The organism is Kitasatospora sp. NBC_01266 (genome assembly GCF_036242395.1).
Taxonomy (GTDB): domain Bacteria; phylum Actinomycetota; class Actinomycetes; order Streptomycetales; family Streptomycetaceae; genus Kitasatospora.
On sequence record NZ_CP108458.1, the window covers coordinates 1 to 57,671 of the forward strand.

The window sequence follows — 57,671 nt, forward strand, 5'->3', positions numbered from 1 at the left end:
GTCCCTACGGGCCTTCGGCCCTCCGTGCGCACCGCGCTTCGCGCGGTGGCGGACCCGCTCCGCGGGTCCAGGCTGGCCGTCGGCCCGCCTCTCGCCCCTTCGGGGCTCGGTGGCCTGACCTTCGGTCAGGCCGGCCCCGGCTGCGCCGGGCCTGGTCGGTCCGCTTCGCTCCCCTCCCTGGGGCCGCTCCGCTTCGCTCCGGCGGCCCCAGGTGGCTGAGCCTGAATCAAGAGGCTGAGCTGTGCTGTTGTGGAGCTTCAAGCGGCTGACTGGGAAGGGGTGGTCCGGCCGCGGGGGGACTGAGCCACCGTCCGGGCCGGGGCCCACTGGTACCCCACTCCCCTGACTGACCATCACCCAGTCACCCCACCCTGGGGCCGACTAGCCCGGCCCCTCCTCCGAGGGTGTATCAGAACTCCATCGTCAGATGATCCTGCCGAAAAGCCCGTCCGGGCCCACTTGAAAACACCCCGTCCGCTCCCCATGTTCCGGCACGGAAAACCCGTCCGCACGAGGACTGGAAATCACCACCGCCCGGCCGTATCAGAAACCGACCGTCAGGAGACCCCGCCAAATCCCCGGTCCTCGTCGTCGCCGAGCGGGAAGCGGCCCGAGTCGACGTCTTCCGCTTCATCGAAGTCGAATACAACCGCACCAGGCTCCGCAGGCACCCCGAGTTCGGGTACCTCACCCCACTCGAAACCCGAGCCAGGCTGCAGCACGACTTCACCCCCGCAGCGTAAGCACCCGCTGTCCAAGATCAGGGGGAACTTCACGACACCGCTCACAACAGCGGCACGGCCATCGCGCCGGCAGCCACTCTCGCGCCCGCATTCGATCACTCCTTGGCTCTCGCTGAAGCCCGACACGATCGCAGCAGCGATTGCCTTGCCCAAGTTCGACTACACACCTTTGATCACGGACGCGTTCAAGGCAGCAGTGCTCTCCCAAGCCGACCTCTCCGGCCTGGCCGACGCCCTCAGGACCGCCACCGCCATCTCAGCGGTCCCCATCCACCCTGGCCCAATGCACCCGGCGGTCGTGCCTCCAGAGGCCCGGAAGCCGGCGCACAACGACAGCGTCGAAGTCGAGACGCTCGACGAGCCCGAGCAGAACGCAGGTCCCGATCAGCCGGAAGCACGTAGCGGGAACGATGGCCGACCCACGCCAGCCCGCCACCCAGGCAGGTTTGGAGCCGACCCCGGCAGATGAAGGAAGCGGGTCGAGGGCCCGGCAACGTCGACGGGCATAGCGCTGCCGGGCACCTGCATGAGTGAGCCGAAGCACCGTAGTTGTCACCAGAGGAGAGGGATGACCTGGCGATTCGGACCGGTCGAAGCAGTCTGGTTTTCACCAACAAGGCATTCGACTTGTCACATGTGCTCATGTGAACGGAGTGCGCAAGGACGGATCTAGGACGGATCTAGGACAGCAGCTCTTAGCCTCGATCTTGCACGACGACCCCATAACGAGCCGTCAGCACTAAAGCACGTCACGGGAGCTCGCACGCCTCTCGGCGGCACTGCTCGCCTGGGAGACAACTCACCAAGCACGCATCCTCAGGGAGAACTACATGAATCTCGCCCGAAAGCTGGCAACAGGAGCCATCGCGGTGGGCCTCACCACCGCCGGCGTCCTCGCTGCGACCCCGGCCAGCGCCACGGTCGTGAACTCCACGTGCAACCTGTCGTCCGTCGTCAACGTCTCTTACGGCTCGGGCGGCGGCCACTACTGCTACGTCTGGGACGGCGGGCCCGCCAACCAAGGCTGGATGAACATCACGAATTCCCATCAGGTGTGCTCGAACAGCTACACGGGATACGTGCGGGATGCTTCGGGGCGCAATTGGGACTTCTACCGAGGCGCGTGCACAAACACTTACGGGGCGAATCTGACCTTGATCGTCTTCACCGGCAACTGAGTTGAACGGTCTCGGTGCCCGTGGCCACAGTACCGAGAACCTGATGCCACATTGACAGGGCGTCACATAGGCGCGCATTTGACGGATCGCGGTCCGCCGGGTGCGCGCCTTTCGCTTGCACTCTGGGTTTGTATGCGAGGCGAGCCTGCCGCCGCCGGAACAAATCCCGGTGACAACATGCCCGCCCCGCTATCGCGCTTCGGCTCAATGAGCCAAATCCTGCGAGGCGGCTCGGCAGTTGTGGAGCAGGACCGCGCGCACCCGCACGCGGGCCGGCCCGCTTCCCGTGCCGCTGCTCGTCATGGCCGGTACGCGGTCGCCGAGGTGGCCGCTTCCTCGGCGCCGGGCGGCAGCGTCGGCAGCGGCCAGGACGGATCCGGTGCCCAGGTCGGCCAGCCGCCGGCGAACGGCCCGGTGCGGTCGTCCAGCATGCCGATCGCCCGTTCTCGGGCCCGCTCGACCTGGCGGCCCACGTAGTCGTCGACCACACCGAGGCGGCGTAGCTGGGCGTACTCTTCCTGGTCTTTCCAGTGGTGCCCCGACAGGTCGGGGGTGATGACCAGGTCGAGGGCGAGGTCCATGGTGTCGATGCCGAGGCCGGGGCGGCGCCGGTAGGGGTGCTCGAAGTTCACGTACCAGCGCAGTGGTTCCTTCGTGGTGGCGTCCTGGAAGCGGTGCACGGAGAACCACTCGCTGTTCAGGAAGTGGCTCAGCAGCTCGGTGCCGGTCCACTGGTAGTGGTCCAGGGTCCAGGTGCCGGCCGCCAGGTCTGCCAGGCCCTGCTGGCGGGTGGCGTCGTCACCGGTGCGGGTCGAGGTGATCCAGGTCGTCGGGGCCAGGCTCTCGATGCCCGGCCAGTAGGCCAGGGTCAGCATGTGGCCGGTGTCGTCGATCACGCGTTGCGGCATCGCGGTCCATACCCGGTCGGCGTGGACGTCGCGGCGGATCGCGGTGGTGCCGGGCTGGAACAGCTTGGTGTCGGTCATGGCGAGGAGTGTTCCCTGCCCCGGGGCCGGGGAGTCCGCTCGAAGGTGTGACGGCGGGTCAGGGCTTGGGGAGGCCTTAGCGGCCGGCGGCCCACCGGTTCGGCGCCTGCGGGGCGTCCAAGCGCTTGTGCGGCTCCTGGACGGCTCGCGCGAGTTCGTCATCGCGCGCTGCTCGCTGTCGGGGACCGGCCCGTCCCACCAGGCCCGCCCGCCCCGGAAACGGTGAACCGTGGACTCCCGTGCACACGGGTGCCTGATCCAGGGACCGGCCCCGCCGCGGGGCCGGCGCGAGGAGAGGCCACCGTCATGCCCATCACCATCTGGCGCGGCCCCGACGGACAGCACTGGAGCGGAGAGGAGGGCGACGCCGACTTCGACCCGGCCGCCCGCGTGTGGGTCTACCGGCTCGTGCCGGCTGTCCGGGACCCGGCCACCGGCCGGTGGGCCACCGACCCGGCGGGCGAGCCCGTCGACGTCATGGGCTTCCCGGAGCAGGCCGGGTACACCGAGGTGTGTGCCGACCCGCTCGGTGAGCCGCGGATCGCCCGGCTCCACGAACTGCTGGCCGACCTGCTGACCGACTACCAGTTGGACGCCGGCCGGCCGCACCCGCGCACCACCGAGCTGCACACCGCGCTGGAGGACGTCGCTGCCCTCCCTGACCAGCTGCGGCGCCACGGGTACGCCGCCGCGGCGCAGGCCGCCTGATCCGCCTACCAGCGCAGCCGACGCCGGGGTCGCTGACCGGCGGCAGGGCCGGGGTTCACCCCGCCGTAGCGGCGGAGCGCAGGGCCTTCTCGGCTGCGGCGGCGATCTGCGGGTTGGCGAGGATCGCGGCCGCGACCTGCTCCGGGGAGAGCTCACCGGCCGGCCCCGGCACCACGGGCGTGCCGAGCAGCCGCGCCTGCAGTTCCTCCAGGATGCCGGTGGCGGCCGTGAACTGGTTGCTCTCCTCGGCCAGTCCGCGTTCGGCCAGTTCCCCGGCCAGGGCCTCGACCGCCTGGCGCAGGCAGGCGATCGCGGTGCCCGTCGGCCCCGGGCAGCGCGGCACCGCCAGCGCCGGGTACTTCCGCGTCGGTTCGAACGCCTCGGCCAGGTGCCGGGCCGTGTAGACCACCGTGTGGCACGCCTCCAGCAGCATCTGCTCGGGGGAGCCCGCCGCCGGCAAGGGGGTGTAGTCGCGGCCGTCGCCGTCCTGGGCCGTCTGGCCGTCGATGCCCAGGCGCAGCAGGCCGGCGGTGGTGGCCAGCTTGTCGAGGCTGTGGACGATGAGGGCGGCCGTTTCGCGCAGTTGGCCGTGCATGCGGCCCAGCGTGCCCTGGCGCTCCTTCGCGGTGGCCTGCTTGTCCTCCTCGACCAGTGCCTGGTGCTCGGCACCCAGGTGTCGATGGGCATTCAGGAGGGCCTGGGCGGCGTGGCCGAGGCGGCCCAGGTCGTCGGGGTCTGCTGCGGGCATCGGGGGCCTTCCGGGCTTTGGCGGCGCGGCGCACCGGCGCCGCGTCGTACGCGGTGACGCGATACCCCACCGCATCACCGCGTACGACGCCGCCCCGGTGCCGCGGGACACGCCCGGCGGCGACAGCGGTCGGGCCTGCATCGCCTACGCCCGGTTCGCATCACGCGGGTGGTGATCTCGGCGGTGGCGGGAAGGTGTCCGCGGACACCTTCTCCCGACCCGTCCCCCGAGGCTGAGGGCGGCACGGTCCTACGGGTTCCAGGCTAGTGGCCGGGCCCGGCCGTCGAGGAGGCGCCGGGTTGGCTGGGGTCGGTTGAAGGCGTGCGCGGAATCGGGGTGGGTGTGCACGGGTCGGTCGGTGACCATCCGCAGCCGGTCGGTGTGGGTGCCGGCGGGTGCACGATGGTGCAGTTGCAGTTGGGGTTGTCATAGCTGTTGTCGGTCGGCCGGGGGCCGCCGGGGGCCGGGATCATGGCCGCCGCGCTGGGGTCCATCGGGCCGGTGGGCCGTGGGGCGGGCTGGTGCGTCGCACGCGTTGCCGGTGGTGCGGTGGGCCGCTTGGCGGTCGGGGGCGGCGTCGCCCGACCGGGTGGGCTCGGCGCCGGCGGGGTCGGGGAGGGTGAAGGGCTCGCGGGCTGGATGGGAGTCGCCGCAGGCGACAGGCTCGGCGATGGCGAGACCGGTTGTCCGCCGGGGCTCGCCGACGGGCCCGCCACCGCTGGCGATGCTGGAGCCGCGGGCCGGGCGGCACGGTGCGCGCCGCTCGCGCCGCTCAGGGCCCAGGCCCCGGCGGCGCAGGCCACGGCCGCGGTGGCCACCGCAGCCGTAACGATCCGCTTGCGTCTGCTGCCGACCTGCCCTGCCGCCCGCTCTTCCTCGACCACGCCCGCCCCCGTCGGTGTCGCCCACCGCGCTCGACTGTGCCGCGGGCCGGAATGGATCTTAGCGAGTACCTCCGTCGGGAGGGACCACGAGGAGGCACACCCCCGCGGCCGCTGAAAGCAGCTGACGTACCACCAGCGCCCGACGACGGGGACCCGCCCCGTGACGACTGGCCGACCCGGCGGGGGCCGCGGCCCCCGGGCGCCCGTCCGGCTGGGGTGTCGGCCGTCGGCGGTGCCGAGGGTCGTCAGGCCGACAGGCGCCGGTGTGGGAGGTCGGGTGCCGGATCGCCGGACGCGGCCGCGAGTCTGGCGACTTCCGCGGCCATGACCCGCCGACGGCGCACTCGGGCTTCGTGCTGCTCGAGACCGGCCTGCGGTGTGTCGGGGGTGTCGGGCGTGGTGGCGGGTTCGGGGCCGGCGGGTGTGGTGGAGGCGGTGGAGGCGGTGTAGAGGGGCCTGAAGTAGGCGCGGTCACCGGCCAGGACGTCGACCAGGGTGCGCAGGTCGTCCCAGGTGGTGGCGTCGGTGCCGGTCAGGAGGGCGGTGATCCGGGCCTGGGTGAGGCGGTAGTCGGTGGCGGTGGCGAGCTGGCGGACATCGGGGCGCCCGGCACGAAGGTGCAGGGTGCTGAGTGCGGCTTTCAAGGCCATCCGGGCGGCGGCCTTCGGATCGCCATGGGAGGGCGCCGGTGGGCGGTCCGCGACCGGTCGCCGGGGTGGGGTGCGGTGGGCGTACTCGCGCAGCCGTTCGCCTTCCCAGGTCTCGCGCAGGACGGCGGGGTCAGCGCCGCAGGCGCGGGTGAGGGCCTCGGTCAAGTGCCAGGTGGGGACTTGTGCGCCGGCCAGGATGCGGGACAGGTAGGAGGGGGAGATGCCGCAGCGGGCGCTGATGTCGCGCTGGGTGCGGCCGGTCACCCGCACGAGCATCGACAGGACCGGGGCCAGGCGGTTGACGGCCGGGCGGCTGTCCGGGTCGGGCAGCGGCACCTCGGGGCCACCGGGACCGGGGGCGGGCCGGCTCCCGGGATCGGTGGCCGCGGGCAGGGTGGGCGGGGGCGCGAGCGGCCCGGGCCCGGCGGCGAGCGCGGCCTTGACCGGGGCGTGGCGGTGGCGCAGGTGGGCCAGGCGGCGGTCGATGTAGGCGGGGCGGAAGCGGTGGCGGGCGCTGTCCTCGCCGATCGCGAGGCAGTCGCCGATCTGCGCCCAGGTGCTGCGGCGCAGGCGGGCGTGGCCGACCAGGCCCGCGGTCAGGTCCTCGAGGCGTAGGTGGAGTCGGTGGGCGGTGGCCAGGGGGGCGGGTCTGGCGGCGGTGCCGGTGGCGGTGTGGAGTTCGCGGTGGAGTTCGCGCAGGTCGGCGGCGATGTCCTTGAGGAGTTCGTCGAGGAGGTCGTCGAGGTCGGTGGTGGCCTCGGCCAGGCTGGCGGTGCCGGTGGCGGTGCGGGAGCGGTAGGAGGCCTGGCGGCAGGCCGGGCCGCAGAAGGATGCCGGGCGGCCGGGGCGGCGCGGTGGCAGCGGGGCGGCGCAGTGGTGGCACGTCGCACTGGTGGTCATCGACTGGTCCAGGTTCACGAGGCAAGAACGTCACTGGGGTGGTGAGGCGCGGTCGCTGGGGTTGTCACGAATCGGGGCCGGTGGCCGCTGTTTCGTCTCGGATCCGGTGCACAGGTGCCGGATCCTGGCAACGCGGCGCCGTGGCCGGGTGGGACCGCCCGGGGCGGTCCCACCCGGGTGAGGGCGGGTCGGTGCGGCGGCGCCAGGCGGCGTACGCCACGAGCAGCGCGGCGAGGATCGCCTGCGCGGTGTGGTCGACGTGGACGATGTGGCTGTCCGGCGGCACGATGACCAGCAGCGGCCAGGCCGAGGCGGTGTGGCCGGGCCCGGACGGCTGCTTGTCGGCCTGGTTCACGGGACGGGTCTCGTAATCCTGCCCGGTAGCGTTGTCGGCACGGGTCGGCCCTTCGTCATCGGGCCGTCCGGTACGGGAACGCCGGGTTCGCGACATGACTCATCGTTTCCTTTTCGTGTGGTGACAGTGCGGTGGGCAGGAGCGCCGACCCTGGGCGGCCAACCCGTCGGCGCCCCGCCCACCGCGCGCAACCGTAGACGCACCGCGCGCCCCGGAACGCGAACCGCGGAAGTGTGCAAAGCGGACGATTTCATGATCCGCCGAGGCCATCGCACCATCGCCCGCACCCCGCCCCGGGCCCGGTTCCACCGAACCCGCCCGCACCGCCCACCGGATCTGATAGAAGCCCCAACCCCTGCCCTTACAACCATTCTTGACAGATCGTCAGTGAAGGCCTTCAGGCGGTCCTGCCTTGTCCCGGCACAGGTTGCCCGCTGTACCAGCGCGTCTTGTCCGCTTCGTAGCCGGTCCCAGTCGAGGTTGTCGCCCGGGTGACGGGCCGGCGGTGGCGTCCACCGTGTTGTCGGTGAGCGTGGTTCGTCCCGCGCAGGTTGTCGCTGGAGATCGCTACGCTTCCGGATCATGTGGAGACAAGTAGCCCTTGAGGCGTTCTCGGACGCCGATTTCAGGGATCCTGCTGACGAGTCACAGCTGGCCGAGGCGGAGCGGAAGCTCGGAGGTGAGCTGCCGGCTGGACTCAGGCAGCTGCTGCTGGAGGGCAACGGGATCGTCGGACAGAGCAGCGTGGACACTGTCTGGGGCATCGAGCAGATCGTCGAGCAGAACCTCTACTTCCGGTCGGACAGTTCGTTCGCCCAGCTGTATATGCCGTTCGACGCTCTCCTGTTCTTCGGAGACAACGGTGGCGGCGACCAGTTCGCCTTCATCCAGACGCCACGGAGGCCAGACGTCTTCGTCTGGGAGCACGAGACCGACAGTCGCCGCTGGGTGGCCCGTGACCTGCGGGACTACCTCGGGCGCTCACTCGCTGAGGGCGGAGACGACTGGTATCAGTAGTCCTACGGCCGGGGTGTCCGCAGACACAATCCCCAGTTGAGCGACAACCTGGCCCGCAGACTCCTCATCCACCCGAACCCCAGTGACAAGGGCCGCCGTCCGCTTCCACAGTCGAACCCCCGCAGCAGTGATCACACCGAAGGGGACCTAGATCGTGATAGTCCCCCCCTTGGCCGGGATTCGGGTCGCCGCCTCGGATGGCGGTGGTGATGTCGGAGGCCCAGTCCACGGGGTGGCTGTGCCCCAGCAGGTCCGCTAGGCGGTCCAGCCGCACGCGGCGCTCGTCGGGGGCGAGCGTCAGCGCCCGGTGCAGGGTTTCGACGAGGTCGGCGGGTGAGTGAGGCTCCGTGAGGAGCGCCGCGGTGCCCAACTGTGCGGCGGCGCCGGCGTGACGGGAGAGCACCAGCACACCGGAGCGGTCGGCTGCGTGCTGGGCCGCGATGAACTCCTTCGCGGTCAGGTTCATCCCGTCCTGGAGGGAGGTCACCCAGAACACGTCGGCCGCGAGGTAGTGGTCGATCACCTCGGCCAGCGGCAGGCTGCGCGGCAGGTATTCAATGGGTCGCCAATCTCCGGTGCCCCAGTCGCGGTTGACTTCGATGATGCGGCGTTCCAGCCGCTGACGGGTCGCGTCGTGGGAGGTGATGCCGGCCTCGGGCGGCGGGCACACCAGGCGGAACCCCAGCCGTCCGCGCAACCCGGGCCGGCGGGCGAGCAGCGCGGCGATGGCTTCCACCTTCTCGACCGGGGCCTTGGCGTAGTCCAGGCGCTCGACGGAGAGCACCAGCGCCCCCTCGGCCGCGCCGGCCCGGGGCAGGCGGGCACGGGCGCGGGCCAACGCCGCGATGGCGCTGCGGTCGATGCCCAGCGGATGCACGCCGAGCCGGGGCATCCGCGGGGACCGGGCGAGGACCCGCCGGAAGCAGTCGGCGAAGGCCTCGGTGTGGAATCCGGCCCAGTCCAGGCAGCTCAGCGAGGCACGGATCTCCCCGGCGGTGGGAAGCGCGGCGAACACGTCCGCGGGCGGGAAGGGGGTGTGGTGGAACAAGCCGATCCGCAGGTCCGGGCGTGCCGGGCGGAGCAGTCCGGGGACGAGCCACAGGTTGTAGTCGTGCAGCCAGACCGTGGCACCCGGTGCGGCCCGGGCCTGGATGTGGTCGGCGAAGCGGGCGTTCACCTCGCGGTAGTGGGCCCAGGCGTCCCGGTCGAACCGCAGGCGCTCCGACTGGGACATCAGCACCGGCCAGAGCGTCTCCTTGCACGCCTGGTGGAAGTACCCGGACCACTCGGCGGGGCTCAACCGGACGAAGGAGAGCGGAAGCCCGGTGTCGTGGCGGTCCAGCGGTGCCGGGCGCGTGTCGGGGCCATGGACCTCCTCGGTGTCGAGGACCGCGGCGGTGGTCCAGACGGCCTGCGGGTTCCCGGTGAACAGGCTGCGCAGGGTGGGCAGGATGCCGTTGGGGCTTGCGGGTGGCCGCCATCCGTCAGGGGTCCAGGTGACCGGTGGCCGGTGGTAGCCGACCACGAGCGGGTACTCCCGTTCCACCCAGCCCAGTTCCTGAAGGGCCGACAGGATCCCGGCGGCGCCGGGCCGGTCGGGACGGTGGACGCGCTCGTCCTCGGGTACGGCGTCGAGGAGGGTGGGCTCGGCGCCACCGACGATCACTGCGTGCGCGCCGAGCCCGAAGAGCGACAGGTCGTTGAGGGAGTCGCCGGCCACCAGGACCGAGGACATCGGCCAGCCCTGCTCGGCGGCGAGCGCCGCCAGCGCGGCCCCCTTGCTCGCCGCCGGCGGCAGCACGTCGAAGTAGCGGTCCGCGGAATAGAGCCACGTGCAGCCCAACGCCTCCACCGTGTCGGTGAGCTCCCGTGTGAGCTGTTCGGGTCGCAGGTGGAACGAGCAGCGGCCGTCCTGGGCCACGCCGTGCTGGTATGTCAGGCCGGGCAGGCGGCGTAGTGCGGCGCGGACGTGTCGGGCTCCGGGCCAGCCGCTGCGTAACCTTCTCTGCAGGGGTTCGACCGAGGTCAACGAGACGCCGTCGAGGACGCTCGCCCCCACGTCCGCGATGATCCAGCGCGGCCTGGGTACCAGCGGGTCCCGCAGCACCTCGCGTACCGAGGGCAGGCCGCGACCGGTCGCGAAGACCACTGTCAGCTCCGGATGACGGGCCAGCGCGCCCTGTAGTCGCCGGCGGTCGGCCCGGTTGCCGCCCAGCAGCGTGCCGTCCAGGTCGGTGACCAGAGTCCTCATTCGGTGCCCCCTTCGGCGCGCGAGGGGCCGGGCCCACGCGCGTCCGCTCGTGTCAGCTCAGGATCACCGGACGCTAACACGAGGCGATCACCAAGTGAACGGGGCCTGCCACCGTGTGCGACGGCCGGGGTGCCGGCTCGGTGGCGCGGCGGGTGGACAGAGCGTCAGAGTGGGGGGACGCGAGCAAGCCAGTGCAGCAGCCCGGCACGGTCGAGGGCGCGGCTGGAGCCCGGGCCGGTCACGGCGGCGGCGCCGCAAGCGACGGCGGCGGCGAGGCAGTCGGGAAGCTGCTTCCCTGCGAGGAGGGCGTGCACGAAGCCGGCGTTGAAGCAGTCACCCGCTCCGGTGGTGTCCACGACGTCGACCGGGATGGCGCGGACGTCGTACCGTTTCCCCTCCTGCACCGCGCTGGCCCCTTCGCCTCCGCGCTTGACGATCACGGTGCGCACGAGTCCGGCCAGCAGGTCGAGCGCGTCGTCGACCGTGCCCGCACCGGTCAGCCGCAGTGCCTCGTCGGCGTTGGGGGCGAAGACGTCCACGTCGGCGAGGACCTCGCGTACCGTGGGCGTGTCGAGGGTGGCGGGCACGTCCTGGCAGTCCATGAACACCAGAGTGCCGAGCTGACGCGCGACCGACAGGGATGCCTTCAGCTCGGCGCCGAAACGCAGTTGGGGCAACATCAACACCTCGGGGCGGTGCTCGCGCAGCAACTCGGTGAGCGGCGGCGCCCCGTGCGGGTCCTGATAGCTGACCATGGCCCGGTCGCCCGGGTACGACAGCGCCACCGTGACACTGCGCAGCGGAGCGGCGTGGTGACGAAAGCCGCTCTCGTCCAGGCCCTCGGCCTGAGCCGCGCCGAGCACGAGTGAGCTGAACAGGTCGGTGCCGAAGTCGGTGGCCCACACCACGTCGCGGTCCAACCGGTGCGTGGCCATCGCCAGTGTGAAGGCCCCGCCGGGCAGCAGGTCGAGCGCCCCTGCGAAGACCTCGGTGCCCGGCCGGACCGGCCGTTCGAGGTCCTGGAAGATCAGATCAGCGAAGTACTCGCCAACAACCAGCACTTCGCGACCCCGCACCGCACCAGCCGTCACCCGTGGACTTCCTGGCGACGAGTCATCAAAAGCTGCGCCGCTCACTCATCCCACTTTCTCCTCCGGCTCCTACGGTCGGTGCCGCCATGCCTATCCAGAGCTTCCGGGCCACATCCAGGCATCCGAGATGTGGGGTGCCCCGAACGCGGAGTCGAGACACCCTCCGCGATCACGGTGCCCAGCCGTTCCGGCCCCCGGGTCCGCCTACGCCGGTACCCGTGGGGCCCGCCGGGTTGGCGCTGTCGCCGTTCTCCTTGAGCTTCGGCGCCGGCTACGCGCTTGCCTGGATCACGTCGTCGATCTTGTAGTTCGGAACGCTGATGTCCAAGGACACGTCCAGGGACTTGGCGGTCGCTGCCGTGGGGGCGCTGGGGGCTCCGGGGGTGTAGGTGGCGATGGCGTTGCCGTTCGCGTCCACGACCGCGAGTTCTCCGGGGATCGTGTTGCCGCCGCTGACGACCAGCACGGCAACACCGTCGACGTAGCGCAGACTCAACGTGCCCAGGTTCTCCGCGGCGGGCTGGGTCGCCGGGATCACGAAGTCCGAGTCCGCGGTTGCCGTGCTGTGCGGACCGGGCTCGGGGGCGCTGGTGCCCGTGATGTCGCGAGGGGTGATGTCGGGCACGGTTGATCCCAATCCGCCGGGTGCATGGTGGTGCTGAACGGGTGAAGCCTTCCACTCCAGGCCCGGGTCCATGCACCCAACCGAACTGCTTTGCCGCGAAGGGCTGACCGTCAGCGACCTCGCGCTCGGCCGCGTCCACAGTCCGCCGTGAGCGACCCCATGACAGACGTGATGCTTCTCAGGTCGCAGCTCCCGGGCAGGCGAAGTTGGCGAGGCGGCCCGGGGCCCAGGGGGTGGAGGCGAGTTGGGCGAGGGCGCGGGGGCGAGGGTGGTGAGCAGGCCGAGCATCTGCATGGTGCGGACGAAGTGCAGGTGCAGCACCGGGTGGTGGGGCAGGCGGGCGGTGGCGGCGCCGAGAAAAGCGGTGGCGATCCGGCTCGACAAGAGCAGCCGTAATCCTGCCAGGCGCAGTTCGGTCGAGGTGCTCACCGACCACGGGCTACGGACGAGAGCGGCGGCTCCACGTGGGGTTTCACCGGGCCTGACTCGAGCTGGGGCGGGTGACCGGCGCGGCCCGGCCCGCCACGGTGGCCGCCACGCTCAGCGGCCCCTCGGCCTCACACCCGACAACGGCGCGGTGCAGTACGGTCCCCGCATGGGCGAACCCGCGCAGCCGCCCTCCCCCGCCCCGGCGGGCGCAGCCGCCGTACCGGAGCCGGCCGTCGAGGAACTCCTCGACGCCGCGCTCGACTTGACGGTGCGTACCGGCGAGAGCGGTGCGTTGCGGGGGCTGGTCGCCGAGCTGAACCGCCGCGGTGACGATGCCCGCTGGCAGGCCGGGGTGCTGTACCTGGGGCTGTTGTCGTCCCGGCCGGTGTACGGGAGGAACGAACGCGAGGGAGTGGAGCACCTGCGCCGGGTCGCCAAGACCGCCGACCACGCGACAGCGACCGTCCTGACCCTCCTCGCGGCGCACCGCGAAGGCGGTGAACGGGCGGCGCGGTCCGTCTGGAGCCAGAGCACCCCGCAGCTGCTACTACTACCACGAGCACCGGCACGGTGGCATCGGCCTGCACACCCCGGCATCCGTGCACTTCGGCACCGCAGACCTGGTCCGCGAGCAGCGGGCCGCCACCCTCACCGAGGCCTACGCCCGCCACCCAGAGCGCTTCGCCCGACGGCCGAAGCCCCCCGAGATACCCCAGACGGTCTGGATCAACGAGCCGAAGCAGGAGACAGAACCCGCTCAACAGTCCATATAGCAACAAACCGTCTCATTTGACTTGACAGCTTCCGGGCACTGGTTCGGGGTCGGCTGGTACAGGCTGTAGATCCGGACGTAGGAGACCGGGCTGGCGGCGGGGGTGGCATCCGCCGCCCGGGGGCTGGGTGCTTGGCCCTTGTCCCAGTTCACCTGGTGGGAGGTGGCCGAGGCGCTGCCCGGCGTACCGACCACCGACTGGCCGTTGGCGTAGGCCGTGCCTGTGCCTGTCGTCGCCGCGGCCATGAGGCCGGCCGCGGCGGCTGCTGTCCCGAGAGTCTTCTTGATCATGCTGTGCTTCTCCTTGATGGGAGTTGGTCTGATGCGTACGGGTGAGGGCGCTGACGCCTTGGTGTGGCCGGCAGTGTCCCGGCACGTTGCAGCCGCGTGAGCTGCGCTTTGGGACGGCATTGCAGGCACTCGATAACGCACCGATCCGGGGGGATCGTGCTGCGCCGCACTGGACCGCGCTGCCTGACGGGCTCAGCCCCGCACACCAGCAACTCGTGGAGGAACTACGGGCGCTCAAGGACGAGCACCGGCCAGTGGGCCCGGGAAGGCGGGCGAGCCCGTCGACGTTGCGGGCTACCTGGAGCGGGCCGGCTACACCGAAGTGTCCGACGGCCCGCCGGGCGAGCCGCGGATCGCCCGACTCCACGAACTGGTGGCCGGCTACCAGTTGGACACCGATCGGCCGCACCCGCGCACCACTGAGCTGCACACTGCGTTGGAGGACGTCGCCGCCCTCCCCGACCGGCTGCGGCGCCACGGGTACGCGGCCGCGGCACAGGCCGCCCGATCCGCTTCCCACCGCGGCCGGCGCCGGGGCCTCGGAGGGAGGACCCGACTGCGGTCCCGGCGTCCGCGGTGGCGTTCGTGGCCTGATACGGGTGGCGTCTGGCAGACCCGGATCTTGTAACGGTTCGGAACTGCGTGCCCGCGAGAGCGATCGAGACCTTGCCTACGTCAAGCCGGAGGTCAGTTCACCGGGCCCTGCCCTTGGGCATCGTCCCACCTGTCGGTCACCAGGACCCAGAGGTGTACGCCGGGCCGTCGTACACACCGGGTGGTGGTGTTGACCAGGGGGCTGCGTTGCCACCGACGTTCACACCGTAGCCCGAGCCGTTACCCCAGTTGCTGAAGGTGAACTGGCCGAGGTCGCCATACTGACCAGGGCTCCAGTATTCGAACGACCCCCAGTTGTACCCGGGCGAGTTGAAGTCGAGACAGATGCTGTTACTGGGACACGCCTCCGAGCGTCCGGGCCCGGCAGCGTAGGCCGATTCTGTTATCCCGACGAGCGTGGCCGCCAGGGCTGCGGCGACGACGCCGACCGACGCCGTCCGTTTCCCCCCGTTATTCCGATCATGCTCAGGTTCATGGAACTCCATTTCTGGTCGTTGCGTTGGGCGGGAACGGGCCGGCCACCCCACGGCGACGTTATGGACACCCGCCCGTCGGCCGTCCTAGATTCGTCCTTGTACGAGGTCAGCCGGAGGGAGCTGGCGCTGACCGTGAAGTGCCAGGAGGGACATGAGGTTTGGCGTGCTGGGGCCGTTGTATGCCCAGATCACCGGGCGCGAGGTCCGGCTCGACGGGCCGCGGCAGGCCAAGATGCTGGCCGCGCTTCTGGTCGACGCCAACAACCTCGTCGCCACGGAACGGCTGGTCGCCGTGATGTGGGACGGGAAGGCACCCGTCACCGCGGTCCGTCAGGTCCAGGACGCTCTCTCCGGGGTGCGCCGCAACCTTGCCGCGTGCGGAGCACCCGGTTCCCTGATCAGCACGCGGCGCGGCGGCTACCAGATCCACCTGGCCCCGGATCAGCTCGACCTGCTGGAGTTCGACCACGAGCGGCACCTCGCCGAACGGCACACTGCCCCGTTCGAGACGGCTGTCGCACTGCGGCGCGCGCTGACCTGCTGGCGCGGTGACGCCCTGGTCGACATCTCCAGCCGGGTCCTGGAGCTCGATGCGGCACGGCTGAACGAGAAGCGCGCGGCCACGCACAAACTGTGTCTGAGCATCGAACTCGGCCTGGGGCGTCATCGGGAGGTCATCGAGGAACTGACCGCCCTGCTCCGCGAGCACCCCTACGACGAGCACGTCGCCGAACGCTTGATGGTCGCCCTCTACCGGTGCGGGCGGCAAGGCGAGGCGCTGCAGGTGTACGAGCGGCTGCGCCGGACACTCGCACGCGAACTCGGCGTCGACCCCGCACCGCCGCTCCAGGCGCTGCATGGGCGCATCCTGGTCGCCGATCCCACCCTGACGTCCCCTGTCCCGGCGCGTGGTTCCGCGGACACGCGACCGGAGAGTCCTGGCGCGGCGGCCACCGAACTGGACATGGCGATGCCGGTGCGCCAACTGCCTTTTGACATACCCGACTTCGTGGGCCGAGCCGACGCGCTGGCCGAGATCGCCCGATTACTCGACGGGTCGGCGCGCAACCGGGCCCCGGTGGCCGTCATCGTGGGCGGTCCTGGTGTCGGCAAGTCCTGTCTGGTGACGCACGCCGCGCGGCTGGCGAGCGCCACCTTCCCCGACGGCCAGCTCTACCTCAACCTCGCCGGGACATCGGACGGGCCGCGGGACCCGGCGCTGATGCTGGCCGAGGCGCTGCGCGCGCTCTCGGTCGCCGGCAGCGCGATTCCGAATGGCCTGTCCGAACGGGCCGCGCTCTACCGGTCGTTGCTCGCGGATCGCCGGATGCTGGTGGTGCTGGACGACGCCGGTCACGCCGATCAGGTGCTGCCCTTGCTACCGGGGGCCGACGGCTGCGCCATGTTGATCACCAGCCGCACTCTGCTGACGCAGCTTCCCGGCACACGCCACATCGACCTGGACGTGCTGAGCCCGGCAGAGGCGCGGGAGTTGTTCACCGGAATTGTCGGTCGGCGGCGGGTCGAGCGGGAACCGGCGGAGGCCGACGCGATCCTCGACTGCTGCGGCAACCTGCCGTTGGCGATCCGGATCGCCAGCGCCAAGCTCGCCGGCCGCCCAGCTTGGTCGCTACGGGTGCTGCGCGAACGGATCGAGGACGAGTCCCGGCGGCTGGCCGAGCTGAGAATCGGGGATCTCAGCGTGCGAGCCAGCGTCGAACTGAGCTTGCGGCTGCTGCCGGCCGACGCGGTGCGTGCGCTGGGCCTGCTGGGTCTGCTCGGCGCCTACACCCTGCCCGGCTGGGTGTTCGGCCCGCTGCTGGACCGCTCGGACGCCGAAGAGGTGCTGGACACCCTCGTCGACGCCAACCTGGTGCGGCTCACCACAACCGACGCCATCGGCCAGCCGCGCTACCGGCTGCACGACCTGATCAGGGCCTGTGCCGTGGAGAACGCCGCCCAACTGCCGGCGGCGGACAAGCGGGACGCGATTGTCCGGGTGCTGTCCGCCTGGCTCGACCTGGCCGGGCGCGGCACCGATCGGCTGCCGACCGGGCTGCTGGCCGCCGCGCCCGGTTCGGCGCCGCGCTGGTCGCTGCCCGACACGGTCGTGGACCGGCTGCTGGCCGACCCGGTCGGCTGGTTCGACGCGGAACGCGACACCCTGCTCGGCGCGGTGAAACTGGCCGTGGACTGGGGACTGGACGAGCTGGCCTGGGAGCTGGCGGCCAGCCCGGTGACCTACTACGACCACCGGTGCCTGTATCAGGACTGGGAGCACGGGCACCGGCTCGCGTTGGACGCGGCCGAGGCGGCCGGCAACGTGCGCGGCGCATCGGTGCTGCTGCGCGATCTTGGCCAGCTGCACATCTACCGAGACGAGTTCGAGGAGGCAACCCGTGCCCTGGAGTCCTCCGTCGGGCTGTGCCAAGACGGCAAGGACAAGCGCGGCGAGGCGTTGTCGGTGGCGATGCTGGGCACGGTCAGCCGGGTGCAGGGCCGTGACGACGAAGCCGTCGAGCGTGTCGAGCAGGCGCTTGCCATCGCGGTCGATGAGGACGACCGGCAGCTCAGGGCACACCTGTCCTGTTCGATGGCCGTGATGCGGCTCATGCAAGGGGAACTCGCCGAGGCGGAGTCCTGGTTCGGTGAGGCCTTGCGCCAGGCCACGGCGCTCGCCGACGGGCACCGGGTGGCGGTCGTGCTGCGGCGGTTCAGCCGGCTGTACGATCGGCGCGGTGATCCGGACGAGGCACTGCGCTGCCTGCGGCAGGCGTTGGCCACCTTCGAGGAGCTGGCCGACGAGCGGTGCGCCGCGTACACGCTGCTGGAAGTCGGCCGCGTGTACGCCGGTCAGCACGACCGGGACCGGGCAAGCCGGGCGTTGGAGCGCGCGGCGGACCTTTTCCACCGGCACGGCGATCGTCAGGACGAGGCCGCGTGCTGGCAACTGATCGGCGACCTGGACGCCGCCGCCGGCGTCCACGACCTGGCCCGCCGGCATCGCGAGCGAGCGCTGCGGCTGTGGCAGACGATCGACGACATGAACCAGACGAATGCTCCAGCGCGACCATCATCGCCGTGACCTGACTGACGCTGCACATACGCAAGCAGTGCGAGGCGGTGCGGGACCGGCGCAGGCGGCGTCACCCCGAGGCAGGCCGGCGCCGTCGCACGGTGCACGTCGAGCGGCCGAGCCCCGCGTGGCGGCGCCACGCCGCACGTGCGCGCGCCGCCTGGGTGCCATGGCGAACAGCACCAGAGGCGGCGGCGAGCACTTCGTGCTCGCCGCCGACCGGTCATGGCCTGGCCAGGCGTGCGAGTCAGGTGTCCGCCAGCCGCGGGTCGCCTGCGGCCTGGCGGAGTTGTTCGTTGATGCGCAGGGCTTCTTCGAGTTGGTCTTCGAGGATGATGATGCGGCAGGCGGCGTCGATGGCGGTGCCCTGGTCGACGAGGTCGCGGGCGCGCATGGCGATGCGCAGTTGGTAGCGGGAGTAGCGGCGGTGGCCGCCGTCGGAGCGCAGGGGGGCGATGAGGCCTTGGTCGCCGAGGGAGCGCAGGAAGCCGGGGGTGGTGCCGGTCATCTCGGCGGCGCGGCCCATGGTGTAGGCGGGATAGTCGTCGTCGTCGAGGTTGTCGGGGGTGTGCGGTCGATTGGTGGCCGTGGTCACTGCACCTCTTCTTGCTGTGTCGGGGACGCGTCGAGGGGCCCCGGCGCCGTTGCGGCTCCGGGGCCCCGAAGGGTTTTACACCATCTACCGGCCTGGGCCGGGTTCCTTATGTCCGCGACTCCCCAAGGGGTGGGGTGTGCGGGGATCGCGTATGCGTGACCGGAAACCACCGTCCTCGTACTCAAAAGGGGGTCTGCGGTGTCCGCCCGGGTGAATACCTCACGGGCCGGGCGATCCTGATGGCGCTCTGTCCCCTCCGTTCATCCTCAGTACTGATCGGACATTGCGAACTGCTGGTCCTGCGTGGTTGAGCGGGTACTTCTCCGCACTGCTGAACTGCCAACTACCTGGTACTGCTCGGCGGCCCCTTGCGGGCCGCCCGGTCCGGCGGCCAGCCCCGTCGCCCGTCGTGCTCACCTGCCTGGCTTGGAACCCCACTGCCGGACCTCCCAGCACGCGCGCCTGCAGTCCTGGCGCCTTTGCTGGGATCCCGCGTACCGCGACTGCCGGTACCGCTCGACTCAACTTCACTGCTGGTACTGCCACTGCACTTACCGCGGTACCGCTCGGTGGTGGCCCCTGATACCTGCGGGCCACCCGGCCCGGCTGCCGGTCCCGTCGCCTTGCTGCACCAACTGGCTTCGGGACCCCGCAGCCGGGCCGGCCTGCGAACTTCGGTACTGACAGCCCGCCAGTTCGTGTCTGGCGGGTACCGCTTGACTGCGCCTACGAGAGAAACGTTAACCACAGCCCATGGCAATGTCTACTACAGCCAGCACAGATTTTTCGGTGTCCGCGAGGAAGGTAGCCTCTGCCCTGCGGGGACTACCGCGCACCCCGCCCGCGTTTCACGCTTCCCGGGCTCTGCCGGTCGGCCCGGTCGCGGGCCGCGACGAGGGCACGCAGGCCCGCGCAGTCCACGAACGTGACCCCCGACGGGTCGAGCACGACCTCACCGCGCCGGCGCAGCGCGTCGACCAAGGCGCGCTGCAGCGCGGGAGCGGTGGCGAGATCGATGTCGCCGCCCTTCTCACCGCGGCCTGAGACAGGTCCAGCATCGGGCCAAAGCGCCCTGACACAACCTCAGCCACCACATCCCCGGCACCGTGACAGCGCCGGCGCGCGGGGCGTGACGGTGGACATGGGATTCCTCGACACCAAACGCAATGATTTTGCTTTAAGTCACCGCAGGCTCTACCGTCGCCTAACGCAAACACTTAGCTTTTGGTCGGGGGTCGCTCCGCCCATCCAGCCCCGAGGAGAGAGAAGTCCATGTCCTCCGCTGAACTCACCCCGCCGGAAGCGGCCCACTGGGCCGCCCGCACCGGGCTCCGGCTGCCGGCCGACCGCCACGCCGCGGTCGCGGCCACCGCCAACCACATCCACTCCGTCGTCGCGGTCCTGCGGGAGCTGGACTTCGGGGACACCCCGCCCGCCCCCGCCTACCGCGCGGACCAGGAGATGCACGATGCAGCCGTATGAACTGTCCCTGAGCGCGGCCGCCGAGGCGATCCGGGCTCGGCGGCTGTCCCCCGTCGAGCTGGCCGACTCCGTCCTTGAGCGCATCGAACAGGTGGACCCGCACCTTCAGGCCTACGTCACCGTCACCGCCGAGCACACCCGACGGGCCTCGCGCGAAGCCGAGAACGACATCGCGGCCGGCCGCTACCGTGGTCCGCTGCACGGCATCCCGATGGGCCTCAAGGACCTGATCGACGTCGCCGGCGTGGCGACGTCGGCCAGCTCCCGTGTCCGGGCCGACCACCGCGCGCAGGCCGACAGCACCGTCGCCGCACGCCTGTCGGCGGCCGGAGCCATCCTGGTCGGCAAGACCCACACCCACGAGTTCGCCTACGGGCTGACCACCCCGCAGACCAACAACGCCTGGGACACCGGCCGGGTCGCCGGCGGCTCCAGCGGCGGATCCGCCGTCGCCGTCGCCGCGGGCACCGCCACCTTCGCCCTGGGCACCGACACCGGCGGATCGATCCGGGTGCCCGCCGCGCTGAACGGGGTGGTCGGCTTCAAGCCGACGTACGGCCTCGTCCCCCGCCACGGCGTCACGTCCCTGTCCTGGTCACTGGACCACGTCGGCCCGATCACCCGCACAGTCGAGGACTCGGCCCTGGTCCTGGCGGCCCTGGCCGGACACGACCCCCGCGATCCCGCCTCGCTGACCGCACCGGGCACGGACTACCGGCCGACCGCGGACGCGGACCTGACGGGCCTGCGCGTGGGCGTGCCGCGCACCTACTTCTTCGACCACGTCGATGCCCAGGTGGAAGCCGCCGTACGACGCGCGATCGACCAGCTTCGGGCCCTCGGCGCACGCCTCGTCGACGTCGAGATCCCCATGACCCGCTACATCCAGGCCACCCAGTGGGGCCTGATGGTGCCCGAGGCGACCGCCTACCACGAGAGCACCCTGCGCACGGTCCCCGAGCTGTACCAGGCCGACGTCCGCATCCTCCTCGAGGCCGGCGAACTGATGCCCGCCGGGGACTACCTCCGCGCCCAGCGCGCCCGCACCCTCATGCGGCAGGAATGGGCGCGCATGCTGCGGGACGTCGACCTGATCGCCGCCCCCTCCGTCCCGGCAACCGCGGCCAAGGCCGGCCAGGAGACGATCACCTGGGCCGACGGCACGGTCGAGGGTGTCTCCGACGCCTACGTACGCCTTTCATCCCCTGCCAACATCACCGGGCTGCCGTCCCTGTCGGTACCGGTCGGCCACGATGCGGCGGGTCTGCCGATCGGCATGCAGCTGCTCGGGCGACCGCTCGGCGAGAGCGTGCTCCTGCGAGTCGGCCACGCCTACGAGCAGACCCAGCCCACCCGCGAGCTCGCGCGCGCAGCCTGAACGAGTGCTTCCGGCCCGGCCGAACCATTCGTCCGGGCCGAAGGCCGCTCCTCGCAGGCGTGCGCGAGGTGGCGGTGCGTCCACGGCTCGTGGCGCGACGGTCATCGAACGAGTGGCCAGTTCGTCGCACGGAAATGGACGGTCGCTAGACGCAATTGGTTTGCTTTAAGGTGGGCGCTATGAGCAGGCAGATGGCGCGCCCCGGTGGGCGCAGCGCCCGGGTCCAGGCATCGGTCCACGCCGCCGTACACGAACTCGCGTCGGAAGTGGGCCGGGACGCCCTGACGGTGCCGCTGGTCGCCCAGCGTGCGGGTGTGACGCCGTCGACGATCTACCGCCGCTGGGGGGACCTGCAGGAGCTGTTGTCGGACGTAGCGGTCGAGCGTCTGCGGCCCGACACCGCACCGGGGGACCACGGCGCCCTGGCATCCGACCTGACGTCCTGGGCCGAGCAGTTCCTCAACGAGATGGCCTGCCCCGCCGGTCGCGCCTACATCCGCGACGCCCTGCTCGGCGACCCCGACGGCAGCAACGCCGGCCAGTGCTCGGCCTACGCCGCCGACCAGATCAACTTCATCCTCACCCGAGCAGCCGAACGCGGGGAGCGGACCCTCGACGTCGAGACGGTCATCGACCGCGTCGTCGCGCCCATGATGTACCGCATCCTCTTCCGCCCGGACGGACTCGACGCCGCGTACGCGCGCCGACTCGTGGCAGAGATTCTCGGCCCGACCGGCCCGTGACCAGGTGATCACACCGGCGTGCCCCCTGGCAGTGCCTCCGGTGCCCGGGCCTCGGAGGCCGGGACGACCTCGCCGCGTGGGGCGGGTCGGCGCGCGCCCGCTCCAGCCCGTCCAGGCGCGGCATGCGGGTGTCCATCACTGGCCTTTGTCGGGCGGCCGGGCGTGTCGTGCCGTCGGCCCAGGTAGCTGATCATCGCGAGCGAGAAGCCGGTCTCTTCGGCCGGCTCGCGGCAGGTGCGTCCAGCGGCTCGTTGGGCGCGGAGCCAGTCGAGATCGATCTGACGCCGACGGGTCGCTCTGCCCTCACGTGTCATGCCGTACTCGCGGACCAGGGCCTTGATGGCGTCGACGTTCACGCCGGCGTGCTCCGCGATCCACTTGAGCGAGCGGTACTCGTCGAGGTAGAAGCGGGCGAACCTGTCCCTGGGGAGTGCGGCGCGAGCCCGGCGAACGGCCGCTCCTCCCTCCCACTTCGCGCTCTTCGCCGCCCCGGGCGGGGCCGGCTGCCCCTTCAGGACGAAGCGGACAGCGTCATGGCTGACGCCGAGGCGGCGGGCGGCCTGAGCCATCGTCAGACGCAGCGCCACCCGTTGGGTGCCGCCCTGCCCCGGACGCCGCGGCCCCCGACCCGGATCTCCACCGAGTTCGGGAGCGGTCGAAGGCCATGTGAACCGGGTAAAGATGCTGAAGCGGCGGATGTTCGGCCGCGCGGGCCTGGACCTCCTACGCAAGCGTGTTCCCCTCGCGGTGGGTCAGGGTGTCGCCTGGTCGGTGTGGCGGTGGAGTCGTCCGTGGTTGCGCCACCAGAGGACCTGTCCATCGGGTCCGCGCAGGAAGTCGCTGCGGGTGCCGATCGGCTGCCCGGAGGGGTCGAGGTCGAGTCCGTAGTCGGGGCGGTAGAACGCCACGCCCAGCTCGTTGGTCTCGCCCTCCGTGGTCATCGTCCCCTGCAGGCGGCCCTGGTGGGCGCGGAATTCGACGTGGGTCTCCTCCCACGTGCCGGCTTCGTTGATCCGCCGGTTCAGGTAGTGCCCCTCGTAGGGGGCCAGTTCCGCGGCGCTCAGGTGTCGGGCTTCGGCGGGGAGGTTGCTGACCTGGGCGAACCGCCGCAGCGCCCAGTCGTCGGTGAAGAGGTCGTCGCGAAGGCGTGAGCCGCCGACCGAGTTGGTGAGCAGGGTCAGCACGAAGCTGCGGCCGGGCACCATCAGGAAGCCGGAGACCTGACCCGGCCAGGTGCCTCCGTGCTGCACGATCCGGGGGCCCTGGGCCGTGGGCCGCAGCATCCAGGTGACGCCCATCCCGTCGAGTTCCACGACGATGGTGCCGCCGGGTCCCGGGCGTGAGCGCATCCGCTCCAGTGACGCCTTGCTCAGCAGTCTGGTGCCGTTGGGGGCGGTGCCGTCGCCGAGGTGGAAGCGGGCCCAGGCCAGTTGGTCGCGCACGCTCGAGACGAGTCCGCCGGTCGGGGCGAGGCTGCGCGGTTGGGGCCAGAAGGAGGGCTCCACCACCGCTTTGCCGTTGACGACGTTGTGCGAGGCTGCGATGTTGCGGCCGATGATCTCGTCGCTGGAGAAGCTGCTGTGACGTAGTTCGAGCGGGTCCAGGAGCAGGCTGCGGACCGCGGCCTCGTAGCTGCGGCCGCTGGCGACCTCCAGGATGCGCCCGGCGACGCAGAGCCCCGCGTTGTTGTAGGCGAACGTCCGGCCGACCGGCGTGAGCTGGGGCAGGCGGGCCATGGAGTCCACGAAGCGGGTCACCGCGTCGGCGCCCCGGCCGAAGTCCTGGAAGTCGTCACCGAGCCAACCGGCACTGTGATTGAGAAGCTGACGCAGAGTCACCTGCCGCGAGGCGGTACGGTCGGCCACGGCGAAGTCGGGCAGGTACCGGCGGACGGGGGCGTCGAGGTCGATCCTGCCCCGTTCGACCAGCCGCATCAGCGCCGTGCCGGTGAAGGTCTTCGTGGTCGAGCCGATCCGGAAGCGCGTGTCCCCGTCGACGGGCACCGGGTGGTCGACGTTGGTGACACCGTATCCTCTGACATACTCGCGGTCCCCCAGCAGCAGGCCCACCGCCGCCCCGGGGATCGCGTAGGCCGTCATGGCGGCCTCGATCTTGGCGTCGAGCTCCCGCAGCAGCGATCGGTGTGCGCCGTCCACGGCGCCGGTGGGTCGTCGGGTGGCGGCGCGGGCCGGAGCCGGTGTGAGCGACAGAGCCGCCCCGCCTGCGGCGATGCGGAGCAGGTTGCGGCGCGAGAGCGGGCGGGCGGCACCGGGCACTGTGACCGCGGGGGCGTCGAGGCTGTCGGGAGCGGCGAAGGCGGCGGCGTGATCGGCCTGGTCCAGGGCTGTCGGCGTCACCTCGTTCACCTCTGCCCGATGATGAACGGTGGCGGCTGCACCGAGGCCACGCACCGGGTGTCGGGGTGGTCGGGGCGGTCGTAGAAGGAGGTGATCACGTGTGAGCCGCAGGGGGTGTCGAACACGCCGTGCGCGACGCCAGCGAGCGTCACCACAATCGAGTTCCGCAGCGTCAGTGCGGCGTAGCGCCCCCAGACCGCGCCGGTCTGAGCGTCGAAGCTCCCGGAGATGGCGAGCGTCGGAATGGTGCTGCGGGTGACCTCACGGATGGACGGGTCCGCTGCGGGGACGTCCCAGGCGCGGCAGGCTTCGCGCAGGAACGCCAGCTGTGGCGCTTGGGCCAGGACAGAGGTGGGGAAGGTCGGGAAGGCCCGCAAGCCGGCCGTCAGCTGCTCGCGCGCGGTCTCGAAGGGGACCCATTCGCTGCACCACACGCTCAGGGACAGGCCGTGGGCGAAGATTCCCTCGCTGCCGGGCAGGCGGGTGGACGCCCACTGCTCGGCTACCAGTTGCGGGTTGCCGTGGGCCAGCTCGTCCACGGCCATCGGGAACTCGGCGGGAGTGTGGCTGGCCCGGACCATCCAGTTCACCAGTGCTCCGCCGTCGAGGACCACCGTCACCGGCCCGGCCCCCGGCACGGTCACCTGGGTCGTGACCGGGTGGGCCTCCAACCGGCTCACCAAACCGGTGAACACCGCGGCAAGCTCCGGGTAGCGCGTGCGGCAGGCGGGCTGCGCCGCGCACGCACCGGTGATGTTGTCGAACGACTCCTTGACGCTGCTCCAGGTCCAGCCGGGCGTTGCCACCGATGGCGGCACCACCCCGTCGAGCGTCACCGAGCGGATCCCCTGCGGGTACCTGCGCATGTAGGTCAGCGCCAGTTCGGTTCCGTAGGAATGGGAGAACACGTTCCATTCCGGGATGTCGAGTGCCGTCCGCAGGTCCGCCAGGTCGGCCGCACTCTCGGTGGAGTTGTACGCCGCGAGGTCGACGCCCTCGGCTGCCAGTCGGCCGCGGCAAGCGGAAACGGCCTGCACGTACAAGCGGCCGGTGGAGGGGGCGTCGTAGGGCAGCCCGATCCGCTGCTGGTAGAACCTGTCGATCTCGGGGCAGGTCAGGGCGGGCGGCGAGGAGAGCGTCCCGCGCTGCGACATGACGACGAGATCGCGGTCCCGGTTCAGGCCGGTCTCGGTGATCTGCTTAATGTCGCTGATGGCGTCCTGCCCCGGTCCGCCGGGCAGGAACACGATCGGGTCCCCATGCGGTCCCGGAGACTGGGAGGGGACGATCGCGACAGCGAGCCGAAGCTGTTGCCCATGGGGCCGGGCCCGGCTCTCCGGCACCACCAGGTATCCGCAGCCGGCCCGCACGCCGTGCGGAAGCGTGGGCGGACAGGGGCCCGGCACGAACCGTGACGTGTGCTCCGTCCTCACCACGGACCCTTCGGCCGCGGCCCCGCTCGGCACGGCCGCCAGAGTCGTAGCCAGCAGGCCGGCCAGGACGGTCAGCTTCACGGCTCTCATCACGACACCTCAAATCTGCTGCAGACAACCGAGGTCACCGGCCCACACTTGCAGGCTGACGTTCCATCAGGTCCCCGGTGCCGCGCACGGCCCGCCGAAGATCACCATTTAGAAGGAAGCGGCTTACTGACTTTGGCGGGCCGCTATCCGGGCTGCCGGGGCCGAGGCGACACCCTCGTGCGACCACCGGGCCAGCCCCGACCTGCGGCGTCGCACCCGATGCGCAACCGGTCGTTGCGCAGGCCGTCGCAATCGCGGCCGCGGGTTGCGCGGGCCGTCGCAGTTGAGCAGCGCAGGCGGTGCGCAGCAAGGCCACCCTTCCTGCGCCCGTGACCGAGCGGCCGCTGCGGCGGTTGCACGGATGTGACGGCCTCACCGCTGCCCCGGCGGCCGCGTAGTCCCGGGCCCTCTCCGCCATGGTCAGGGCTGCTGTGCGGCTCGCCCCAGCCGTCTCCGCGGCCGGCTCCAGCTGTCGTCGTCGCGGTCTTGGCCAGGCTCGGGCAGCGGGCCGAACCAGACATGGCCCTCCCCGGTGATCCGGCCCCCGCAGTGGGTGCAACGCCACCGGGCCGGCGTCAGCGTCCACGCCGCTTCGAGGTCCTCCAGCTCCTGGGCGGTGGCCGCGTTCGGCGTCAGCCTGGTCGGCTTCGTGCTGGGTGTCGAGGGTGGCCTGGTGCTCGGCGTGGGCCTGGGGGCCGTCGTGGTGCCAGATCGGGGAGCGGGGGCCACGTTCAATGGGTCTGACCTGCGGAAAAGCGCGATCACGGGTGGAGGTGACCGGAAGCGGTATCGGAAGGGGGATCTGCCGGAACGTTCTCGTCGTGCAGGCGGCCTCGGCCATCTCACGTTGTTCCCGCTTCTTGCGCTGACGGTCCTGCGCGGCGGCTTCCTCGCGCCGGCGCTGCTGATCCGCTTCCCGTTGTCGACGTTGTTCGGCGGCTTCCTCACGGGCGGCGCGACGTGTTGCCCCGGCTTCTTCCTGTCGTTGCTTGGCGGTCTTGGCGTGGTGGTCGGCCGGGTGAGGGTGTGAGGCATCCCATCCGATAGCGTTCCCGCATGACCGAGTCTCGGATAGTCGACCCCATCGCCGCCGCCATGCGACTGTTCCGACGGCTCCCCGAAGGGGCCGTGCATCACTATGTCGGCGATCTCGTCATTCCTGAGGGCGCGGGCGAATCGCTGTTCGCCGAGGTCCCGTTCGGCGAAGGCGAGGGGATCGTCTTCGATGAGCCGCTCTCCGGCCGATTCCCGCTCGTCCTCACCTTCACCCCGTCCGAGGACTGCCTGGACCGGCAGGGCATGCTGGTTGAGGCGGCGACCGTGCTTTTCCGCGAAGTTCCGCCGAACGGCGTTCGGGCTGTGGGCGGCACCGCCGGTCTGCTTCCCGGGGTCGGCATGATGTGGCTCGGCCGGTATGAGCCGTTGTTCGGGGGGTCGACGGATCCCCTGCTCATCGCGGCGATTCCGGAGCTGCGCCGCAGAGGCCTGGCGCGGGCCGACCAGGCCGGGTGGCAGCAGGCTGAGTTCGTGAAGCTCCTCGAGAGCGTTGAGGCATCCGACAGCAACGGCGCCTACGCGGAAGGCTGGCACGAACTCGTCCTGGACGAGGACAGCGGCGCCAACGCCTTCGGCTTCCTCACCGGCGAACGTAGCGCAGGCTGGGGGACGTTCGCGGACAGTGAGGGCCTGATGGTCGCGGCGGTGCTCGGTCTGGACGATTGATGACTCCCCTGGTCGGCCCCCCAGTCGGGCAGAGCGTCGATGATCCGGTGGCCGGCTACGTCGACCAGGACGCTGAGGGGTGCTGTCACGTTGACCGACGAGTGAGATGATCTTCGGGTTGGTCTGGCCGGGGAGTCGTCTGTCGTGGAGCGCGGGTCGCCGTCGTACAGGGGCCACCGGTACCCGGTGGAGATCATCTCCCTTGCGGTGTGCCGCACTTCCGCTCACCCGGCGCCGCCCAACGGTTCCCATCCGCGTTCAGCGGCATCTCACCCCACTTCCGACCCCGACGCCACCTGCTGGCCGCCGCTCAGCACCGCCTCGAGATGACCGTCCGCTTCACCGTCTGGGACCACGTCACCGCGACCATCGGCCCACCCACCGCGGCCTGACCCAGACGCCCGGACCGCACCCCACCGCACCCCACCGCACCCTGGCACACCCTCAGCCGGACACACGCGCATCAACGTGACAGCGCCGTGCCGACCGCTTCGGGCCGGCATTGGGGCGCCACCGTCGGCGCCGCTGCCCGGCTCCGGCCGGCCGCTCCCCCGGCGCGCGGCGGTCCGAAGGCAGTGCCCGGACGAGCGGGTTACGAGACGCCAGCCCGGATCGGGCCCCAGTGGCACGGCCGAAGTACCGAGCCAGACCTTCCGGGGTGACCGTGGCGCACGTCCGGGTGAACGGCCTCGACTTCTCGTGTCCTTGATCGTCGTGGGGAGTTGCGCCGGGTGTTGCCCTCTGTCCCCGGCTCGGGAGTTCTTTGTGAATCAGCCCCTCAACCAACAGCCTCTGCCCGCCGACGACCGCGCCAAGGTCTCCCGGCGCACCCTGGTCGGCTCGGTGGCCGGTGTCGCCGCGGTGACCGGCGTGACCGGTCTCGCCCACCGCGCGGTCGCTGCCCCGACCCCCGCACCCGCTGACGACACCACGCCAGGTGCTGGCAGCGGGGGTGGTGCCGACGAAGCGCAGGGCCGGGATCTGGCCCGGAAGATGCTGCTGGTCAGCGATGACGAGCAGGAGGACCTCAAGCTGTCCTACCTGCGGATCCTGATCGACGAGAAGCTGCCGCCGCGCGCACCGCGCAAGAAGGTACTGGTCGTGGGTGCGGGCGTGGCCGGTCTGACGGCCGCTCATCTGCTCAAGCAGGCCGGGCACGAGGTGGTGGTCATCGAGGCGAACGGCAGCCGGGTGGGCGGCCGGGTCAAGACCTTCCGCGGGATCTTCACCGACCCGGACCTGCACGCCGAGGCCGGCGCGATGCGGCTGCCCGACTTCCACCCCTTGGTGCTGGCGCTGGCCGACAAGCTCGGCCTGGGACGCCGGCTCTTCTACAACGCCGACGTGGCGCCGCGTGCCGTGCCCACGGGCGCCGTGCCGCCGGTGGTCTACCGCTCGTTCACCGGCGAGACCTGGAGCAATGGTGAGGACGGCGGCTCCTTCCGCGCGCCGACCGCCAACCTGCGCACCAAGATCGCCGTCAACGGCATCCAGACCACCCGCACCTCCTACGCGCAGTCTCCCCGCGCGGTCAACGCCACCTTCGGCACCACCCTCGGCACCACCACCACCGACGCCGTCACCAAGGCCTTCGCAGACGTCACCGTCCCCACCGGCCCGATCCGCGACCAGCTCTCCGCCTGGTCCCGCGTCTTCCAGCGCTACGACGGCTACTCCACCCACCGCTACCTGGTCGAGCAGGCCGGCTGGGACCTCGCCAAGGTCCAGGCCGTCGGCACCCTGGAGAACATGACCTCCCGGCTGCACTACTCCCTGATCCCCACCCTGATCGACCACGCCGTGATCAGCCCCACCAACCGCTACTGGGAGCTGGAGGGCGGCACCGACGTGCTGACCGAGGCACTGGCGGGCAAGCTTCGCAACGAGCTGCGCCTGGGGCGGCGGATGACCCGGCTGGTGCAGACCGACGCCGGGGTGCGGATCGAGACCACCGCCGAGAGCGGCACCGAGGAGTCCTGCGACGGCGCGCCGACCACGCCGCTGGAGACCTTCGAGGGCGACTACGCGATCGTCACCGTCCCGTTCAGCGCCCTGCGGTTCTGCTCGATCGAGCCGCTGATGTCGTACCAGAAGCGCCGGGCCGTCAACGAGTTGCACTACGACTCGGCGACCAAGGTCCTGCTGGAGTTCAAGACCCGCTTCTGGGAGGACGGGCCGAACGGCTTCACCGGCGGCGGCTGCGTCTCGGACAGCGCCAGCCGCTTCACCTACTTCCCCTCGCACTCCCCGGCTCACTCACCCGGCGGCGTCGTGCTGGCCTCCTACACCTGGTCCGACGACGCCATGCGCTGGGACTCACTCACCCCCGGCGAGCGCTACGCGTTCGCCCTGGACGACATGGAGAAGCTCTTCGGACCCAAGGTCCGCACCGAGTTCACCGGCGCCGGCGCCACCCAGTCCTGGGCCCGAGCCCGCTACGCGCTCGGCGAGGCCGTCATCTTCACCCCCGGCCAACTGCACGAGCTGCACCCCGCCACCCGCACCGTCGAAGGCCGGGTCCACTTCGCCGGCGAGCACACCAGCCTCAAGCCCGCCTGGATCGAGGGCGCCCTGGAATCCGCGGTCCGCGCCTTCCTGGAAGTGCACCCCCGCTGACCAGGCACTGACACCGCCGGCAGAGACCGGCTGGATCCCCCGCAGGATCGGGCCGGCGACACGGAGGGTGGAGCCGAGCCAGTACGGGATGTACGCGGGCCTGAGGCGACGTCACCTACGTGTACAACCTGAGCGTCACCAAGCCTGAAAAGACGACGCTGGGCGAGATGCCAAACACCTGCCGAGCGCCCTGATATCGGCGGTCGAGCCGGACGTCTTCGAGGACGAGGTCACGCCCCGCCCGGGCGGGGCGTGACCGATGAGGTCCGCGTCGCCACCGCCGGCCTGACCGCCGCACGCTGCCCGCGTGCCGGGAGGCCGTCCGTCTCCGGTATGCCGGTGGGGAGGAGTGGTACACCTCCACTGGCAGCCCAGTTCTCATCCGGGGCGGTGGTCTGGAGGTCCTGCGCGACGAGGTCTTGGCCCGGATCTGTCACGGTGGCGGGGTCGAGGCATCGCGCTAAGCCGCTCGGGGCCGACCTGGTCGGCCCCGGTAGCGCGGGGATGCCAGAATCGCGGGGCGCAGGGTGCCGGTTCCGTACCGGCCATTCGCCTTGTCGAGGACCGGTTCGAGTCGGCGCCGGTCCTCGGTGGTGCGGTCGAGGGTGAGTTGGACGTAGCCGGCGGCGGCGTGGTTGAGGTGGCCGACGCATGCGATAACGGCGCGGATCCGGGCCCACTGCAGCCCGAGGGCACCGTGGAGGGCGTAGCGGGCGTCCTGCGACCGGGATGTGGAAAGTTGGTTCTTGAGGGTGGTGTGGGTGTGATCGGCGTAGGTGATCTGCAGCTGGACCTGGCGGGCCTGCTGGTGGGAGGTGCACAGCCGGGCGCCGAGGTCGACAGCGACGGCGGGGAGTTCCTGGCGGACCTCTTCGGGGTCAAGGATGTCGCGGTCGAAGCGGCGGGTGGCGGCGATGTTGGTGGGAGGTCCGCTGGGGGCGATGCGGCGCGGGTCACGCCCGTGAGCGCGGTCATGGAGTAGACGACCGGTGCTGGCGCCGGCGACGCGCTGCGCGGTGGCCAGGGGCAGGTCGGCGAGCTGTCCCACGGGTGTGACGCCGTAGCGTGCCGGGGCGCGGGTGCGCGCGGGGCCGACGCCGGGCAGCGCTTCGACGGGCCGAGCGCGCAGGAACGCTGTGCTGGCGTCCGGGTCGTTCGGGTCGAGGACGTGGGTATGGCCGGGCCGGCAGGTGTCGGCGGCCGTGGTGGCGAGCATCCGGGTGGGGCCGACGCCGATCGCGGTGTGCAGGCCGTAGCGGGCGAGCAGGCGGGTCTGCAGCAGGTCGGCGAGGTCGGCCGGGGTGCGCTGGAAGTACTTCAGCGCACCCGTGACATCCATCAGCGCGGAGTCGGGCGGCAGCGCCTGGACGACGGGCGGCACGTCGCCGAGCACGCTGAACAGCTCCCGGTAGGTCTCGAACGTCGGCCGGGAGAAGCGCAGGCGGAGGATCGCTCGGCTCATCCGGCGCTGCCCTGATTCACCAGACGCTTCAGCATGTCTCGGCCATGTGGGGCCCCGCAGCTGCGAGGGCCTGTTCGACCAGTACGCGCAGTTCCTCGTCACGGAGGATCATCGGGTATCCCCCGTCGGCGCACAGGCGGCGGTCCGTGTTCCGGACCGTCAGCAGCGCGCGATCGGAGAACACTTCGATCAGCCGGTCCATCTGCCGGACCGGGAGTTCCCGGTCGAATCCCGCCGAGGCGTGAACGGCCGCGACCCACAGCACCGCAGGCTGCACAGCAGCTTCGGCTACCGCAGTCCCGCCGAGTACGAGACCGTCCTCGCGGCCTGACCACCACACCGACGGTGTCCGTCACAGCGGAGCAAGCTCACCGTTTCCCCGGCTCCCCGTGGATGCGGCCCGGGGCAACTGGGCTCCTGAATCGTCGGCTGCACTCCCCCCGATGTGGACACACCTGGCAATGGATCTTGTAGATCCAGGAAGGTGAGGATCCGCGTGGCAAGGCCATCGAAGTACAGCCCGGAGTTCAGAGCCGACGCAGTCGCACGGTGGCAGGCGTCGGCGGGCAGGCGCAACTCAGTGGCTGGTCCCCCCAGATGATCGACGCGATCGCGCGGGAGTTTCCGGGCCGGCTTCGGTTTCAGCCGCCGGGGGCTCTGTTCGGGCCACTTATGCAGAATCGTGGTTCCTGGACCGCCCGCTGGGACGATTCTGTTGGTGCTGCCCCGAGTGGCAGCACGGCCAGGGGAGACGACACGCCCGGCCGAGATGCCGCTTGAAGAGTTCGCGCAGGCGGAGGGGGCAGCAGTGCGGCGCTGAGCTCATGAGCTCCTGCTGAGGCGCCGGCGTGAGCCGGCGTCGAAGCCCTTGGGGCACCTGCGCCGGCTCCGACGAGCCGCGACGACTGACGAACGAGCCATACCAACGGTCACCGGCGACGTACGCCTGCCCCTGAACCCACCGGCTGCCCGCTTGAACCGCTGCCACCGCACTGACCCAGCACCTGCCAGCACCGAGCCTCAACCGCGCGTCTTCTGCCGCATCGTGTGAAGCGCCGGAGTAGGGAGTCCTGACCGTGCCGTCCTTGCTGAACTACACCATCCTCACCGATCCGACCTCGCTCTTGGCGTCGCAGCCCGGGGCACCGTCCGTGGGAACGGTGTACGTGATCGTCTCCAACACCCACCAGTCCGAGGTGCGGTGGGATTTCATCGATGTGGAGATACCGATCGGCAGCGGACCCGACGACCTGACGGGTAACCCCACGGCGATCAGCGCGAGCATCGAGAAGGACTACACGGTCAACCGGGAGCCGGAGCCGGCCTTCGACTGGGACAGCACGCTCGGCCGCTTCCGGGTGCATGACCCCTCCGGGGGGAGGCTGACCCTGCCTGACGAGGAGTCGCTGGTCCTGAAACTGGAGAACATACCGGTTTCCGACATGGCGGGGCTGGTCCGCCTGAAGATCCACGAGCGCTCCGGCGGCGGCGACAGCAACCTCCCCATTCGGCGGGCGAACTTCGTCACCACTCTCGGGCTGGTGAAGCAGGCTCCGAAGATCCCACGCAACTTCCGCCCGGAGAAGAACTCCCTGGTGGACGTGGATGCGAGCCAGAACGTCGTACTGACGTGGGAGGGGCCGGACAACCTCGACTACTGGATCCGCGATCCGCAGGGGAACGAGGTGCTCGTCCAGTCGGCGGCCCAGGGGCCGCAGGTGACCCAGCAGCCCTACACCTGGTCACCCCCCTCCGCACCGAGGCGCGGCACCACCTACACCCTCATCGCCGGGACGACCACCGCCGCGCAGCAGCAGCAGGGGTACTTCCTCACCACCACGGTCCACGCACTCGTCCCCGAGTTCGACGGCGGGACGCGTACTCCGTGGGTCGAGCAGGCGCCGAGCAGGAGCCGTGTCACCTTCTCCGCGGCCGGGGTGGAGATCCACAACGGGACCGGCGCCCTGGGAACCGTCCTGGCCGACAGGGTCGACGCGGAACGCGTGAACGCCAGGACGGTGCACGGCAACAACGCCGGCGACGGATGGATCGACTTCCCGTCATCAGGAGTGGAGATCCATCAGGGCGGCTCGAAGCAGCTGGGCACCCTCTCAGCAGAGAAGGCCGAGGTGGACCGCGTGGACACCAAATCGGTGCACGGCCGCAACCCCAGCGACGGATGGATCGACTTCCCGCAGGGCGGAGTGCACGTGCACAAGGAGGGCAAGCAGGACCGGGGGACCGTCTGGGCCGACCGGGCTGACGTGAACGGTGTGAAGACCGCATGGGTGCAGGGGCCGAGCGACAGCGACGGGTGGATCGAGTTCCCGCAGTCCGGGCTGAACGTGTTCCACGGCCAGGGAAGGGCCTGGGGAACCGTCTGGGCCGACAGGGCCGACCTGAACGGCGTGACCACGCATTGGGCAGAGGGACCGGACGGGAAGAAGAGCCGCATCGCCTTCACCGAAACGGGCGTGAAGATCACCGACCCCGAGAAGAAGCGGGGCACAGTGGTCGCCGGCGAGACCAACGTTCGCAGCGTGGTCACCCCCTGGGTGTCGGGGCCCCAGGCTGGAGCGGGATGGATCTCCTTCCCGAACGAGGGGGTGGACGTGCACCGGGATGGAGAGGTTTCCTTCGGCAGGATTCGATATGCCTCGTACAAGGAATCGCAAACGGTGAATGACCGCCCCGTGCACCGCAGGCTGCCCCCTTACGAGTGGCCGCCGCGATCCGGGAACTAGGTGTTCCGACCCTCGAGGTTGGGGACGCGGCTGGCGAGCACTCGCCTGCGAGTGCTCGCCAGCGCGGACCCCGCCGTGCTCGTCGGGCAGCCACAGCTCCACCGACCTGACCCCGGCCGGTCACCTCCACCAGCGCCTGACGCTCCGCCAGCAACCCGTGCCCCAACCCGAGGCCTTCTTTCCACAGTTGCTGGGTTTCTCGGCAGACTCACGCGAGACTCCCCGACAGAAGGCCTCAGCGACCTTGTTTTCTGCCCCGAAGTCAGAGCCACTGTGAACGCCCCCGTTCTCGCCTGATCTCGGCAAGGAGGCTGCTTACCGTGGCAAGGCCGGCTTGCTTATCGGCGGGAAGCCGCACGAGTAGGGCAGCGGACTCCTCGGCTGCCTGAAGGGCCTCGGCCGGGTGCAGCCGGCGCAGGTTTTTGGCAACGAGGTACAGCGCCGCAGCCAGAGCCCCCAGACGGCCGGGGTCGCGTGATCGGTGAGCAGCCGGTCCGCTCCTGCGCCGAGTCCGGCCGCCTCCAGCACCCCCTTGGCATCCCGGTACGGAAGCGCGCCGGTCAGCGCCGCGACGAAGGCGACGCGGGCCAGCTCCATCGGGGTGCTGGTGACCGCCCCGGCCTCGTTGAGCGTCTGCCAGTGGCGTCGTTCCCGATCCAGCAGGTAGGCGCTCAGGCCGGGCAAGTCCGGCGAAGTCGCCGTTGTGGCGGAGCGGAAGTGGTGGTCCACTGCGGCGAGCGCGGCCATGTGGACCGCCAACGTCACCCCGAAGTCCGGCCCGCGCAGTTCGACGGATGGCTCGACAGCGTGTGCGGACGCGCCGTAGAGAGCGGAGAAGGCGTCTCGCGAGGCGAGGAACATGCGGCGGCGCTCACTGTCTTCGCCCCGCCGACCGCCGCCGGCCTCGGCCAGCGGCGGCAGGGCCCGCGTCGAGGCGTCGGCCTGGGGACCGGTGATGGCGGCGCGAACGGCCGGCCAGGTGTCCCGGCTGCCAGCGCAGCTTCCGGATCACTCATCCAGACCTCCTCGACATCCAGGCCGAGCCGTCGGCATCTCAGATGACAACACTCTCCTCCACCCAAGGAGCTGAGGCACCGTCAATTCACCTTCCCTGGAAGAAGAAGATGCCGGATGTCCCAGCCCGGTTCCCGGCAGCACTCCGGCGCCACACTCCAGTTGTGCCTGTGCCTGTGCCTCATGAGACATGTGGAATGTGGAGAAGAGGCCGACCCAACGAGACCAACCGACAGACAGACGCAGTCCCGACCCCGGCCACACGCGGGGAGTCAGCAGCGCGGCCCTCCCCCGGCGCAGCACCGCGCCCAACCGCCGCGCCGCACGCGGGGAAAGAGGCGTGTCCGGTTGGGCGACCAGGACGTCCACCGCGCCACCCGGACGTCTTGGCCGCCCAGCGCCGCGAGCGCGCCCGTATCCGCAGCGAGGAAGGCATCCGCCGGGGCGGGCTGCCCCTGTCGACTGCGGCGTGACTTGGCGGACAGGTCGACGAGGGAACGACCCGACCGACGTTCCCTTCAGGAACTGCCCGGTGCTGTCAGGGCTGGAACAGCTTCCACTGCCCCTCGGAGACGACCTGGGCGGCGCCGTCGACCACCTTGATGGCGGTCTCGTCGTCGATCGCATACGTCGGCGCGGGAATCCGTGCCGCCCACCTCTCCGCGTTGGCCAAGGAGGCGTCGGGGTGATCCGGGTGCTCCAGGTGCGGGATCACCGCGAAGTCGACGAGTCCTGCTCCCTGTCCCGTGACCAGGATTCTGTCGACGTCACCCTGAGGCGTGGCGAAGACGATGTCTTCCGACCTCAACGGTCCATCGTTCCCGCGGGGCGGTTCGCGGTAGGTCTCGACAAAGGTGGAGGCAACAGCCATGCTCCCGGCGCTCACCCCCACGTAGACCGCCTCGGAGCGCAGCGTCGGCAGCAGGCCGGTCAAACCGGAGCGCCGCATCCAGTTGGCGAGAAACAAGGGGTCGCCGCCCCATACCAGCAGTGCGTCGGCGGCCTGGACCGTTGGCACCCAAGCAGCCTCCTCGATGCTCGGCAGCGCCGTCAGCTCCAGGACCCCCAACGATTTCCAACCCAAGCCACACAACGGCGACGGACCCTCACCGGAGATCGCCCGCCACGCCATGCCGGGCCCGCCAGGGAAGGGGTAGATGGCGGTGGGGATGAACAGGGCGTTGGACTCGGCGATCGGTTTGCCCAGCAGATCGACCAGCGCGTCGTGGATGCTGCTGTTCTTGATCCCGGACGACGTGAGCAGTGCCCTCATGTGCCTACCTCCCTGAGTTTGCCTACTGCGGAGAACTCGCTGCGCCCCGAACATCGGTCCGATCACGACAACGAGACACTCCAGCACCATAAAACGCGGGTACGACACAACCCGGCCAACGTAACCAGTCAGAGCACCAGCAGAGCCTCATGGTGCTGATGATCTTGCCTGTGACCAGTAAGCCGCTGACCGCGGTGTCGCCGGTGGCCAGGCCGACCAGAGTGGTGCTGCCGACCGCGTAACTCGCGCCCGGGCCGCCGATCTTCGTCCACGCGGCCGGGCCGGTGCCGCTGCCGCTGTCTCGTTGATGCAGCCGTCGTTCGGGTTGGTCGCGAAGAGGCCGAGTCCGCCGGCGTAGATCGCGGTGGCCGCGCCGCCGATGGTCGTCCAGCCCGTGCCGTCCCACTTGGCCCGTGTCCGCGGTGGTGTCCCCCAGCGAACGCCGTAGCGCCGCCTGGGCCGGTTCACCCTGGCGCGACTGAGCTTCTCGGTCGGCGAGTTGAGGATCCGAGTGCGGCCACGATACCTCGGGCATGGTGGATCCACCTGGTCACGCCAGTGAGGCGTGGGCTGTCGGCGGCGCCTCCTGGACTGCGGCGCGCGAACGCAAGCGAAGGAGCAGAGATGGATCGACTCACCGGCCGCGACGTCCTCGCCCTGCGGAGGGCCGTGCGTGACGCGGCCACTCCCTGGGCTGAACTGACGGCGGCGGTGCGGGCCCTGGGCCGGGTCGGCGAGGCGGAGCAGGAGCACGCGACGCAGGCCTTGCTCGGCCGCGACTTTCCCATGTCGCTGGCGGAGCAGACTGCCGAGGCGATAGCGGATTACGCCGCGCCGCACCGCGAGGCACTGGCCGAGCGGCTGCGCGGGTCTGCTACGGCCACGGGGGCCTTCGACGAGGACCGGATCTGGGCCGCCGAGGCGCTGGCCGCGCTCGGGCCCGAGCACCGGGGCGAGGCGGTGGCGGCGCTGCGCGGCGCGATCGCCGACCCGCAGTCCGGCCGGTCGGCCCCTGCTCGCGCCGTCCAGCTGCGCTGGACCGCCGCGGTCGCCCTGGCCCAGATGGATTCGGCGCTGCGTGACGAGGCCGCGGACGTGGTGCGCCGCGAGGACCTGATGAACGACGGCTGGGAGAACGAGGTGGCCCGCGCCGAGCACCTGCACGACATCGGCGGGGCGTGCTCCGAGGAGGCTACCCGGCTGCTGCTGGCCCTGCGCGAGGAAGTGGACGACGAGTTCGCCGTCGACGTGGACGAGGCGCTCAACCGGATCAGCGGGGTATCGCCTAGCGAGCCGGCTGGGACCGGCACGGCCGATGCGCTGTCCGCAGCGGAGTCCGCCGCCCAGCTGCGCGCCAGACTCGCGGCAGGTCAGGGGGAGCGCGGAACCGTCTTCGTGGCCTTCTCGGACGCCGCTGTCAGCAGCATGTGGGCGGTCCTGCGGCCCGTCGAGTTCGGCTCCGTCAACGCAACCTGCCGGGAGCTGAGTCGGACGCCTCGGGTGGACCAGGACAGCCCCGACCGGGGCGCCTCGGCCGAGGACCACGTTGTCGAGCTCAACCCGGAGCAGCGCTACCACCGGCCGGTCACCATGCGCTACCGCTACCACCCGGAGCTGAACGCGATCCTGGTGCTCACCGTGCTGATCGGTACCTGAGCTCCGACAGCCGGTGAGCATCACTACTACCGCGACCTCAAACCACTGCTCGACCAACTCGCCGCCGTCGACCCCTGGTGATGGGCGCTGCGGTTTTGTTGTTGTGCCGGATTGCGGCGGCCACGGCCAGGCAGATCAGCTCCGAATCCGTCAGCAGCGGGGGCCGACCGCGCCACCGAGGCCGCTTCAGCTGGTCGTCGACCTTCACCTACAGTGCGCTGATGAGGGTCTCCAGGCCTGTCGCCACAGACGGATCACGGCGGCCCTCGCCACGTCTACGGCGTCCGCTTTGGAATCTTCTCGTCTCGTACAAGCATGCGCGTGTAGTCTCCCGGTTCATGGCGATGATCTTCGATGATTTCCTGGCGGCGGCGGACTCGGCGGTGGCGCTGTTGGCGTCGGACGAGGTGGCGGCCGGGTGGGGCAGGGCGAGCGCGTGCGAGGGCTTCACGGTCGGGGGGCTGGCGGCGCACCTGGGGTGGCAGGTGCAGTCGGCGCGGTGGGCGCTGGAGTGCCCGCGCCCGGCGGCGGACGCGCCGGTGACCGGTCTGCTGGGGCATTACGCGGCCGTGCCGTGGCTCGGCGCCGGGGTGGACGCGCCGGTGAACGTCGGGATCAGGGACAGCGGGGAGCAGCGGTCGCAGGCCGGTCCTGCGGAGGTGGCGCGGGTGACGCGCGAGGCGCGGGACGAGGTCGTCGGGCTGTTGGCCGCGGCGGCGCCCGGCGAGGCGGTGGCGATGCCGTGGATCGAGGGGCGGGCCATGACCGCAGAGGACCTTCTGGCCACCCGGCTGATGGAGTTGCTGGTGCACGGCGACGACCTGGCTGTGAGCGTCGGGGTGGCGACAGCGGCGGTGACGGACTCGGCGTATGAGCGGGTCAACGACCTGCTCGTACGGCTCGCGGCTCGTCGGCACGGCCCAGTGGCGCTGCTGCGGGCGCTGGCCCGGGCGGAGCGGGCACCGGAGACGGTCTCCGCGTTCTGACCCCGGGGCTCTGGCCGCAGCGGCCAGTTGGACCTGTGCAAGAAGCCACGTGGACAGGGAAATCGCAACTTCGACATGGCTCGCAGAGGCAGCTACCTTTGCCTGGCCTTCGGTGGTCGCCCACGGTCGCACGGGAGTTCCTTCAGGCTGGGCCATCCGCGACGGGATGAGCCGGTCACGCCCCACGAACCCTCGCCCCCATGCGTAAGCCACCGAACCGGGTCCACGCCAGGCAGCCCCAACCAGGGAGAGACGCATGCCCCAGCTTGCTCTGTACACATTCGGCGTCCTGAAGTCACCTCTCGCCGATCCCGCACCTCTCACGCGCGAGTTCTACGACACTGGTGAGGCCGTCTACCGGAAGATCAGTCAGCACCCCGGATACCTCGCGCGTGCTGAAGCGGCAGACGGTGACCGGGGCATGCTCTTCGGGGCGGACTGGGGTGCATGGGGAGAGTTCGCCGTACCGACCTGGTACGGCAAGGGCCATACGGTGGAAACCACCGCCCTGGCCGCGACACTCTCACTCTGGACCGACCTGCACCCCGCCTTCGACGCCGTCTACACCGGTCTGCACCGTGAGGCGCTGAACAGGCGTTACGACTGGTTCGAGAGGACAGGGCACCCGAACTACGTGTGCTGGTGGGTCTCCGACGGCGTGATACCCACCTGGCGGGACGGGGTTTCCAGGCTGGAGCACCTCCACGACCACGGCTCCGTGCCGCACGCCTTCACCTTCCACCACTCGTTCGCTCCGGACGGAACTCCGACCAGGATCAAAGACACCGGGCCGAAGAGCGACCAGGTTCGCTGACTTCGTGACAAGGAATCCTGAACGACTGGACTCGCTGTCAAACGCCTCGGTTGAATGACGGCGAACAACTGCTGTCCGTTCTCGCGTACGGAGCCAGCCGCTCGTGGTGTCACGGCCGAAGCGTCAACCGAACGTGAGCCGCATTCGCGCTGCTGCACTGGTTCCGCCGCCTTCGTATCCGCTGGGAGATCCGCGACGGCATCCACGAAGCCCTTCTCACCCTGGGCTGCGCCATCATCTGCTGGCGACGTCTCCGCAACGAGTCACTCTGTCAGGAGTCCTGAGGGCTCCTGACCATGTACGGCCGCAAGGACCGCGACCTCCCAGCCGAAAGCCACCACCAGCCGCCCGTCCTGCGTCACGGCCAGCGCGCCCGTTACCGTTTTCGTGGCCCCGCAACGGGGCTCCCGGCCTCCGGGCCCGGCATGACTTGTCGCCCCAGTCGATCATGATCGAAAAGGTGCTGTCACCGGGCACCGGAGGCATCGGCAGACCGCTGATTAGGGGCACGAGCGCCGAGCCCGGCCAGGGTGAGGCAGGCTCTTCGTAACGTGGATGCCGGCACGCTGATGCCGCAGGTGGGGCCGGGGAGGGCGCGACATGGAGAGTGCACGTGATCGACACGGGTGACATCGACGTCTACCTAGGCCTGGACGTCGGCAAGGGCGAACACCATGCCACAGCCCTGACCCCGGCGGGCAAGCGGGTCTTCGACAAGCGGCTGCCCAACACCGAGCCGAGGCTGCGCGAGGTGTTCGGCAGGCTCCAGGCCAAGCACGGCACCGTGCTGGTGGTGGTCGACCAGCCCGCCTCGATCGGCGCGTTGCCGCTGGCGGTGGCCCGCGACACGGGCTGCCGTGTGGCCTACCTGCCCGGCCTGACGATGCGACGGATCGCCGACCTCTACCCGGGCGAGGCCAAGACCGACGCACGCGACGCGGCGATCATCGCGGACGCCGCACGGACGATGCCGCACACCCTGCGCGACCTGGCGCCGTCCGACGAGACCGTCGCCGAACTGGAGATGATCGTCGGCTTCGACGACGACCTGGCCGCCGAGTCGACCAGGATCAAGAACCGACTGCGCGGCCTGCTCACCCAGATCCACCCCTCACTGGAGCGGATCCTGGGCCCAAGACTGGACCACCCCGCCGTCCTGACACTGCTCGAACGCCACGGCTCACCGGCCCAGTTGGTGAAGGCCGGGCGACGCCGGCTGGTGACCCTGCTGCGGCCCAAGGCCCCACGGCTGGCCGAGCGCCTGGTCGCGGACATCTTCGGCGCCCTCGACGAGCAGAGCGTCGTCGTGCCCGGCACCGAGGCCGCCTCGCTGATCGTCCCCAGCCTCGCCGGCTCGCTGAGCTCCGTGCTCGACCAGCGCAGACTCCTCGCCGCCCGCATCGAGGAACTGCTGGAGGCCCACCCTCTTTCCCAGGTCCTGACCTCCATGCCCGGCATCGGGGTCAGGACCGGAGCCCGCATCCTCATCGACGTCGGCGACGCCAGCAGCTTCCCCACCGCCGGCCACCTGGCCGCCTACGCCGGCCTCGCACCGGTGACCAGGAGCTCCGGCTCCTCCGTACGCGGCGAGCATCCCTCCCGTCGTGGCAACAAACAGCTCAAACGCGCCTTCTACCTCGCCGCGTTCGCATCCCTGTCCCAACCCGAATCACGTGCCTACTACGACAAGAAGCGACGGCAGGGCAAACACCACGTCGCCGCCCTCGTCTGCCTCGCCCGACGACGCATCGACGTACTCTTCGCCATGCTCCGGGACGGCACCTTCTACGAGCCCCCGGCCGCCATCGCCGCTTGACGAAAACCATAGGGGCACCTTTTCGGGGAACACCAATTCCGCACCGACTGCAGCAGTGCGCTGCGGCGCCCCCCGCCTTGGCCGACACGACGTCGCGCAACGCGCGTGTGGGTCGGTGCGGCGGTTGACCGCCGCACCGACCCACAGGCGTGCCGCTCAGGTGTTGCTGTCCCAGCGCGGCGCGCCGTTGCACGGCGTTGTGTTCGGCAGTGGTGCGTAGATCACGAGGTTGCCGTCGGTCTGGAAACACAGGTAGTAGTACGAGCCGGTGTTGCCGCCCGTTCCGGAGTTCCACAGCGGCTGGTTGTTCTTCTGCACGACGAGGTTGCCGTCGTTCTGCATGATCGCTCCGGCGCCGGGATTGCCCTCGGTCTGCGTGTTCCACAGCGGGTGGCCGTTCACGTCGTAGATCACCAGGTTGCCGTCGTTCTGCATGGTGAGCTGGTACTCGCCCACGCACCAGCGAACGCCGGGGGCGAGGTTGCTGCCGGGAGCCCAGGCCTTGTCGGCCGTCAGGCCGACCTGGCAGGGGATCCAGGCGTCGTTGGGGGCCACGGTCGCGGCGGACGCTGGGGTGGAGCCGAACGCCGCAGCGGCGGCGAAGGCGACGGCGGCAAGCCGAAGGGCTGCCAGACGGGATCGCATGCGTCTGGCGAGTTCGGCGGTCTCGGGGCCCCGTGCCGGCCATGCCGTCGGACTCCCGCGCGGTCAAGCCGGTCCACACCGCGACGACGGACCCAGCACACCGCCACCGGCAACACCCCGCCGACCACGCCCCGGGGCGGAGCATCCGCCCGCGGCACCGCCGCCTCGAACCGGAGAACAGCCCGGGCTTGGGCAATGTCCTTCGCCAGTACCACGGGCCGGCCCCGCGCCACTGGAGCGCTTCCGCCGCCGTTTCCAGAACCCCCGTCACCCACGGGTCGGGCCCGCTGCCGCCCCGACAGCGGGCCCGACCGGGGCAAAGCGGTCACTCGACGATGACCGCCATGTCGCCGTAGGTGGCGTACCCGGCGTCGAAGGCCGCCTCGCTGATCTGCAGCTGCCCGCGGGCCGGGTCGTTGACCAGATACTGTCCGTTGCTGGCCGCGGTCACGACGACGGCGTGCTCGGACGGGCCGGCGTAGGGCACCACCTGGCCGTCGTACGCGGTGTACGAGCCCGCCGCGACGTCACGCCAGTTGTAGTCGACCCAGACGATCGCCGGGTGTCCCGCGGCAACCGCGCTGCGCAGCTGGGCCGGGGAGATCCCCTGTCCGGCCGCCGCCACGGACAGGCCGTAGGACTGCGCGGCCTGGGCGATCGGCGGATAGTACACGCCGAAGCCGGTACCGGCTGCCTCCGAGCCGTTGGGGTCTCCCACGAAGGCCCGGAACGGGTCCCCGGACAGCGGCCCGGAGACCCCCGCCTGGGGATGCGCCAGGTCGACGCCGATGCGCCCGAGCACGTCCTGGTCCGACACCTGCACCCCCCGTCCGGCCAGCACCATGCGCAGGGAGGCCGCCTCGCAGTCGTTGCCCAGTTGCTGCTGGTAGGCCGGGACAGCGGCGGTGGCGGCGCTCGCGAGGGGCGTGCCGGCCAGCATGACAGCGCTGGTCAGGACGGCGGTGACGGCCGCTGCCAGCCTGCCGTGCCGCTTCGTCGCCGGCCGGTCCGGCATGGGGCGCCTCCCGGCGCGCGGTGCGGTCGCGGGTGACGAGGCCGCGGGTGGAACCGGCCGTCGCGGACTCGGGTGCGGGCGCCGCCCGCCGTTCAGAACGTCCTCGTGGCTCTCCATGGCTCATCTCCTTCCCAGGGCTCCTCATCGTCTGAGGGCCGGACATCCGCCGCCGGCTGCCGCCGACCTGGGCGCAGGCTGGCTCTCTACGGACGTCCCCTCCATCGAACCTCGGCTTCGCCCGCTTCGCCTCGCGGTGACCCCAGCGCTGGCGGAGCCGGCCACTGTGGTGTAGACGGCGGGAGTTGCCCGGACAGCCGGCAACCGCGACCTGCGCGTGGCCTGGAGCCCGGAGGGGAGCCGGGAAGCGCCGTGCTGTGGAAGGAGCCGCAGGGCGGCGCTGCCACGGTGCTCGCCCACATCGCGGATGTCCGGGCCGACGGTGACGGTGACGGTGGACCAACTGGCCGGCACGAACACTTCATCACAGCAGAAGGGATCTTCCGCATCGACGGGCGTGCGGTGGATTCTGCTGGCCGTCCGTCACATCCCCACGCCCAGCGTCAACGCTGGCTGACCATGCCCGCACAGATGATCAGGATCCGCTGCTCGCGAGGTACGCGCGCCAGTCGCCGTGGTGGGTGATGTCCGTTCCCGTGGACGCCGTGTACGGGTCGCATTGGAAGCCCAGCACCCAGCTGCCCTCGGCGAGTTCGATCCGCCCCAGGGACATGGGAGCGGGCAGGGCGGCCAGGAAGCGGCCGAGGGCGGCGGGTGAGAGGGTCCAGCGTTCTCCGGTGATCGGGCCTCCCGCGCCCGGGCCGACCCGCACGAGGCCGGGCTTCGCCGGGTCGGTGGTCAGCGCGGTGAGGCGGTAGGCAGCGGTCGTGGTGACCTCGCCCGCGTAGCGGGCGCCGGTGTCGGTGAGCTGGTGGCTGAGGGGCTGGCCGCGCAGGTGGGCACCGAAGACGGCGAGGTCGACTCCGGTGTCGGGCAGGGGGGCTGGGGCCTGTTCGCCGGTGAGGCGGGCGGCGATGTCGAGGGCGGGCTGGTCCTCGAAGGCGCGGGTGATGACGCTGACGCCGAAGGGGCTGCCGTCGGCCCCGCCGGCCGGGACGGCGACGGCGGCGAGGTCGAGGAGGTTGACGAAGTTGGTGTAGGTGCCCAGGCGGGAGTTGATGGTGACGGGGTCGGCCTGGACGGCGGCGATGTCGGGATGCTCGGTGGTGGTCGGCAGGAGCAGCGCGTCGTAGCCGGACAGGAGGCGGTGGGCGAGCGCCTTGTACACGTCGAGGCGTTCCTGGTCGGCGGCCAGGGCGTGGGCGGGCAGTTCGGCGGCGGCGAGGATGATCCCGGCCACCGTGGGGTCGGCGGCCGACGGGTCACGGGCGATGAACTCGCCCACCCCGGCGTAGCGTTCGGCGACGAGTGCGCCGTCGTAGAGGAGTCGTGCCGCCTGCAGCAGGGGTGAGACGTCGATGACGGTGGCCTCGGCGCCGGCGGCCTCCAGGCGCTTGACGGCCGTGCGGAACGCGGCCCGTGCCTGCGACGAGAGCGGTGTGAGGTCCTCGTCCCTGGGGATCGCGACGCGCGGGTGCTCCGGGGCTGACAGGCGTACGTCGTCCGGCCAGGTGCGGCTCAGCGGGTCGCTCTCGGCGGGGCCGATCACGACGGCCAGGGCCCGCTGGGCCTCGGTGAGGGTGCGGGCGAAGACGGTGACGGCGTCGTAGGAGCGGGCGGCGGGGATGACTCCGGTGGTGGGGACCAGGCCGAGCGTGGGCTTGATGCCGACGATGCCGTTGAGGGCGGCGGGGACGCGGCCGGAGCCGGCGGTGTCGGTGCCGAGGGCGATGTCGGCGATGCCCAGTGCGACGGCGACCGCCGATCCGGAGCTGGAGCCGCCGGAGATCTACCGGGCGCAGTACGCCGCCTCCTTCGCCACCCAGTCCCAGTCCTACAACCCCACCGCCTGGGCGCAGTTGGCCAAGGATCTCGGTGCCGCCCAGGTGGTGCTGACCACCCGTCACCACGAGGGCTTCGCCCTGTGGCCCAGCGGCCACCCCAACGCCCGGACCTCCGGCGACGCCCCGTTCCCCGCCGGCGCGGACTTCGCCAAGGGCCACGTGAACGCCGTGCGTGCGGCGGGCCTGCGGGTCGGGCTCTACTACTCGCCCATCGACTGGCGCTACCCCGGCTACTACGACGTCACCGGCGCCAAGCCGCCGAGCCCCGCGCTCACCTCCGACTGCGTGCTGCCGAACAGCCTGTACCCGTGGAACTACGAGGGCACCGACCCGGCCGGCTTCGACTACCACGAGGACGCCCGGACCATGAAGAACGAGGTGTACCAGTCCGTGAAGGAACTGGTCACCGACTACGGCGCGGTCGACGACTTCTGGTGGGACGGCGGCTGGCTGGCGCAGCAGGGCACCGATGCGGCGGGGTCCTTCTTCTGGGAGCCCGGCCAGTACCGGGACCCCGGCAACGGCTGGCTGGTCGACGCCGCGTACGGCGAGGACGAGTCGAGCACCGGCAAGCCGCTGGGGCTCACCGGCCTGGTGCGCCGGCACCAGCCGAACGCCGTGGCCAACTCGCGTTCGGGATGGGTGGGCGACTACGACATCGAGGAGGGGGGCTACGTCTCGACCGGGCCGATCCGGTTCGGCGGCCTGGTCCAGAAGGCCTTCAGCATCTCCGGCACCACCTGGGGTTACGACGGAGACGTCGCCATGTCCTTCTCCCAGGCCATGGCCGTCTTCGTCAACGCCTTCGTCCGCGACATGTGCGTGATCGTCAACGTCGGCCCGGGCGCGACCGGTACGGTTCCCGGCAAGCAGGCGGCGGTGCTGCGACAGGTCGGCGGATTCATGAGCGTCAACAGCGAGGCGCTCTACAGCACCCGCGGCGGCCCGTGGAACCCGGTGGAGGGCCAGTACGGCTTCACCTTCACCAACCAGACCGTCTACGCGCACCTGCTGGCCGGCTACAGAGGCGGCGGCAGCAGCTTCACCACCCCGTCGCTGGGCGACGCGAAGGTCACCTCGGTGTACGACGTGGTCTCCAAGAACCCGCTCTCCTTCACCACGAGCGGCGGGAACAGCGTCACCGTCACCGGCATCGACCGCACCCGCCACCCCGACGACACGATCGTGGCGATCGTGCTCGACCGCCCGGTGGTCCCGACGGACATCGCCCGCGGCGCCACGGCCACGGCCGACAGCGTGGAGACCGCACACGGGAACCTGGCGGCCAACGCGGTGGACGGGGACACCTCCACCCGCTGGTGCGCGGCCGACGGCAGCACCGGCCACTGGCTCCAGGTCGACCTCGGCTCGGTGCGCCCCGTCGCGGGAGCCCGGATCGCCTGGGAACAGCCCGACAACGCCTACCGGTTCCGGATCGACGGTTCCTCCGACGGGTCCACCTGGTCGACCCTGGCCGACCGGACCGGGAACAGCACCGCGGCGCAGGTGCAGGCCCCGACCTTCACCGCCCAGGCCCGCTACCTCCGGGTGACCGTCACCGGTGGTCTGAGCAGCAGCGTCTGGGCCTCGATCCGCTCGTTCGAGGTCTACGACCGCCCGTTCCTGGACCCGTCCCTCTCCGGCGGCGACCTCGCGCTCGGCCGGCCCGCCGGCTCCTCCTCCAACGAGAACAGCTCGCTGGTGGCGGCCAACGCGTTCGACGGCAACCCGACCACCCGCTGGTCCGGCCAGTTCTCCGACCCGCAGTGGCTCCAGGTCGACCTCGGCTCCACCCAGACGGTCGGACGGGTGGTCCTCAACTGGGAGTACTCCCACGCGACGGCCTACCAACTCCAGGTCTCCGACGACGCGAGCAACTGGACCACCGTCTACTCCACCACCAGCGGCAACGGCGGTGTGGAGAACATCAGCGGCCTGTCCGGCTCCGGACGGTACGTGCGGATGTACGGCACCGCGCGCGCCACCCAGTGGAGCTACTCGCGCTACTCCATGGAGGTGTTCAGCAGCTGACCCGGACGGGTCGGAACGGGTCCGCCGGATCGCCATCCGGCGGACCCGTTCGCAGCGCCGGACCCCGGCAACAGAACCGACGAGTGAGAGCAGAACTCCTCTTGAACCACCCCCCGACCACGACGACCGGTGGCTCGCTGATCATCGGCAGTGCCGCCCCCGCCCGCGCCCTCGGAGCCGGCCTGTCCACCGTCCGCTACGACGGCAACGGTGCCACGAGTCTCGTCAGCACCCTGCCGGTCGACCACCCGTCCTACGCAGCCGTCGACCCGAGGCGTGCGGTGCTCCACGCCGTCCTGGAGCAGGAGGCCGGACGGGTCCTGTCCGTGCGGATCGACTCCGGCACCGGGTTCCAGGGCCGGCCGGCCACGGCCGTCAGCGGCGGCTCGGGCCCGTGCCACCTCTCGGTCCACCCCAGCGGTTCGCACGTCTTCGCGGCCCACTACGGCGACGGTGTCCTCTCAGTCATCCCCACCGACGCCGACGGCCTGGTCTCCCCCACCGGGCCGGTGCACACCGTCCGCCATCCCGGCCGGGAGGACAGTGCCGAGTTGCGCGACGTCCCCCACGCGCACATGGCCGCCCCCTCCGCGGACGGCCGTTTCCTGCTCTGCACCGACCTCGGGACGGACCGGGTCTACTTCTACGCCTTCGATCCGGCCGCCGGCCGGCCCAGCGAACACCAGGTGGTCCAACTGCCGCCCGGCAGTGGCCCCCGGCACCTCGTGTTCCATCCGTCGGGCCGGCACGTCCACGTCCTCAACGAGCTCTCCTCCACCCTCACCGTCTGCACCTGGGAGGCGATCCGCGGCCGCCTCGAACCCACCGCCGAGTTCACGACTCGACAGGACCCGAGCGCGCCGAACGCCAACTCGGCGGCGGCCGTCCGGCTGTCCTCGGACGGCCGCTTCCTCTACACGACCAACCGCGGTGACAATACGATCGCCGTGCACGCCGTCCGCGATGACGGCGCGTCCGTCGAGTTGCTCACCACCGTCGCCTGCGGCGGAACCTGGCCCCGCGACATCGCCCTCACCCCGGACGAGCGCCTGCTGTTCTGCGCCAACCAGGGCTCCGACACGCTCACCGCCTTCCACCGCGACCCGTCATCCGGGAACCTGACACCCACCGGGGAACACCTGGCGGTCACCGAGCCCGCGCCCGTCCTGCCCATCGGGCCGTGAACCGACCTCGGTCACACCCGGAGCAGGTCCGTGCAACGGCATGACGAGAAGTGGATCGCCGAGTTCGACGGCGAGTTGCCCGGCCCCGAGGTGTCGGCCTCGGGCCGCCCTGACGGCCCGACGGCCTCGCGGCCTGTCGATCGTGCCGGGCGTCCGTCGGCGGCATAGCGTGACCGGTGGCGCCCGTCCTCGCGGAGACGGCACGCCGGAGACAACGGCACCTTGGAGGTTGGTTCATGCGCGCGGTGACCTACGACTCGTACGCCCCGGACAACTCGCGGCTGCGCTACGGCGAGGTGGCGGATCCCAAGGTCGGCCCCGGCCAGGTGCTGATCCAGGTCCGCGCGGCGGCCGTCAACCCGGTCGACTGGAAGGTCATGGCCGGCGGCCTGGACGGCATGCTGGACACCGTCTTCCCCGTCATCCCCGGCTGGGACGTGGCCGGCGTGGTGACCCGGACCGGCCCCGACACGCCCGAGTTCGCCCCGGGGGACGAGGTGATGGCCTACGCCCGCAAGGACGTGGTGCAGGGCGGCACCTTCGCCGAGTACGTCGCGATCGCCGCGCCGTCGGTCGCGCACAAGCCCGCCGCACTCGACTGGGCGCAGGCGGCCGGGCTGCCGCTGGCCGGCTTGACCGCCCTGCGCAGCCTGGACCGGCTCCGGGTCGGGTCCGGTGACGTGCTGCTGGTGCACGGCGCGGCCGGCGGCGTGGGCAGCCTGGCGGTGCAGCTCGGCTCGGACCGCGGCGCCCGGGTGATCGGCACCGCCTCGGAGCGCAACCACGCGTTCATCCGCGAGCTGGGCGGCGAGCCGGTGAGCTACGGGGACGGCCTGGTCGAGCGGGTGCGGGCGCTGGCGCCTGACGGCGTGACAGCCGTGGTCGACTTCGTCGGCGGCCAGCTGGAGACCACGCTCACGGTCCTTGCCGACGGTGGCCGGCACGCCTCGGTCGCCGACCCGGGCGTGGAGCAGCACGGCGGTCACTGGATCTGGGTCCGCCCGGACGGCGCCAAGCTGGCCGAACTCGCCGCGGCGGTCGACCGGGGAGCGCTGACCGTCGAGGTCGCCCAGAGCTTCCCGCTGGAGCGCGCGGCCGAGGCCTTCGACGCCAGCCGCACCGGCCACACCCGGGGGAAGCTGGTCGTCCTGCCCTGACGGCGCGGCGTCAGTAGTGGCTCGCCGGCACCAGGGCGGGCCCGATCAGGGCCGGAACGGTCTGGACGAAGAGGATCTTCCGGCTGGCGGTGGCCGCGCCGTACGCGCCGGCCACCGCCACGCACACCAGGATCTGCGGCCACCACGGCCGTCTCCCCTACCGGTGTCGTGGCGGAGCGGGCGGGGGCGGGCCGGCGGGGGCCGCTCCGGGCCAGACCAGCAGGACGGGGCACCCGGCGTGGTCGACCACGAAGCGCCCTGCGGGGCCGAGGCTGTGCGGCCCGAGGTGGGTGCGGTCGCCGTCCCGGGCGAGCACGAGCAGGTCGGCGCCTTCCGCGGCGGCCACCACCTCGCGCTCGATCCGGCCGGTTCGCGCCACCTGGACACAGGGCCGTCCCAGCAGCTCGGCGGCGGCTCGGAGCAGTTGCCGGGAGGAGTCGGCGGCCAGGTCCTCCAGGCGGGTGCCCGGGTCGCTCCCCCAACCCCCGCCCTGGTGCTGCCCCTTCGGATGCCCGCGCCCGAGCAGACCGGCGAACGCACCGTGCGCCACCCCGGACACCTCGGTGCCGGTGACGTGCAGCAGGACGATCTCGGCGCTCTGAGCGGCGTGCGCGCGGGCGGCTTCGACGCAGGCGGGCCAGGTGCCCTCGGCGATCCATACGACGACGGCCACGGCCTCACCCTCCGACGATCTGCAGCGATCCCCACAGTGCTACCACAGCCAGCACCAACGCCGGTGGCACGACGAGCAGTCCGAGCCGGGTGAACTCGCCGAGCGGGACGTCGGTGTCGTGCTCGTGCACGATGCGCCGCCAGAGCAGGGTGGCCAGCGAACCGGCGTAGGTCAGGTTGGGGCCGATGTTGACCCCCAGCAGCACCGCGAGCACCGCGCCGGGTCCGGCCGGGGCGGCGAGCGGCAGCAGGACGAGGGTGGCGGGCAGGTTGTTGATGACGTTCGCCAGGACGGCGGCCAGGGCGGCGGTGCCGAGCAGCGCCGGCAGCGCGGTGCCGTGCGGCACGAGGTGCGCGAGCCCGGAGGCGAGCCCGTTGTCGACCACCGCGCGCACCACGATCCCGAGCGCCAGCACGAAGGCGAGGAACGGTACGGCGGCGGCCCGCCCGATGGCGGTCACCGTGGTTCGACGCCGGCTCAGGGCCCGCACCGCGAGCGTCAGGGCACCGGCCAGCGCGGCCCAGGCCGGGTCGATCCCGATCGCCGAGGCGAGGACGAAGCCCGCCAGCGTGCCGGCGACGGTGAGCAGGGCGAACAGCGGCATCTCGGGTGCCGCCCCGCCCGCCGGCGCCTGTGCGCCCGCATCCAGATCGGCCGCGAAGAACCGCCGCAGCACCACGTACTCGACCCCGATGGCCACGAGCCACGGCAGGGCCATCAGCGCCGCGAACCGGGTGAAGCCGAGCCCGCTGGCCGTGAAGGCCAGCAGGTTGGTCAGGTTGGAGACCGGCAACAGGAGTGACGCGGTGTTCGACAGGTGGGTGCAGGCGTACAGGTGCGGCTTCGGGCGGGCCCCTAGCCGGGCGGCGGTTGCGAAGACCACCGGCGTGAGCAGCACCACCGTGGCGTCCAGGCTGAGCACCGCCGTGGTCACCGAGGCGACCGCGAACACCTGCACCAGCAGCCGACGCGGACGTCCTACGGCGCTTCGGGCCATCCAGGCCCCGCAGGCGTGGAAGAGGCCCTCGCCGTCGCAGAGCTCGGCGAGCACCAGCACGGCGGCGAGGAAGCCGATCACCGGACCGAGCCGCGCGGCCTCGGCCGCGGCGTGGGCCGGCGAGATGGCACCGGTGGCGACCACCAGGACGGCGGCCGGGACGGCGACCACCGCCTCCGGCCAGCCCCACGGCCGCACCACGGCGCAGACCAGCACCACCGCCAGCAGGCTGACCGACAGGGCCTCGGCGAAGAACGTGTTCAGGGTCGACTCCAGGAGAGGTGGCAGCGGTGATCACCATCCTGGCATCCCCGGCGTCCGGCGCGGTAGCGGGCACACCGCGCCGAAGGCGGGGTGACGGACGGCGAACCCGTCCGTCAGCCCGCCCCGGGCGCGCGCGGAAAGCGACCGAATCGACCTGCGCGATCAGTGTTCTGACGATGCGTCAGATCCATCAGACGGTCGCCGCCGACGACGGGAAGGAGAGCCGGTAGCGTCCACCGGCCGCCGCCTGGAACCGGTACCGGCGCAGTTCGACCTGCTGCCGCCGACCGCGGACCTGACGGGGTACCGGGTCGTGGTGGTCCCGGAGTCGACCCCGGTGGACGACGCCCTGGCGGTGCGCCTGCAGCAGTACCGCGAAGGCGGCGGAGCCGTCCTGCTGATCGGGCCCGCCCTGCTGAAGAACGGCGCCGGGCCGGCCCTGCCCGACCTGCCCGTCGAGGGGCTGGCGCAGGCGACCGCCGGCGAGTCCTTCCTCGCCGGCGAGGGCGTGCCGGGCGTCCCGGCCGACTTCCCGGTGATCAGCTACGGCTCCCGCCTGACCGCTCGCGCGGCGCCCGGCGCGGAGGTCCTCGCCCGGGTGGTGGCGCCCTACTTCCCGCGCAGTTGGGACCGGTTCTGCGGCCACTCCTACACGCCGCCGGCCGACCTCACCGAGGAGGTCGCCGTCGCCGTCGGCGGCGGGGTGGCCGCGGTGACCGCCCCACTGCTGGAGGCGTTCCACGAGCACGGCCTGGAGGCGTACCGCCACCTGCTCGGCGCCGCGCTGGACCGCCTGCTCCCGGACCCGCTCGTCCGGGCCGGCGGCCCCGTCCACCTGGAGACCACCGTCATGCGCACCCCCACGGGCACGACGCTGAACCTGATCAGCTTCGTCCCGGCCCGGGAGACGCCCGCGCTCGACCTGGTGCACGACCTCTTCCCGCTGGTCGACGTCCCCGTCGCACTGCGGCTGGACGGTGAGCCGCGCTCCGTGCGGCTGCAGCCCGAGGGACGGGAACTGCCCTGGGAGCACGACGGCACCTACCTCCACGTGCGGGTGACCGTCCTCGACGGGCACGCCATGGTCGTGGTCGACCACGACTGAGACCCACCCTGACCTGAGCCGAAACGGACCGATCGGCGTGGCAGGCCCCGCGGGGCCTCCCACGCCGATCGGTCTCGCACCACCGCGGCCACCTCACTGCGCCGGTGCGAACCCTCCCCAGACCGACGGCGCGGAGCCGCCCGGCCCCTGTGCGTCCACCCGGTAGGCGTCGCCCGCGGCGCTGCGCACCCCGGTGGCGTGGTTGAACTGACCGGCGAACTCGTGCTCCCCGGCCGGCACCGTGCGGCCCGGCCTGAGCACCCAGCGGTAGACCAGCGTGCCGCCGGTCTGCTGGACCGTGACGGTGAAGTCGTCGGTCGGCAGGGTCCGCCAGTCACCGGTGTCCTGCACGCCGCCGGTCTGCGCGAAGCGCAGTTCCACCGTGAGCGAGGTGAGCGGCTGGGTGGTCCTCAGGACCAGGTTCTCCTGGGACCAGTAGACCGTGCTGTGCGGATCCACCGAACCCGCCGACCACAGCACCCCGTTCTGCGCCTGGACGGCGGCCGACGGTGTCGGGCGCGGACTGCCGGGCGTGGTGACCGGCGCCGGCACCACGGGAGCGGGCCGGGACGGCGGCGTACCGGGCGTGCCGGTGGACGCCGACGGGGACGGCGAGGGGCCGGCCGGCGCGACGACGGTCTCCGAGGACGAGGAGGTCGCGACGATGGCGTCGACCGCGAGGCCGCCCGTCGCCAGGATGCCGCCGGCGACGAGGCCCGCGAGTGCGGCCCTGGGCGCGGACCACAGGCCGCGCCGCGCTCGGTGGCGGACGGCCGGGCCGGCGACGCCGCGCTGAACCCTCGCCAGCATCCTGGCGCGGTCGGGCTGATGGGCCTGGGCGGCCTCGTGCAGCCGCCGAGAGATCTCCTCGTTCACCGCTTCCTCCTTCCTGCCACCAGTTCGCCGACCGCTCGTGCGCCGAGTACGCCTTCCAACTCGGCCATTCCCTTCGAGGTCTGGCTCTTCACCGTGCCGACCGATATGCCGAGCGCCAGCGCGGTTTCCTTCTCCGACAGGTCGAAGGCGTGGCGCAGCACCACGCAGGCCCGCTTGCGGAACGGCAGGCGGGCGAGCGCCGCCCGCACGTCCAGTACGGCCGCTACGTCCGGCCCGTCCGTCCGTTCCGGGGCACGGGTCCAGAACAGCGTGATCCGGCGTCTCTCGCGGACCGCGCCGCGGATCCGCTCCCGCGCTTACGTCGAGCAGCAGGGCTACGGCCTGCGCTTCGCCATCGAGCCCAAGCCCAACGAGCCGCGCGGCGACATCCTGCTCCCGACGGTCGGTCATGCCCTGGCGTTCATCGACGAGCTGGAGCGCCCCGAGCGGGTCGGCGTCAACCCGGAGGTCGGCCACGAGCAGATGGCCGGACTGAACTTCCCGCACGGCATCGCCCAGGCGCTGTGGCACGGCAAGCTCTTCCACATCGACCTCAACGGCCAGTCGGGCATCAAGTACGACCAGGACCTCCGGTTCGGCGCCGGCGACCTGCGCCAGGCCTTCTGGCTGGTCGACCTGCTGGAGTCGGCCGGCTACCAGGGCCCGAAGCACTTCGACTTCAAGCCCCCGCGCACCGAGGACTTCGACGGCGTCTGGGCCTCGGCCGCCGGCTGCATGCGCAACTACCTGCTGCTCGCCGAGCGCTCCCGCGCCTTCCGGGCCGACCCCGAGGTGCAGGCGGCGCTGGCGGCCTCGCGCCTGCCCGAACTCGCCGCCCGCACCGCCGAGGACGGGCTGACCGGCCTGCTGGCCGACCGCACCGCCTTCGAGGAGTTCGACGTCGACGCGGCCGCCGCCCGCGGCATGGCCTTCGAGCAGCTCGACCAGCTCGCCCTGGAGCACCTGCTCGGCGCCCGCTGACCGAGTACGTGCCACTGTCGGCGGACAGTGGCACGTACTCACAAGATCCACCGTGAGGGCGTCCGGGGCGTGCCGATCCCGTTCCTGACGACCTGTGGGAGCGGGTGGCCGCGTCGCCGCCACCCGCTCCCGAACGGCGCCGCCGCTGCCCCGGGCGCCCGGGTGCCGCCTCCTGCGACGGTCGATCCGATCCGTCCGGGGCCGCTGCTGTCCAGGCGCACTGATCCACCTGCACCCGGTTCGTTGCCGGTGTCCGCGAACTCCCCGCCCCGGCCTCCGGCACAGACCGGGGGGACGGCGCCAGCAGCGTCGGCCTCGCCACCGCAGGCGTCCGTCTCGCTTGACCTCCTGCGCGTCAGCCCGGCAGCCAGTGCAGCTCGTGCGCCAGGGTTTTGGCGACGGCACGGATGCGGCGGTGTAGTGGTGACTGCTCGCGTGGGAGGACCAGGTGGATCGTCAGGCTGGGCGCGCCTCGCAGTGGTCGCCAGGTGAGACCGGCCGGTTGTGCCGTGGCCGCGGCTTCTCCGGCCGGGGCGAGGGTGACCCCGTCGCGCAGGTCGCGCTGAGACAGGTCGAAAGAGACTGCGGGCGTGTGGAATCGGGGGTGTGGTCGGGTGTCTCGGAACAGTGCGGACAGCTGATCGTGGATCACGGGGTTGGCCGCACGGTCCGGGAGCCGCAGCGGATACGCGGCCGCGTCGGCGATCTCGATCTCCGGGTGTTCGGCCAGCGGATGGTGCTGCGCCAGCTGGACCCCGATGCGCGCACGCCGCAGCAGGAACCGGCGCACGCCACGGCCCGGTTGTTCACCGCGGGTGATCCCGGCATCGATGCGGCCGTCGGCGACCGCGGGGGAGATCTCCGGTGTCGCCATCGGGACCGCGCCGACCTCGAGTCCGCTGTTCCCGCGAATCAGCCTGTCCACCAGGGCCGGTGCCGTCTCGGCCCCGGTGCTGAGGCTGTATCCGATGCGCAGCGTGCCCAGTTCACCGGCCGCCGCGCTCCGGGCGGTGTCCCATGCCCGGTCCAGCGCCGCCAGCGCGGGCGGCGCGGACTCCGCCAAAGCCGCACCGGCCGTGGTCAATACGACGCTACGCGTGTTGCGGACCAGCAGGGCCGTCCCGAGTTCCGCCTCCAATCGGCGCATCCGGGCGCTGAGTGCGGGCTGTGCGATGCCGATCCGTGCGGCCGCGCGGGTGAAGTTCAACTCCTGCGCCAGCACCAGGAAGTACCGCAGGCTCACCGTATCCGGCGCCACGTGCCCTCCCCGCCGATTGATAACGATCCGTTCTGAGTCTATCCCGTACCGGTCTTTCCCTCGGCCGCACATCAAGCCCTAACCTGCGCATATGACGATTCCACTGACCGCAGTACCCGTCGCCGGGATCGATCGAGCCGAGTGTCAATTCGAAGTCGGACGTGTCCGGCCGAACACAGGAGGTTTCCGTGGCCAAGGGCTACTGGGCCAGTGTCTACCCCGCGATTTCCGACCCTGAGAGGCTGACTGCCTACGAGAAGCTGGCCGGTCCGGCTGTCCGGGCCGGGGGCGGGCGCCTCCTGTCCCGTGGCGGTCGAGTCGTCGCCCACGAGGCCGGAATCACGCAACGCGTCGTTCTGATCGAGTTCGACAGCTTTGAACAGGCCGTCGCGGCCTACCAGAGCGAGGCGTACCAGAAGGCGCTGGTGGCCCTCCCCGACGGCTTCGAGCGCGACTTCCGCATCATCGAAGGCATCGACTGACCGGCGGGCCCAGCCATCGCTGAGCATCCGTCACCTGATACGCACACGGTGCTGAACGACGACTCACGAGACGAGTTCGAAGCGATGCCCCGCGTCCCGGTTCGTCCTCGACGTCCTCGACGTCCTCGACGGCCTGATCCCTGTCGGGCGGATCGAAGAAGCGCCGCGACGTCCGGGTCGGCTGGACTGTCCCGCTGACCTCGTCGACGAAGCCCACCCTCGCCCGAAGCGAACCGCGAACCGCTTCTCACACGACAGATCGGTCCAGCGAACACAAGGCTTCGACGACCAGGGGCGCATCCTGCATCCATCTGCCGTGTGCCGGCCGGCGTGGGGTCCGGGCGGCTGCTCGACGCCTTCTCGTGGTCAGCCGAGAGCGATCGAGTTCCCGGACACCGTCACCTTGGCCTCCGCAAGCGGCTGGGTGGCCGGGCCGTTCGCCACACTGCCGTCACTGATCTTGAACTTGCTCCCGTGGCACGGGCAGTTGATCGTTCCGCCGGTCACGTCTCCGACCGTGCAGCCCCGATGGGTGCAGATCGCCGAGAATGCCTTGAACTCGCCAGGGGCGGGCTGCGTCACCACGACCTCCTGCTCCTTGAAGACCGTGCCGCCGCCCACGGGGATGTCCGCCGTGCTGGCCAGCGCGGCTCCGCCGGAGCTCGAGGCAGAACTGCTGGGCGCCGGCGGCGTGGTCGCGCCTGCCGAGGAGGCGGAGCCACCGGCGGCAGGTGCCGCCGCCGGCTTGTCGCTCCCCGAGCACGCGGCCAGGGCGGCGGCCAATCCGGTGGTGCCCGCGGCCGCCACTACCGCGCGGCGGGTGGGGAGTCCGGTCGAGCTGGAGTTCTCTGCCACTGCGTGTTCCTGTTCCGTGAAGAGGGCCGGTGCGGGAGCCGTGATCCGCCCGGAGGCGTGTTGCCCGCGTTTGCCCACTCATACGCCCTCCGACGGCCGCGCGTTCAATGCGGCGGACGGAAATTTCTGACGGCCGTGCGTCCGTCTTCCGGTCGGGGCACACCGGGTGCCGCCGTCAGTAGACTGACCGCGTGCAGCGACTGGCGCTCTT

49 protein-coding genes and 4 pseudogenes (1 of these 53 running past the window's edge) are annotated in these 57,671 nt (G+C 71.2%); 23 read left to right on the forward strand and 30 right to left on the reverse strand.

The features are described 5' to 3' along the window. Positions 1-557: 557 nt before the first annotated feature. Positions 558-896 (reverse strand): hypothetical protein, encoded by a 339-nt coding sequence (locus OG403_RS00005; RefSeq protein WP_329560286.1) that lies wholly within the window; start codon positions 894-896, stop codon positions 558-560. Between the two features lie 677 nt (positions 897-1,573). Here OG403_RS00005 and OG403_RS00010 point away from each other — a divergent pair. Further along, a complete protein-coding gene (locus OG403_RS00010; protein ID WP_329560288.1) occupies positions 1,574-1,921 on the forward strand; it encodes a hypothetical protein in 348 nt (115 codons plus the stop codon). A gap of 299 nt (positions 1,922-2,220) precedes the next feature. Here the strand turns inward: OG403_RS00010 and OG403_RS00015 are convergent, their stop codons facing one another. After that, entirely contained in the window at positions 2,221-2,907 is a 687-nt protein-coding gene (locus OG403_RS00015; RefSeq protein WP_329560290.1) for a DUF402 domain-containing protein, read from the reverse strand. 306 nt (positions 2,908-3,213) lie between these two features. Between OG403_RS00015 and OG403_RS00020 the strand changes: the two genes are divergently transcribed. Further along, a complete protein-coding gene (locus tag OG403_RS00020) occupies positions 3,214-3,615 on the forward strand; it encodes a hypothetical protein (protein ID WP_329560292.1) in 402 nt (133 codons plus the stop codon). A 55-nt stretch (positions 3,616-3,670) separates the two neighbouring features. Here the strand turns inward: OG403_RS00020 and OG403_RS00025 are convergent, their stop codons facing one another. The 3 genes from OG403_RS00025 to OG403_RS00035 all read right to left on the reverse strand — a co-directional run bounded on the left by OG403_RS00025 (position 3,671) and on the right by OG403_RS00035 (position 7,152). After that, entirely contained in the window at positions 3,671-4,363 is a 693-nt protein-coding gene (locus OG403_RS00025) for a hypothetical protein (RefSeq protein ID WP_329560294.1), read from the reverse strand. Positions 4,364-5,492: 1,129 nt separating this feature from the next. Next, on the reverse strand, positions 5,493-6,797 hold the full coding sequence (locus OG403_RS00030) for a helix-turn-helix domain-containing protein (RefSeq protein WP_329560295.1): 1,305 nt from the start codon (positions 6,795-6,797) through the stop codon (positions 5,493-5,495). A 64-nt stretch (positions 6,798-6,861) separates the two neighbouring features. Continuing rightward, a complete protein-coding gene (locus OG403_RS00035; protein WP_329560296.1) occupies positions 6,862-7,152 on the reverse strand; it encodes a hypothetical protein in 291 nt (96 codons plus the stop codon). Between the two features lie 582 nt (positions 7,153-7,734). Between OG403_RS00035 and OG403_RS00040 the strand changes: the two genes are divergently transcribed. Beyond that, complete coding sequence (locus OG403_RS00040) at positions 7,735-8,169, forward strand: SMI1/KNR4 family protein (protein WP_329560297.1); 435 nt, start codon at positions 7,735-7,737, stop codon at positions 8,167-8,169. 64 nt (positions 8,170-8,233) lie between these two features. Here OG403_RS00040 and OG403_RS00045 read toward each other — a convergent pair whose 3' ends face one another. From OG403_RS00045 to OG403_RS00065, 5 genes are all read right to left on the reverse strand, one after another. After that, entirely contained in the window at positions 8,234-10,420 is a 2,187-nt protein-coding gene (locus tag OG403_RS00045) for a trehalose-6-phosphate synthase (protein ID WP_329560298.1), read from the reverse strand. Positions 10,421-10,584: 164 nt separating this feature from the next. Further along, positions 10,585-11,481 carry a carbohydrate kinase family protein gene (locus OG403_RS00050; protein ID WP_329560299.1) on the reverse strand — a complete coding sequence of 299 codons (897 nt, stop codon included), beginning with the start codon at positions 11,479-11,481 and terminating at the stop codon, positions 10,585-10,587. Between the two features lie 301 nt (positions 11,482-11,782). Beyond that, complete coding sequence (locus OG403_RS00055; RefSeq protein ID WP_329560300.1) at positions 11,783-12,565, reverse strand: hypothetical protein; 783 nt, start codon at positions 12,563-12,565, stop codon at positions 11,783-11,785. A gap of 757 nt (positions 12,566-13,322) precedes the next feature. Continuing rightward, positions 13,323-13,628, reverse strand: a complete 306-nt coding sequence (locus OG403_RS00060) for a hypothetical protein (protein ID WP_329560301.1) — start codon at positions 13,626-13,628, stop codon at positions 13,323-13,325. 731 nt (positions 13,629-14,359) lie between these two features. Then, positions 14,360-14,728 (reverse strand): hypothetical protein, encoded by a 369-nt coding sequence (locus OG403_RS00065; protein ID WP_329560302.1) that lies wholly within the window; start codon positions 14,726-14,728, stop codon positions 14,360-14,362. Between the two features lie 142 nt (positions 14,729-14,870). Between OG403_RS00065 and OG403_RS00070 the strand changes: the two genes are divergently transcribed. Beyond that, on the forward strand, positions 14,871-17,804 hold the full coding sequence (locus OG403_RS00070) for an AfsR/SARP family transcriptional regulator (RefSeq protein WP_329560303.1): 2,934 nt from the start codon (positions 14,871-14,873) through the stop codon (positions 17,802-17,804). Between the two features lie 238 nt (positions 17,805-18,042). Here the strand turns inward: OG403_RS00070 and OG403_RS00075 are convergent, their stop codons facing one another. Beyond that, on the reverse strand, positions 18,043-18,321 hold the full coding sequence (locus OG403_RS00075; protein ID WP_329572022.1) for a helix-turn-helix domain-containing protein: 279 nt from the start codon (positions 18,319-18,321) through the stop codon (positions 18,043-18,045). 894 nt (positions 18,322-19,215) lie between these two features. Continuing rightward, positions 19,216-19,407: an STAS domain-containing protein gene (locus tag OG403_RS36620; protein ID WP_442911036.1), complete on the reverse strand. Its 192-nt coding sequence runs from the start codon at positions 19,405-19,407 to the stop codon at positions 19,216-19,218. A 255-nt stretch (positions 19,408-19,662) separates the two neighbouring features. Here OG403_RS36620 and OG403_RS00080 point away from each other — a divergent pair, with 255 nt between their 5' ends. The 3 genes from OG403_RS00080 (at position 19,663) to OG403_RS00090 (ending at position 21,993) form a co-directional block, all read left to right on the forward strand. Further along, on the forward strand, positions 19,663-19,872 hold the full coding sequence (locus tag OG403_RS00080) for a hypothetical protein (protein ID WP_329560305.1): 210 nt from the start codon (positions 19,663-19,665) through the stop codon (positions 19,870-19,872). Then, positions 19,859-21,250: an amidase gene (locus OG403_RS00085; RefSeq protein ID WP_329560306.1), complete on the forward strand. Its 1,392-nt coding sequence runs from the start codon at positions 19,859-19,861 to the stop codon at positions 21,248-21,250. Before OG403_RS00080 ends, OG403_RS00085 begins: the two co-directional genes overlap by 14 nt. A gap of 179 nt (positions 21,251-21,429) precedes the next feature. Beyond that, complete coding sequence (locus OG403_RS00090) at positions 21,430-21,993, forward strand: TetR/AcrR family transcriptional regulator (RefSeq protein WP_329560307.1); 564 nt, start codon at positions 21,430-21,432, stop codon at positions 21,991-21,993. A gap of 8 nt (positions 21,994-22,001) precedes the next feature. On the opposite strand, the gene OG403_RS00095 is transcribed toward OG403_RS00090, so the two are convergent. From OG403_RS00095 to OG403_RS00105, 3 genes are all read right to left on the reverse strand, one after another. Beyond that, a complete protein-coding gene (locus tag OG403_RS00095) occupies positions 22,002-22,580 on the reverse strand; it encodes a hypothetical protein (protein WP_329560309.1) in 579 nt (192 codons plus the stop codon). Between the two features lie 165 nt (positions 22,581-22,745). Beyond that, positions 22,746-24,350 (reverse strand): serine hydrolase domain-containing protein, encoded by a 1,605-nt coding sequence (locus OG403_RS00100; protein WP_329560310.1) that lies wholly within the window; start codon positions 24,348-24,350, stop codon positions 22,746-22,748. A 5-nt stretch (positions 24,351-24,355) separates the two neighbouring features. Beyond that, positions 24,356-25,597 (reverse strand): alpha/beta fold hydrolase, encoded by a 1,242-nt coding sequence (locus OG403_RS00105; protein WP_329560311.1) that lies wholly within the window; start codon positions 25,595-25,597, stop codon positions 24,356-24,358. 892 nt (positions 25,598-26,489) lie between these two features. On the opposite strand from OG403_RS00105, the gene OG403_RS00110 reads away from it, so the two are divergent. From OG403_RS00110 to OG403_RS00125, 4 genes and pseudogenes are all read left to right on the forward strand, one after another. Continuing rightward, positions 26,490-26,903 carry a hypothetical protein gene (locus OG403_RS00110; protein ID WP_329560313.1) on the forward strand — a complete coding sequence of 138 codons (414 nt, stop codon included), beginning with the start codon at positions 26,490-26,492 and terminating at the stop codon, positions 26,901-26,903. Between the two features lie 26 nt (positions 26,904-26,929). After that, the gene (locus OG403_RS00115; RefSeq protein ID WP_329560314.1) at positions 26,930-27,595 is read left to right on the forward strand and encodes a hypothetical protein; all 666 of its coding nucleotides are present in this window, start codon (positions 26,930-26,932) and stop codon (positions 27,593-27,595) included. 218 nt (positions 27,596-27,813) lie between these two features. After that, positions 27,814-27,987: pseudogene (locus OG403_RS00120) on the forward strand (IS6 family transposase); the annotation flags it as partial. A 373-nt stretch (positions 27,988-28,360) separates the two neighbouring features. Continuing rightward, positions 28,361-30,211, forward strand: a complete 1,851-nt coding sequence (locus OG403_RS00125) for a flavin monoamine oxidase family protein (RefSeq protein ID WP_329560315.1) — start codon at positions 28,361-28,363, stop codon at positions 30,209-30,211. Between the two features lie 460 nt (positions 30,212-30,671). Here the strand turns inward: OG403_RS00125 and OG403_RS00130 are convergent, their stop codons facing one another. After that, positions 30,672-31,673, reverse strand: coding sequence for a DNA polymerase Y family protein (locus OG403_RS00130; protein WP_329560316.1), 1,002 nt, complete (start codon positions 31,671-31,673; stop codon positions 30,672-30,674). Positions 31,674-31,701: 28 nt separating this feature from the next. Further along, positions 31,702-31,875, reverse strand: a complete 174-nt coding sequence (locus OG403_RS00135) for a hypothetical protein (protein ID WP_329560317.1) — start codon at positions 31,873-31,875, stop codon at positions 31,702-31,704. 883 nt (positions 31,876-32,758) lie between these two features. Here OG403_RS00135 and OG403_RS00140 point away from each other — a divergent pair. Beyond that, positions 32,759-34,417, forward strand: a complete 1,659-nt coding sequence (locus tag OG403_RS00140; protein ID WP_329560319.1) for a hypothetical protein — start codon at positions 32,759-32,761, stop codon at positions 34,415-34,417. 315 nt (positions 34,418-34,732) lie between these two features. On the opposite strand, the gene OG403_RS00145 is transcribed toward OG403_RS00140, so the two are convergent. Both OG403_RS00145 and OG403_RS00150 read right to left on the reverse strand, forming a co-directional pair. Next, positions 34,733-35,278, reverse strand: coding sequence for a hypothetical protein (locus OG403_RS00145; protein ID WP_329560320.1), 546 nt, complete (start codon positions 35,276-35,278; stop codon positions 34,733-34,735). Between the two features lie 691 nt (positions 35,279-35,969). Then, positions 35,970-36,704, reverse strand: coding sequence for a Type 1 glutamine amidotransferase-like domain-containing protein (locus OG403_RS00150; RefSeq protein WP_329560323.1), 735 nt, complete (start codon positions 36,702-36,704; stop codon positions 35,970-35,972). Positions 36,705-37,328: 624 nt separating this feature from the next. Here OG403_RS00150 and OG403_RS00155 point away from each other — a divergent pair. Continuing rightward, positions 37,329-38,360, forward strand: a complete 1,032-nt coding sequence (locus OG403_RS00155; protein WP_329560325.1) for a hypothetical protein — start codon at positions 37,329-37,331, stop codon at positions 38,358-38,360. 109 nt (positions 38,361-38,469) lie between these two features. Here OG403_RS00155 and OG403_RS36625 read toward each other — a convergent pair. After that, a pseudogene (locus tag OG403_RS36625) lies at positions 38,470-38,568 on the reverse strand (IS982 family transposase); the annotation flags it as partial. 130 nt (positions 38,569-38,698) lie between these two features. Here OG403_RS36625 and OG403_RS00160 point away from each other — a divergent pair. The 3 genes from OG403_RS00160 to OG403_RS00170 all read left to right on the forward strand — a co-directional run bounded on the left by OG403_RS00160 (position 38,699) and on the right by OG403_RS00170 (position 41,976). After that, positions 38,699-39,346: a maleylpyruvate isomerase N-terminal domain-containing protein gene (locus tag OG403_RS00160; protein ID WP_329560326.1), complete on the forward strand. Its 648-nt coding sequence runs from the start codon at positions 38,699-38,701 to the stop codon at positions 39,344-39,346. A gap of 256 nt (positions 39,347-39,602) precedes the next feature. Further along, positions 39,603-40,160, forward strand: a complete 558-nt coding sequence (locus tag OG403_RS00165; RefSeq protein ID WP_329560327.1) for a DUF3291 domain-containing protein — start codon at positions 39,603-39,605, stop codon at positions 40,158-40,160. 613 nt (positions 40,161-40,773) lie between these two features. Then, the gene (locus OG403_RS00170) at positions 40,774-41,976 is read left to right on the forward strand and encodes an IS110 family transposase (protein WP_442910842.1); all 1,203 of its coding nucleotides are present in this window, start codon (positions 40,774-40,776) and stop codon (positions 41,974-41,976) included. Between the two features lie 156 nt (positions 41,977-42,132). Here OG403_RS00170 and OG403_RS00175 read toward each other — a convergent pair whose 3' ends face one another. The 3 genes from OG403_RS00175 to OG403_RS00185 form a co-directional block, all read right to left on the reverse strand. Then, positions 42,133-42,621 carry a hypothetical protein gene (locus OG403_RS00175; protein ID WP_329560328.1) on the reverse strand — a complete coding sequence of 163 codons (489 nt, stop codon included), beginning with the start codon at positions 42,619-42,621 and terminating at the stop codon, positions 42,133-42,135. A gap of 325 nt (positions 42,622-42,946) precedes the next feature. After that, on the reverse strand, positions 42,947-43,636 hold the full coding sequence (locus tag OG403_RS00180) for a C39 family peptidase (protein WP_329560330.1): 690 nt from the start codon (positions 43,634-43,636) through the stop codon (positions 42,947-42,949). A 592-nt stretch (positions 43,637-44,228) separates the two neighbouring features. Next, positions 44,229-45,542 carry an allophanate hydrolase gene (locus tag OG403_RS00185; RefSeq protein ID WP_329572026.1) on the reverse strand — a complete coding sequence of 438 codons (1,314 nt, stop codon included), beginning with the start codon at positions 45,540-45,542 and terminating at the stop codon, positions 44,229-44,231. On the opposite strand from OG403_RS00185, the gene OG403_RS00190 reads away from it, so the two are divergent. From OG403_RS00190 to OG403_RS00200, 3 genes are all read left to right on the forward strand, one after another. Beyond that, a complete protein-coding gene (locus OG403_RS00190) occupies positions 45,493-47,628 on the forward strand; it encodes a discoidin domain-containing protein (protein WP_329560332.1) in 2,136 nt (711 codons plus the stop codon). The genes OG403_RS00185 and OG403_RS00190 overlap by 50 nt on opposite strands. A 101-nt stretch (positions 47,629-47,729) precedes the next feature. Further along, positions 47,730-48,812: a lactonase family protein gene (locus OG403_RS00195; RefSeq protein ID WP_329560333.1), complete on the forward strand. Its 1,083-nt coding sequence runs from the start codon at positions 47,730-47,732 to the stop codon at positions 48,810-48,812. Between the two features lie 236 nt (positions 48,813-49,048). Next, positions 49,049-49,969 carry an NADP-dependent oxidoreductase gene (locus OG403_RS00200; RefSeq protein WP_329560334.1) on the forward strand — a complete coding sequence of 307 codons (921 nt, stop codon included), beginning with the start codon at positions 49,049-49,051 and terminating at the stop codon, positions 49,967-49,969. Between the two features lie 10 nt (positions 49,970-49,979). Here OG403_RS00200 and OG403_RS00205 read toward each other — a convergent pair whose 3' ends face one another. From OG403_RS00205 to OG403_RS00215, 3 genes are read right to left on the reverse strand one after another with little or no spacing between them, the layout of a single operon-like run. Further along, positions 49,980-50,090 (reverse strand): DUF1304 family protein, encoded by a 111-nt coding sequence (locus tag OG403_RS00205; RefSeq protein ID WP_442910843.1) that lies wholly within the window; start codon positions 50,088-50,090, stop codon positions 49,980-49,982. Positions 50,091-50,126: 36 nt separating this feature from the next. Then, the gene (locus OG403_RS00210) at positions 50,127-50,642 is read right to left on the reverse strand and encodes a universal stress protein (protein ID WP_329560337.1); all 516 of its coding nucleotides are present in this window, start codon (positions 50,640-50,642) and stop codon (positions 50,127-50,129) included. 4 nt (positions 50,643-50,646) lie between these two features. Beyond that, entirely contained in the window at positions 50,647-51,903 is a 1,257-nt protein-coding gene (locus tag OG403_RS00215; RefSeq protein ID WP_329572028.1) for an SLC13 family permease, read from the reverse strand. A gap of 274 nt (positions 51,904-52,177) precedes the next feature. Between OG403_RS00215 and OG403_RS00220 the strand changes: the two genes are divergently transcribed. Further along, on the forward strand, positions 52,178-53,008 hold the full coding sequence (locus OG403_RS00220) for a hypothetical protein (protein WP_329572030.1): 831 nt from the start codon (positions 52,178-52,180) through the stop codon (positions 53,006-53,008). A gap of 93 nt (positions 53,009-53,101) precedes the next feature. Here OG403_RS00220 and OG403_RS00225 read toward each other — a convergent pair whose 3' ends face one another. Next, on the reverse strand, positions 53,102-53,884 hold the full coding sequence (locus tag OG403_RS00225) for a hypothetical protein (protein WP_329560338.1): 783 nt from the start codon (positions 53,882-53,884) through the stop codon (positions 53,102-53,104). Beyond that, positions 53,881-54,201 (reverse strand): annotated as a pseudogene (locus tag OG403_RS00230) (sigma factor-like helix-turn-helix DNA-binding protein); the annotation flags it as partial. The pseudogene OG403_RS00230 and the gene OG403_RS00225, both read right to left, overlap by 4 nt. Before the next feature lies 1 nt (position 54,202). On the opposite strand from OG403_RS00230, the pseudogene OG403_RS00235 reads away from it, so the two are divergent. Next, positions 54,203-54,865, forward strand: a pseudogene (locus tag OG403_RS00235) (xylose isomerase); the annotation flags it as partial. A 355-nt stretch (positions 54,866-55,220) separates the two neighbouring features. Here OG403_RS00235 and OG403_RS00245 read toward each other — a convergent pair. Continuing rightward, the gene (locus tag OG403_RS00245) at positions 55,221-56,123 is read right to left on the reverse strand and encodes a LysR family transcriptional regulator (RefSeq protein WP_329560339.1); all 903 of its coding nucleotides are present in this window, start codon (positions 56,121-56,123) and stop codon (positions 55,221-55,223) included. Positions 56,124-56,311: 188 nt separating this feature from the next. Between OG403_RS00245 and OG403_RS00250 the strand changes: the two genes are divergently transcribed. Then, complete coding sequence (locus OG403_RS00250; RefSeq protein WP_329560341.1) at positions 56,312-56,605, forward strand: DUF1330 domain-containing protein; 294 nt, start codon at positions 56,312-56,314, stop codon at positions 56,603-56,605. A 366-nt stretch (positions 56,606-56,971) separates the two neighbouring features. On the opposite strand, the gene OG403_RS00255 is transcribed toward OG403_RS00250, so the two are convergent. Continuing rightward, positions 56,972-57,460 (reverse strand): Rieske (2Fe-2S) protein, encoded by a 489-nt coding sequence (locus OG403_RS00255; RefSeq protein WP_329560343.1) that lies wholly within the window; start codon positions 57,458-57,460, stop codon positions 56,972-56,974. Between the two features lie 191 nt (positions 57,461-57,651). Between OG403_RS00255 and OG403_RS00260 the strand changes: the two genes are divergently transcribed. After that, positions 57,652-57,671: the start of an HAD family hydrolase gene (locus tag OG403_RS00260; RefSeq protein ID WP_329560345.1), read on the forward strand. The gene runs 640 nt beyond the window's last position; the window shows 20 of its 660 coding nt (coding positions 1-20); it begins with the start codon at positions 57,652-57,654; its stop codon lies off the right edge, out of view.

What these genes read in the sequence shown, in the direction of transcription:
- OG403_RS00010 (WP_329560288.1), top strand. Translation starts at nt 1,574, where the DNA reads ATGAATCTCGCCCGAAAGCTGGCAACAGGAGCCATCGCGGTGGGCCTC.
- OG403_RS00015 (WP_329560290.1), bottom strand. Translation starts at nt 2,907, where the DNA reads ATGACCGACACCAAGCTGTTCCAGCCCGGCACCACCGCGATCCGCCGC.
- OG403_RS00020 (WP_329560292.1), top strand. Translation starts at nt 3,214, where the DNA reads ATGCCCATCACCATCTGGCGCGGCCCCGACGGACAGCACTGGAGCGGA.
- OG403_RS00025 (WP_329560294.1), bottom strand. Translation starts at nt 4,363, where the DNA reads ATGCCCGCAGCAGACCCCGACGACCTGGGCCGCCTCGGCCACGCCGCC.
- OG403_RS00030 (WP_329560295.1), bottom strand. Translation starts at nt 6,797, where the DNA reads ATGACCACCAGTGCGACGTGCCACCACTGCGCCGCCCCGCTGCCACCG.
- OG403_RS00040 (WP_329560297.1), top strand. Translation starts at nt 7,735, where the DNA reads ATGTGGAGACAAGTAGCCCTTGAGGCGTTCTCGGACGCCGATTTCAGG.
- OG403_RS00045 (WP_329560298.1), bottom strand. Translation starts at nt 10,420, where the DNA reads ATGAGGACTCTGGTCACCGACCTGGACGGCACGCTGCTGGGCGGCAAC.
- OG403_RS00060 (WP_329560301.1), bottom strand. Translation starts at nt 13,628, where the DNA reads ATGATCAAGAAGACTCTCGGGACAGCAGCCGCCGCGGCCGGCCTCATG.
- OG403_RS00065 (WP_329560302.1), bottom strand. Translation starts at nt 14,728, where the DNA reads ATGGAGTTCCATGAACCTGAGCATGATCGGAATAACGGGGGGAAACGG.
- OG403_RS00070 (WP_329560303.1), top strand. Translation starts at nt 14,871, where the DNA reads ATGAGGTTTGGCGTGCTGGGGCCGTTGTATGCCCAGATCACCGGGCGC.
- OG403_RS00075 (WP_329572022.1), bottom strand. Translation starts at nt 18,321, where the DNA reads ATGGGCCGCGCCGCCGAGATGACCGGCACCACCCCCGGCTTCCTGCGC.
- OG403_RS00080 (WP_329560305.1), top strand. Translation starts at nt 19,663, where the DNA reads ATGTCCTCCGCTGAACTCACCCCGCCGGAAGCGGCCCACTGGGCCGCC.
- OG403_RS00085 (WP_329560306.1), top strand. Translation starts at nt 19,859, where the DNA reads ATGCAGCCGTATGAACTGTCCCTGAGCGCGGCCGCCGAGGCGATCCGG.
- OG403_RS00090 (WP_329560307.1), top strand. Translation starts at nt 21,430, where the DNA reads ATGAGCAGGCAGATGGCGCGCCCCGGTGGGCGCAGCGCCCGGGTCCAG.
- OG403_RS00115 (WP_329560314.1), top strand. Translation starts at nt 26,930, where the DNA reads ATGACCGAGTCTCGGATAGTCGACCCCATCGCCGCCGCCATGCGACTG.
- OG403_RS00130 (WP_329560316.1), bottom strand. Translation starts at nt 31,673, where the DNA reads ATGAGCCGAGCGATCCTCCGCCTGCGCTTCTCCCGGCCGACGTTCGAG.
- OG403_RS00135 (WP_329560317.1), bottom strand. Translation starts at nt 31,875, where the DNA reads ATGGACCGGCTGATCGAAGTGTTCTCCGATCGCGCGCTGCTGACGGTC.
- OG403_RS00145 (WP_329560320.1), bottom strand. Translation starts at nt 35,278, where the DNA reads ATGTTCCTCGCCTCGCGAGACGCCTTCTCCGCTCTCTACGGCGCGTCC.
- OG403_RS00150 (WP_329560323.1), bottom strand. Translation starts at nt 36,704, where the DNA reads ATGAGGGCACTGCTCACGTCGTCCGGGATCAAGAACAGCAGCATCCAC.
- OG403_RS00155 (WP_329560325.1), top strand. Translation starts at nt 37,329, where the DNA reads ATGGATCGACTCACCGGCCGCGACGTCCTCGCCCTGCGGAGGGCCGTG.
- OG403_RS00160 (WP_329560326.1), top strand. Translation starts at nt 38,699, where the DNA reads ATGGCGATGATCTTCGATGATTTCCTGGCGGCGGCGGACTCGGCGGTG.
- OG403_RS00165 (WP_329560327.1), top strand. Translation starts at nt 39,603, where the DNA reads ATGCCCCAGCTTGCTCTGTACACATTCGGCGTCCTGAAGTCACCTCTC.
- OG403_RS00175 (WP_329560328.1), bottom strand. Translation starts at nt 42,621, where the DNA reads ATGCGATCCCGTCTGGCAGCCCTTCGGCTTGCCGCCGTCGCCTTCGCC.
- OG403_RS00180 (WP_329560330.1), bottom strand. Translation starts at nt 43,636, where the DNA reads ATGCCGGACCGGCCGGCGACGAAGCGGCACGGCAGGCTGGCAGCGGCC.
- OG403_RS00190 (WP_329560332.1), top strand. Translation starts at nt 45,493, where the DNA reads ATGCCCAGTGCGACGGCGACCGCCGATCCGGAGCTGGAGCCGCCGGAG.
- OG403_RS00200 (WP_329560334.1), top strand. Translation starts at nt 49,049, where the DNA reads ATGCGCGCGGTGACCTACGACTCGTACGCCCCGGACAACTCGCGGCTG.